The following is a 53,823-nucleotide window of genomic DNA, read 5'->3' as shown; positions in this document are numbered from 1 at the left end:
GCCGGTGACATTGGTGGCGGTGCGCATCATGTCGATGATCCGGTCGATGGCGACGATGTAGCCGATGCCTTCCAGCGGCAGGCCCGCGGTCGACAGGGTCAGGGTCAGCATGACGATGCTGGTCCCCGGCACGCCCGCCGTCCCCAGCGACCCCAGCACCGCCGTCAGCCCGATCAGCACATACTGGGTCAGGGTCAGGTCGATCTGGAAATACTGGGCGATGAAGATCGAGGCGATGGCCGGATATATGGCCCCGCAGCCGTCCATCTTCACATTGGCGCCCAGAGGCACGGCGAAGGCGGCGTAGGCCTGCGGCACGCCCAGACGCTCGACGGTCTGGCGCAGGGTGATGGGCAGGGTCCCCAGCGAGGAGGAAGTGGCGAAGGCCGTCTGTTGGGCCGCAAAGGCCCCGCGGAAAAAGCTGCGGACCTTCAGTCCGTGCAGCTTCAGCAGGCCCGAATAGACGATCAGGATGTGGAACAGGCAGGCCGCATAGATGGCGAAGATGAACTTGCCCAGCGGCAGCAACGCCTCCCAGCCATAGCCGCCGACGACCGAGCCGATCAGGCCGAACACGCCAAACGGCGTCAGCTGGATCACCCAGCGGGTGATGCGGAAGATCAGGGCCGCGCCTTCATCCACCAGTCTCCGTGCGTTCTGCGCCCGGTCGCCCAGCGCCACCAGGGCCGCGCCCAGCAGGGCCGAGAAGAAGATGATCTGCAGCACCTTGCCCTCGGCCAGAGAGGCGAAGGGATTGGTCGGAACAACGCCCAGCAGCACCTGCAACGGCGTCGGGATCACGCGTTCCTTGACCTCGCCCAGCGGCAGGTCAGCCAGTCCGACGCCCGGATTGATGATGTGCCCGAAGGCGAAGCCGACCAGGACCGCCAGCATGGAGGTGATCGCGAACCAGACAATGGTCCGCACGCCCAGCCGCACCGCGCCCACCCCTTCACCCAGCTTGGCGATCGAACTGGCGATGGTGAACAGCACCAACGGCGCCACCACCATGCGGATCAGGTTCAGATAGACGTCGCCAATCGGCTGCAGCCAGACGGTCGCCTGCTCGCGCAGGATCAGGCCGGCGAGGATGCCCAGGGCGAAACCGGCGGCGGTGCGCTGCCAGAGGGGAATGGCGAAGAAGCGACGGAACATGACGACCCTTGGGGAGGAACGGGTCGACCTATGTGTTGCGCGGGCGCGAAGACGGCAACAGCGGCGGGAGCGATTAACGCTGAGAAGTTCTGTCGTGGTGTTTAGATTTTCTGAGATCCAACCCCGCTCATCCCGGCGAAGGCCGGGATCCAGATTGTATGGCGCGGCGTCAGAACCCGCTGACGCAATCCCGTCCCTTGCCGCCACCCGTAGAGTTCGGCATCTGGATCCCGGCCTTCGCCGGGATGAGCGATGTAGGGGTGGGCGAGGGGCCTTAGCCCATCACCTCGGCCAGCGCCGCCTCGAAGTCGTCGTAGTGGTCGATCACCACGTCTCCGCCCAGTTCCTCGCGCGGCACGTCGTTGTAGCCGAAGCCGACGACGATGCAGGCCACGCCCGCGTCCTTGGCCGCCTTGGTGTCCGTCGTGCTGTCGCCGACCATGACGCAGCGCGCCGGATCGCCGCCCGCCTTCTGCACCGCTTCATGAATGTGCGCGCCGCTGGGCTTGCGAGCCGAGACCGCATCCGGCCCGGCGATGAAGGCGAAGTGTTTCGTCAGGTCCAGCGCCTCGATCAGGGCGACGGACAGGTCGGTGCGCTTGTTGGTGGCGACGCACAGGATGGCCCCGCGCGCGGCCAGCCGCTCCAGCGCCGGGACCACGCCGTCAAACACGGCGCTCTCGTCGGCGATGTGGGCCAGATAGTCCTCGATGAAGCGCTCGAACAGACCGGGCGCATGGGCCTCGTCCCAGGCGGCGCCCGCCTCCATGAAGCCGTGACGCAGCAGCGCCATGGCACCATGTCCGACCAGATGCCGGGCCGAGGACATGGGCACGGGCGGCAACTCATATTGCGCCAGCATCCGGTTCAGCGTGCCGATCAGGTCGGGCGCCGAGTCCACCAGGGTCCCGTCCAGGTCGAAGGCGATGGTCCAGCCTTCCAGATCGTGTTCAGTGCTCATGTCGTCTCCCGGCTCGCGCAGACCCCGGCAATGGGCTAGATCGCGCAGGACGACAAGCCGCCGGATCGATTCATGACCGCACCACATCCTCGCGCAGCCATCATCCTCGCCGCAGGCCAGGGCACGCGGATGAAGTCGCCGCTGCCCAAGGTGCTGCACCCGGTGGGCCGGCGCGCCATGCTGGATCACGCCATCGACGCCGCCGAGGCCCTGGGCTGCGAGCGCATCGTGGTCGTGGTCGGCGGCCATTCCCCTGAAGTCCGCGCCCATGTCGAGAAGCGCCTGGGCGAGGACTCCATCGCCGTTCAGGACCCGCCGCTGGGCACCGGCCACGCCGTGCGCGCCGCCGAGGCCGTGCTGGGCGACTTCATCGGCCATGTGGTCGTCACCTACGGCGACGTGCCTCTTCTGAAGGCCGCCGACATCGAGCCGGTCTTCGCCGACAGCCATGAAGGCGTCACCGTCATCGGCTTCGAGGCCCGCGACCCCGGCGCCTATGGTCGTCTGATCCTGCAAGGCGACGACCTTCTGGCGATCACCGAGGCCAAGGAGGCGACCGCAGACGTGCTGGACGTCACCGCCTGCAACTCCGGCGTCATGGCCGCCCCGGTCGGCCTGCTGTTCGACCTGCTGGCCGAGGTGAAGAACGACAACGCCAAGGGCGAATACTACCTGACCGACGTGGTCGAGCTGGCCCGCAAGCGCGGCGCCCCGACCCGCGCCGTCTTCGCCGCCGAGGACTCGGTCATGGGCGTCAACGCCCAAGGCGAACTGGCTCAGGCCGAGGCCCTGTTCCAGTCGACCCAGCGCGAGCATTTCCTGGCGGCAGGCGTGACCATGAGCGCCCCCGACACGGTCCACTTCGCCTGGGACACTGAAGTCGGCGCCGGCACGACCATTGAGCCCTTCGTCGTCTTCGGCCCCGGCGCGGTCGTGGCCGAGGGCGCGCGTATCCGCAGCTTCAGCCACATCGAAGGCGCCAAGGTCGCCAGAGGCGCCGAAGTCGGTCCCTACGCCCGCCTGCGCCCCGGCGCGGATCTGGGCGAGGGTGTCAAGATCGGCAACTTCGTCGAGGTCAAGAACGTCCGCATGGACGCGGGGGCCAAGGCCAACCACCTGGCCTACCTCGGCGACGGCCATGTCGGCGCGAAAGCCAACATCGGCGCCGGCACCATCTTCTGCAACTACGACGGCTTCTTCAAACACCGCACCACGGTGGGCGAGGGGGCCTTCGTCGGTTCGAACTCCTCGCTGGTCGCCCCCGTGACCATCGGCGCGGGGGCCATGATCGGCTCCGGCTCGGTGGTGACCAAGGACGTCGCGGCGGGCGATCTGGCCCTGGGCCGCGCCGAACAGACGACGAAGCCGGGCTGGGCCGCCCGCTTCATGGACACCATGCGCGCAAAGAAGGCGGCGAAATCCCAATGAGCGACCTGCAGAAGAAGAACGCCGGCGAAGCCGCCGCCGCCCATGTCGAGGCCGGCATGGTGGTTGGTCTGGGCACCGGCTCCACCGCCGCCTGGTTCGTAAAGGCCCTGGCGGCGCGCAACCTGCCGGACCTGCGCTGCGTCCCGACGTCGGAACGCACCGCCGATCTGGCGCGCGAGCTGGGCCTGACCCTGTCGACGCTGGAAGACACGCCGCGCATCGACCTGACCGTCGACGGCGCCGACGAGATCGGCCCCGGCCTCGCCCTGATCAAGGGCGGCGGCGCGGCCCTGCTGCGCGAGAAGCTGGTGTGGGAGGCGTCTGAGCGCTGCATCTGCATCGCCGACGCGGCCAAGGTGGTCCCGGTGCTGGGGACCTTCCCCCTGCCGATCGAGGTCGTCGCCTTCGGTCACAAGACGACCGCCAATCGCATCGCCGACGTCCTGGCCGACCACGACATCGCCTCGCCCGCCCGCGTGCGTCAGGCCGACCGCGGCCTGATCCGCACCGACGGCGGCAACCTGATCTACGACGCCGCCTGCAAGGTCATCGCTGACCCCGCCCGCCTCGCGGCTGACCTCAAGAGCCTGACCGGCGTGGTCGAGCACGGCCTCTTCCTCGACCTGACCGACCTGGCCATCATCGGCACGGACGCCGGGGTCGAGACGCTCAATCCGTAGAAGGGTCGGCCGCCTGGGTGTCGGCAAGGCGGTTGTGAGCGCGATGAATCGATTGCGCGATTTCGAGGTTTCCCGCCCGGGTGTTCTTGAGCGTCATCTGCGCCTTATACAGACCTTCTAGGTAGGCGTAGTCCCACTCGGTCATGCCTTCGCCCGAGGCTGCGGACTCGTCGAACGTGTTGAGAACCGAGACGTATCGGCTGGTGTCAGCCTGGGGATCGATCTGCGCCAGGGCGACGAAGGCGATGTAGTCCGCGAGTTGGCGGCTTTCGATGCCAGCCAGTTGTGATGAATCCACGACGATGATGACGCGCTGAAGATTGTCCACGATCTGGGTCGTGAGATTTGAAGCGGAGATTTTTACGGCAGGAGCGCAAGAAACGGGCGTGTCGCCGCATGGATCGCCGGGCAGGCGCACAGCTCGCAGGTTGGTGTCCCGATCGACAGGGAAGCTGACGTGCCACCACCGCACCGGGGCGGCGGAATCGCGGAACGCGCGCAGAGCGGCGGCGCCCTGATCGGTTGTACTCGACCCTGGGCGGAAGCTCAGCGGCGACCTCTCAGTGATGGCATGGGCGACATTGGTGGCGTCGGCTGATGCGACAACGACTACATTGGGGTTGCAGTTGGGGCCGCCCGAACGCACGTTGACGCGGTCGGCTACCTCCGCCACGCGGTCGATGATGTACTGGGCCCCGTCCTGTTCGATGTTGACGGTGGAAACGCATATGGGGTTGCGCCAGCGAGCAAGGCTCCGGCCCTGATTGGGTGCAGCCACCTCGGTCACAAACGACTCGATCAGGCGCTGCAGCGGGCGACCAATGACCGTCAGGTCTTCCAGGCGTGTCGGCTCCTCGGCATCATCTTGAGGCTGAGCCATCGCCCCGGAGGCGAACAGGAGGCTGCCAAGCGCCGCAGCGGCCAGGGTAAGTTTCAGCATACGTGCCTCCAAATGGAACTGGTACCGACACTGTCAGCCAAGGAAAGGCCTGTCCAGACTTCGCACAACGCCGAGATCCGGCTGGGGGCGTCGACGCCTAGCGTTTGACGGTTCCAACTCCTAGATTGCAGGTTCCAGTAGATTTTTCAGGAATTTGACGTGGCTTCTTACGACTACGACCTCTTCGTCATCGGCGCCGGTTCGGGCGGGGTGCGCGCCGCGCGCCTGACCGCTCTGGGCGGCAAGAAGGTGGCCGTGGCCGAGGAATATCGCGTCGGCGGCACGTGCGTCATTCGCGGCTGCGTGCCCAAGAAGTTCATGGTCATGGCCTCTGAAGTCAGCCACGCGCTGGAGATCGCCGAGGGCTACGGCTGGTCCTTCGACAACGCCAAGTTCGACTGGCCGACCTTCCTTCAGGCCAAGGACGTCGAGATCGCCCGCCTGTCGGGCATCTACGCCGCCAACCTGGGCAAGGCGGGCGTTGATCTGGTCCACGGCCGCGCCGTGATGAAGGACGCCCACACGGTCGAAATCGTCGGCAAGAACCAGACCTTCACCGCCGAGAAGATCCTGATCGCCACCGGCGGGCGCCCGTGGATGCCCGAGGACCTGCCGGGCGTCGAGCACGCCATCACGTCCGAAGAAGCCTTCCATCTGCCGGAACTGCCCAAGCGGATCCTGATCGCGGGCGGCGGCTATATCGCGGTCGAGTTCGCGGGCATCTTTGCGGGTCTGGGCGTCGAGACGACCCTGATCTATCGCGGCCCGAACATCCTGCGCGGCTTCGACGACGATGTGCGCGCCCATCTGGCGGGCGAGATCGAGAAGCGCGGCATCAAGGTCATCCTGGGCTGCCAGCACACCTCGATCGAGAAGACCGAAAGCGGTCTGGTCAGCCACCTCGGCAACGGCATGACGCTGGAAACCGACGTGATCATGTTCGCCACCGGCCGCGTCCCCTACGTCAAGGGATTGGGCCTCGAGAACGCGGGCGTCGAGCTGAACGACGAGGGGGCTGTCGCCGTCGATCCCTTCTCCAAGACCTCGGTCGACAACATCTGGGCCATCGGCGATGTGACCGACCGGATGAACCTGACCCCCGTCGCCATCCGCGAGGCCGTCGCCTTCCACGAGACGGTCTTCAAGAACAACCCGCAGCACTTCGACTATGAAGCCGTCGCCACCGCCGTCTTCAGCCAGCCGCCGGTCGGCGTCGTCGGTTTGACCGAGCATGAGGCGCGCCGCGCCTGCACGAAAGGCGTCGATGTCTATGTGACCCGCTTCCGCCCGATGAAGTACGCCTTCACCGGTTCGGACGAGCGGGTGCTGATGAAGCTGGTGGTCGACGCCGACAGCCAGCGCGTTGTCGGCGTCCACATCGTCGGCCCGGAAAGCCCGGAGATGATCCAGTTGGCCGCCATCGCCGTGAAGGCCGGCCTGACCAAGGCCCAGTGGGACGCCACCTGCGCCGTCCACCCGACCATGGCCGAGGAACTGGTGACTCTGAAGGAGAAACAGTCGCCCACCTCGATGGCGGGCTGATTCCTGCTGTCCGGAGCCGCTTGCCAGCGGCTCCGGACGCGCGCCTTATGCGGCCCAGCTTTCCCGGAGGTCGCCCCATGAAGTCCCGTCTGCTCGCCGCCGCACTGTCGGCCCTGCTAGTCGCCGCCGCTTCGCCGGTTCTGGCTCAGAACGCGCCGCCCGCCGCCTATCAGAGCGCCGTCGCCGACTCCCTGCGCCCCGCCGATGAGGTCGCGCGCGATCCTCTGCGTCATCCCGCCGAGATCCTGGCTTTCGCCCAGGTGCAGCCGGGTCAGAAGGTCGCCGACATCCGTCCTGGCGCCGGCTACTTCACGCGTCTGTTCGCCCGCGTCGTGGGCGAGGGCGGCCACGTCTACGCCTTCGTGCCCAACCGCACGGCCGAGCGCGAGAACCCGCGCGCCGACGCCCTGGTCGCCGCCTATCCCAACATCAGCCGCGTCAACGGCGACCTGGACGCCATGGCCTTCGATGCCCCTCTGGACGTCGTCTTCATGAGCCAGGAATACCACGATTTCCACATCCCCCGTTTCGGCGTGGACGTGGCCAAGATGAACGCCGACATCTTCAAGGCGCTGAAACCCGGCGGCCTGTTCGTGGTCATTGATCATCAGGCCGAGCCCGGCGCCGGCAATACTGTCGTCGAGACCCTGCACCGCATCGAGGGCGCGCAACTGCGCAAGGAAGTGGAAGCCGCCGGCTTCGTCTTTGACGGCGAGACCTCGGCCGTCGCCAACCCCGCCGACGACCATACCTTGAATGTCTTTGACGAGGCCATTCGCGGCAAGACCGACCAGTTCGTCTATCGCTTCAGAAAGCCGGGCTGAACCGGCTGAAATCACAGGAGGAGTAACCATGCGTCCCTTCCTCGCCTTCGTCGTCGCCGCCTCCCTGGCGGCGGCCGCGCCCCTGAGCGTCGCCTCGGCTCAGACGGCGCCCGCAGCCTATGAAGCCGCCCTGGCCAGCCCCATCCGTACGACCGAGGACCGGGCCCGCGACACGGCCCGCCACGCCGCCGACACCCTGGCTTTCGCCGAGGTGAAGCCGGGTCAGAAGATCGGCGACATGATCATCGGCGGGGGCTACTTCACCCGCCTGTTCGCGGCCGCCGTCGGTCCCGACGGCCACGTCACGGCCTGGCAACCGGCCGAGTTCATCGGCTTTCAGGCCAGCTATGGCGAGGCCCTGGCCGCCGCCGCCGCGCTCGACAACGCCGACGCCATCAGCTCGCCCATCGGCGCGCCGGAATGGCCCGAGGGTCTGGATCTGATCTTCACCGCCCAGAACTATCACGACCTGCACCTCAAGCCCTTCGCCACGGACACGGCGGCGAAGGTCAATGCGGCGGCGTATCGGGCGCTGAAGCCCGGCGGCCTCTATGTCGTCATCGACCATGACGCGGCGACGGGCGCAGGGCCGGACGCGCCGGACAGCCTGCATCGCATTGACGTGGATCAGGTCAAGCGCGAGATCGAGGCGGCGGGCTTCGTGCTGGACGGCTCCAGCGATCTTCTCGCCCGCGCCGACGACCCGCGCACGGCCAACGTCTTCGACCCGTCCATTCGCGGCAAGACCAGCCAGTTCATGCTGCGGTTCAGAAAACCGGTCTGAGCCGAAACTGTCGAACAGGTGACTGGCGAAGCGGAGCGGGGGGCGCTAACCCTGCCGCAAAATCCATAAGGGAAACGCCTCAGATGACTCGCATCGCCTTCATCGGTCTCGGCAACATGGGCGGCGGCATGGCCGCCAATCAGGCCAAGGCCGGGCATGACGTCGCCGCCTTCGACCTGTCGCCCGCCGCGCTGGAACGCGCCGCCGAGGCCGGGTGCCGCACCGTCGCCTCGGTCGCCGAGGCCGTGAAGGACGCCGAGGTGGTCATCACCATGCTGCCCGCCGGGCCGCATGTGCTGAGCGTCTATTCCGAACAGATCATCGGCGTGGCCCCGTCCAGCGCTCTGCTGCTGGACTGCTCGACCATCGACGTGGAGACGGCGCGCAAGGTCGCGGGTCTGGCCAGGGAGGCGGGTTACGCCTTCGCCGACGCCCCCGTCTCGGGCGGCACCGCCGCCGCTGACGCCGGCACCCTGGCCTTCATGGTCGGCTGCGACGAGGCCGACTTCGCCCGCGTCGAACCGGCCCTGGACCCCATGAGCCGCATTACCATCCGCGCGGGCGACCACGGCGCCGGGCAGGCGGCCAAGATCTGCAACAACATGCTGCTGGGCATCTCCATGGTCGGCACCTGCGAGGCCATCGCCCTGGCCGAGAAGCTGGGTCTGGAGCCGGAACGCTTCTTCGAGATCGCCTCCAAGTCCTCGGGGCAGTGCTGGTCGGTCAGCAACTACTACCCCTGGGCCGGCCCGGTCCCGACCGCCCCGTCGAACCGCGACTACGAAGGCGGCTTCGCCACCGCCATGATGCTGAAGGACCTGAAACTGGCCCAGGACGCCGCCGCCAAGGCCGGCGCCACCACCCCGCTGGGCGCCCAGGCCGAGGCCCTCTACGCCCTGTTCAACGGCCTCGGCTACGGCGGCAAGGACTTCTCGGCCATGGTCCAGATGCTGCGCGGACGGCTGGATACGCTGGCCCAATGAGGCTCCGGGGGGGGCTTGCTCTACTGACCGGTCTGGCGGCGCTCGGCCTGATCGCCGCCGCGCCGGCCGATCCGCCTTACAGCGCCGCACCTGGTCTGTTTCAGGCCGGGGCGCCTGATCTGGGACTGGAGCCCGCGCCGGGCACGCAGACCTTCACCGTCTTCGCGCCCGGCGAGGCCACCGATCGGTTCAGCAACGGCGTGGTGTTGATGCCCTTCAAGGGGCGTCTCTACGCCCAGTGGCAGAGCTCGGCCCGCGACGAGGACGCGCCCGACACCTGGGTCGCCTACAGCGTCAGCGACGACGGCGAGACCTGGCGCGCCCCCGTCGCCTTGGCCCATGCGGGCGAGGGCGGGCTGATGCGCTCCAGCGGCGGCTGGTGGACGGACGGTCAGACCCTGGTCGCCTACGTCAACGTCTGGCCCGACGGGTTTCAGTCCGGGGCGGGCGGCTATGCCGAGTACCGCCTCAGCCGCGACGGCGAAACCTGGAGCGAACCGCGCCGTGTCATGGGCGTCGAAGGCCGCCCGGTCGAGGGCGTGATCGAGCAGGACCCGCATCTGATTGGTGGTCGGCTGATGACGGGCTTCCACATGCGCCCCGGCATGATCGCCAAGCCCTTCTTCACCGACGATCCTCTGGGCCTGTCGGGCTGGACGGAGGGGCGGATGCAGAACCTGCCCCGCGACGCCAGCGGCGCGGCGGCCGAGCATGAAAAGCGCCTCAGTCGCGAGATCGAGCCCAGCCTGTTCCAGCGCGGCGACTGCGCCGTCATGGTCTTCCGCGACGAGGAGTTGAGCTTCCGCCAGATCGCGGCCGAAAGCTGCGACCGGGGCGTCACCTGGACCACGCCGGTCCTGACCGACATGCCCGACGCTCGCGCCAAGCAGAGCGCGGGCAACCTGCCCGACGGGACCGCCTATCTTGTCAATGCGCCCAATAGCGACCGTCCGCGCATGCCGCTGGCCGTGACACTGAGCGACGACGGACGCGTCTTCGACCGCAGCTTCCTGTTGCGCGGGACAGGGGATCTGCAGCCCCTTCGCTACGAGGGCCAGTACAAGCGCCCCGGCTATCACTATCCCAAGAGCGTCGTCTGGAATGGCGCGCTCTACGTCGGCTACGCGACCAACAAGGAAGACGTGCAGGTGACGCGGGTTCCTCTGGCGGCGCTGGCGCCGGCAGAGGACTGATCGCTCAAGGCTTGCTCGCGGGCGACCAAACAGCCCGCGTCGGGTCGGGAGGTCCCGTAGGGCCGACGACCGCGGGCGACTAAAGTGAGAACCGTTATCAATTAAGGGGTTGAGACGTTTTGTCCGGCTCTGAACATGGACAAGGCTGGTCGGCGAGCGCAATTAGGCGCACGAAGCTATATAAGCGAAAGAACTACCGTCTTGTTCGACTATAAAGCCGCCTTTCAGAACTCGGTGGAGCAGGTCCGCAGCGAAGGGCGCTATCGCGTCTTCGCCGACCTGAAGCGCGTGCGCGGCCAGTTCCCGCAGGCGGTGCGCCGCCGCGAGGACGGCTCCGAACAGGACGTCGTGGTCTGGTGCTCCAACGACTATCTGGGCATGGGCCAGCATCCGGTGGTGGTCGAGGCCATGACGGCCGAGATCGACCAGACCGGCGCCGGCGCCGGCGGCACGCGAAACATTTCCGGCACCACCCGCTCGGCGGTCGATTTGGAAGTCGAGCTGGCCAGCTGGCACCAGAAGGAAGCGGCCCTGCTGTTCACCTCGGGCTATGTGGCCAATGAGGCGACGCTGTCCACCCTGCAGAAGATCCTGCCGGGCCTGATCATCTTCTCCGACGCCCTGAACCACGCCTCGATGATCGAGGGCATCCGCCACGGCGGCGGTCCGCGCCATATCTTCCGCCACAACGACCTGGAGCACCTCGAGGAACTTCTGGCCGCTGCGCCTATCGACGCGCCCAAGCTGGTGGCTTTCGAGAGCGTCTATTCGATGGACGGCGACATCGCCGACATCGCCGGGACCATCGCCCTGGCCAGGAAGTACGGCGCCATGACCTATCTGGACGAGGTCCACGCGGTCGGCCTCTACGGCGAAACCGGCGCCGGCGTGGCCGAGCGCGACGGCGTCCTGGACGGCATCGATATCGTCGAATGCACCCTGGGCAAGGCCATCGGCGTCATGGGCGGCTATATCGCCGCCGACGCGGTGATCGTGGACGCCGTGCGCAGCTGGGCCTCGGGCTTCATCTTCACCACCAGCCTGCCCCCCGCTCTGACCGCCGGGGCCCTGGCCTCGGTGCGTCACCTGAAGGCTCATCCGGAACTGCGCGTCGCGCACCAGGAGCGCGCCGAGACCCTGAAGCGCCGCCTGCTGGAGGCCGGCATCCCGGTCCTGCCCAGCGTCAGCCACATCGTCCCGGTCCATGTCGGCAATCCGGTCCACTGCAAGCTGATCTCGGACATGCTGCTGGAAGAGCACGGCATCTACGTCCAGCCAATCAACTATCCGACCGTGCCCAAGGGGACCGAGCGCCTGCGCTTCACCCCGTCGCCGAACCATGACGACGGCATGATCGACAAGCTGGTCGATGCGATGGACAGGCTGTTCTCGCACTGCAACGTGGCGCGTCGTCCGGTCGCGGCCTGATGCAGGACGCGGAACTGGGCGAAGTCATCGTCGAGTTCGTCCGTAACGGCACCTATGTGAAGTGCTCGGCCGTCCACACGGCCACGGGCGTCGAGGTGTCCGCCATGGGCCCGGCGCTGGAGCCGCGCGCGGTCGAGCGGGTCGCCATCGCCAAGCTGAAACGCGCTTTGGCGACCCGTCGCTGACCTTTTGACGTCAGGCCGTCTGGCGACGCCGTTGCAAGTGCAGCGCCGTTCCACCCGCCAGCAGAACCCCCAGCAGGATCATCGCCCATTCCGACATGGTCGGCACCGCCGGCGGCGGGGGAGGGGTCAGCGAGATCGTCACCGCTGAGGACGCCGCCTGCGACGCGCCCTGGGGAGCGTTTGACGTCGCGTTAATGCATCCCAGCCCGAACGTGTTGCCGCCCGTATTGTCTCCGCGCGCCGTGCACAGGCTGTTGCTCTGCACGAAGGCATAGCTGCCGCTCGGCGTATTGGCGAGGTAGATGGACGTCACATAGGACTTCGGGTCGCCGGCGTTTCCGACGGCCACGGGCAGCCCGTGCATCTTGTCGAACTTGAACTCGAAGTAGGTCAGGTTGCCGCTGGCGTCGGTCGAGACCTGAGCGGTTTGTGCAACGATGCTCCAGTTCAGGAAGTCGGTCTGGAAGGTGTTCTGCCCGTCGCTGAGGTTCAGATCGCCCAGGCGAACGTCGATGACCTCATCGACCATGTTCGGCGCGAGGGCGCCGAAGATCGTGAAAGAGCCCGAGACGCGTTGCGAAGTGGTGAACGTGGCGGTGCAGCCGCCCAAAGGGCAGGCCGTGTAGTTGCTCACGCTGTCGTATGGCGCGCTCTGGACATAGTAGGTGACCGCCTGCGCGGCGACTTGAGGCGCCGACATCAGGCAGGCTGCCGCGGCCAGGCCGCCAAGCAAGGATTTCATGGGCGCTCCCTCGAAGATTTTACAAAGCTTGGCTTTGCACTAGCATTGTTACGGCAATATTCGAACCTTGTTGTGCGTGTGGGCGGATCGGTCGCGGGGCCACCAGATGTTGTGGTGTCCGGCGGCGCGGCCTAGATAGGGGCGCCGTTTCCGCCCTCAGCCCTCGGGATGCCCGCCAGTGACCGCCTTCACCCACGACTCGTACTTCTCCAAGAGCCTCGCCGACGCCGATCCGGCGATCTTCAAGGGCATCCAGGGCGAACTGGGCCGCCAGAAGGAGCAGATCGAGCTGATCGCTTCGGAAAACATCGTCTCGCAGGCGGTGCTGGATGCCCAAGGCTCGGTCCTGACCAACAAGTACGCCGAGGGCTATCCGGGCCGTCGCTACTACGGCGGCTGCGAGTTCGTGGACGTCACCGAGGACCTGGCCCGCGAGCGCGCCAAGGAACTGTTCGGCGCCGCTTTCGCCAACGTCCAGCCCCACTCGGGCGCCCAGGCCAACCAGGCCGTCTTCTTCACCCTGCTGCAGCCCGGCGACACCTTCCTGGGCATGGATCTGGCCTGCGGCGGTCACCTGACCCACGGTTCGCCCGCCAACCAGTCGGGCAAGTGGTTCCGCCCTGTGACCTACAAGGTCCGCGAAGACACCCATCTGATCGACTATGACCACGTCGCCGAAATGGCTCAGAAGGAAAAGCCCAAGCTGATCCTGGCCGGCGCCTCGGCCTATAGCCGTCACATCGACTTCAAGCGCTTCCGCGAGATCGCTGACAGCGTCGGCGCCTATCTGATGGTCGACATGGCCCACTATGCGGGCCTGATCGCCGGCGGCGTCTATCCCGACCCGATCCCGCACGCCCACGTCGTCACCACCACGACGCACAAGACCCTGCGCGGCCCGCGCGGCGGCATGATCCTGTCCAACGACGTGGACCTGGGCAAGAAGATCAACTCGGCCGTCTTCCCCGGCCTGCAGGGCGGTCCGCTGGAGCACGTCATCGCCGCCAAGGCCGTGGCCTTCGGCGAGGCGCTGAAGCCCGAGTTCAAGGGCTATGCCCAGCAGGTGGTCAAGAACGCCCAGGCCCTGGCCGGCGTCCTGGTCGAGCGCGGTCTGGCCATCGTCTCGGGCGGCACCGACAGCCACCTGATGCTGGTCGATCTGCGGCCCAAGGGCGTGACCGGCAAGGCCACCGAGCATGAGCTCGAGAAGGCCCTGATGACCTGCAACAAGAACGGCGTGCCGTTCGACACCGCGCCCTTCACCGTCACCTCGGGCGTCCGTCTGGGCACCCCGGCCGGCACCACGCGCGGCTTCAGCGAGGAAGAGTTCAAGCAGATCGGCCACTGGATCGCCGACGTCGTCTCGTCGATGAACGGCGGCGACGAAGCCGATCCGGCCGTCGTCGCGGGCGTCGCCGCCCAGGTGCGCGAACTGACCGCCCGCTTCCCGATCTATCGCTAAGAGGTCGACTGAATGAAGTGTCCCTTCTGCGGAAACGCCGACACCCAGGTCAAGGACAGCCGCCCGTCTGACGACGGCGCGGCCATCCGCCGCCGTCGGTCCTGTCCGCAGTGCAACGGGCGCTTCACCACCTTCGAGCGGGTGCAGCTGCGCGAACTGGTCATCCTGAAACGGAACGGCCGCCGCACCCCCTTCGACCGCGACAAGCTGGAACGCTCGCTGGGCATCGCCCTGCGCAAGCGCCCGGTGCAGCCCGATCAGGTCGAGCTGCTGGTCAGCCGCATCGTGCGCCAGCTGGAAAGCCTGGGCGAGACCGAGATCCCGTCCAGCATCGTCGGCGACTTCATCATGAAGGCGCTGAAGTCGGTCGATGAGGTCGCCTACGTCCGCTACGCCTCGGTCTACAAGGACTTCCGTCACACCGGCGACTTCGCCAAATTCCTCGGCGACGAGGGCTTCGACGAGACCAAGCCCGACGACCCGCGGTGATGCGCCCGCGCGTCACCCTTAAGCTGGCCACGTCGCTGGACGGCCGCATCGCCACGGCCTCCGGCGAAAGCCAATGGATCACCGGCCTTGAAGCTCGCCAGCAGGGCCACCGCCTGCGCGCGATCCATGACGCCATCCTGGTCGGTGTCGAGACGGTGCTGGCCGACGATCCCGAACTGACGGTGCGTCTTCCTGCCTACGCCGGGACGCATCCGCTGCGCGTCGTCCTCGACAGCCGCCTGCGCACCCCCGCCACAGCCAGGGTGGCCAGCGGAAACACCCTGGTCCTGACGACCGCCGCGCCTCGGGCCGTCGGCCAGGCCGAGGTCGTCGCTGTCGCCGCCGACGACGGCCGACCCGCCATCGCCGCCGTTCTGGATGCCCTGACCGCGCGCGGCGTCACGTCGCTGCTGATCGAGGGCGGAGGCCGCGTCGCCGCCTCCTTCCTGCAGGCGGGCGTGGTGGACGCCATCGAATGGTTCCGCGCCCCGATCCTGCTGGGAGGGGAGGGGCGGCCCTGCGTCGCCTCTCTGGCGCTTGCAAAGCTGGCCGACGCCCCCAAGTTCCGTCGTCTGGGCGTCGAGCCTGTCGGAGACGACCTGTGGGAACGCTACGCGCGCTTCGACGGCTGATTTCAGACGATTCAGACTATTCAGACTATGTTTTTTGGGTCCGAAGGGACCGGAGTTTCCATGTTCACCGGCATCGTCACCGAAATCGGCCGCGTCCGCAGCGTCCGCCAAACCGACCGCGACCGTCGCTATGAGATCGAAACCGTGTGGGACACGGCGAGCATCGACCTCGGCGCCTCGATCAGCCACGCGGGCTGCTGCCTGACGGTGACGGAAAAAGGCGAAGGCTGGTTCGCGGTCGAGGTCTCGGGCGAAACCCTGTCCAAGACCAAGTTGGGCGACTGGGCCGAGGGTACGCGCGTCAATCTGGAGCGCGCCGCCAGGCTGGGCGACGAACTGGGCGGCCACATCGTCTCGGGCCACGTCGACGGTCTGGGCGAGGTCGTCTCCATCACGCCCGAGGGCGGGTCGCACCGGATCGTGGTCGAGGCGCCGGCGCCTCTGCACCGATTTATCGCGCCGAAGGGCTCAATCACCGTCGATGGGGTTTCCCTGACCGTGAATGGGGTGCAAGAGCGCCGCTTCGACTTGAACATCATTCCGCATACGTGGGATGCGACCACGCTCGGCGGCCTCAAGGTCGGCGACAAGGTCAACCTGGAGATCGACATGCTGGCGCGCTACCTCGCGCGGTGGCAGGAGACCGCATGATGAAACTGGCCGTCCACAATACCGACAGCCCGATCAGCCCGATCGAGGACATTCTCGAGGATGCCCGCAATGGCCGTCCCTACATCCTGGTGGACGCCGAGGATCGCGAGAATGAGGGCGACATCGTCATTCCGGCCCAGTTCGCCACGCCGGATCAGATCAACTTCATGATCCGTTATGCGCGCGGCCTGGTCTGTCTGGCCGTGACCGGTGATCGGGCTCGGCAGTTGCGGCTGCCGCCGATGGCCGCCGACAATCGCGAAAGCATGAAGACCGCCTTCACCGTCTCGATCGAGGCCAAGGAGGGCGTGACCACGGGCATCTCCGCCGCTGACCGTTCGCACACGATCCAGGTGGCGACCGATCCCACACGCGGGGTGGACGATATCGTCTCGCCCGGCCACATCTTCCCCCTGGTCGCGCGCGACGGCGGCGTTCTGGTCCGCGCGGGCCATACGGAGGCGGCGGTCGACATCAGCCGCATGGCCGGTCTGAACCCGTCAGGCGTGATCTGCGAGATCATCAAGGACGACGGGGAAATGGCGCGGATGCCCGACCTGATCGCCTTCGCCCAACTGCACGGCCTGAAGATCGGCACCATCGCCGACCTGATCGCCTACCGCCGCCGCACCGAGCGCTTCGTCGAGCGCGTGCTGGAGACTCCGTTCGAGAGCGTCCACGGCGGGCCGTTCAAACTGATCCTGTACCGCAACACCATCGAGGGCGCGGAACACATCGCCCTGGTGCGCGGCGACATCGACCCGAGCAAGCCGACCGTGGTGCGGATGCACCAGATCGACTTCGCCGCCGACCTGCTAGGCCATGTCGAGGCGCGTCAGGACTATATTCCGAAGGCGATGCAAGCCTTGACCGTCAATGACGGTCCTGGGGTCGTCGTCTTCCTGCGCGATCCCGGCCTGCACGGCCTGGCCGAGCGCCTTGGGGGCTCGACCAAGCCCGCCGCCGTGGATCGTTCGCTGAAAGCCTATGGCGTCGGCGCCCAGATTCTGCTCGACCTCGGCGTCAAAGACATGATCGTGATGAGCTCGACGCGGCCCAATCCGACGGCGCTTGAAGGCTACGGCCTGCGCATCGTGGGCTGGCGCGATATGGACGGAGAAGACCAATCCTGAACGACCCCACCCGCGTCCTGATCGTCGAGGCGCGTTACTACGATGATCTGGCCGACGCCCTTCTTGAAGGGGCCAAGGACGCCCTGCGCGCGCAAGGCGCCCAGTTCGACGTCGTCACCGTGCCGGGCGCCCTCGAGGTCCCGACCGCCATCGCCATGGCCGAGGAGGCCGGCCGCTTTCCGACCGCGCCCCGCTATGACGGCTATGTCGCGCTTGGCTGCGTCATTCGCGGCGAGACCTATCATTTCGAGATTGTCTCGGATCAGTCGGCCGCCGGCATCATGCATCTGGGCCTCAAGGGTCTGGCCATCGGCAACGGCATCCTGACGACCGAGGACGAAGACCAGACCTGGGCGCGCGCCCGGATGAGCGAAGGCGACAAGGGCGGCGGCGCCGCTCGCGCCTGTCTGGACCTGATTGCGCTGCGCAAGCGCCTGCGCGGAGGATTGGCCTCGTGACCGAGCCGACCAACACCAACCCGGCCCCCACCCCGGCGACCGTCGCCGAAGTCATGGCTCAACTGGCCGAGGCCGATAAGGCCCGCGCCGAGCCGCAACTGACGTCGCGTCAGCGCCGCGCCCGCACGGTCGCTCGTCTGGCCGCCGTTCAGGCCCTCTATCAGATGGAGCTGGCGGGCGAGGGCGTCGAAGTCGTCGTCAAGGAATTCCGCAATCACCGCTTCGACGCCGACATCGACGGCGCCCCCTTGGCCGAGGCCGATGAGCAGTGGTTCTCCGACATCGTCCACGGCGTGGTCGAGGATCAGCGGGCCATCGACGAGGCCGTCAAGGCGCGTCTGGCCTCCAACTGGCGCATGGAACGCCTCGACGCCACCCTGCGCGCCCTGCTGCGCTGCGGCGCCTGGGAGCTGAAGTCCAAGCCCGACGTGCCGCGTGAAATCGTGATTGACGAGTATGTCGAGCTGGCCAAGGCCTTCTTCGACGACGCCGAAGCCAAGTTCGTGAACGCGGCGCTCGACGGCGTGGCGCGCGATGCCCGCGATTGATGTCGCTGGCGAATTCGAGACCATCCAGCGGTTACTGAAGCCGCTGGCGCACCCGGAATGGGCGAGGGGGCTGGCCGACGATGTCGCCGTGCTGCCCTCGCGTCCGGGGCATGATCTGATCCTGACCAAGGACGCCATTGTCGAGGGCGTCCACTTCCTTCCAGACGACCCGCTGGACACGGTGGCGCAGAAGCTGCTGCGCGTGAACCTGTCTGATCTGGCCGCCAAGGGGGCCGAGCCCTTCGGCTATTTGCTGGCCTGCCACTGGTCCGAACGCTGCGGCTGGCCCGAGCGCGAGGCCTTCGTCGCCGGGCTGCGGCGCGATCAGGCCATCTTCGACATCTCCCTGTTGGGCGGCGACACGGTCAAGACGCCGGGACCGGCCAGTTTTTCCGCCACCATGATGGGCTGGGCGCCGTCGTCCTCGACGGTCAGTCGCGGCGGCGCGCGCCCGGGCGATCTGGTCTTCGTCACCGGCACGATCGGCGACGGTTGGCTGGGGCTGCAGGCGGCGCAAGGCACCCTGTCGCTGGAGCCCGAGCGTATGGACGCGCTGGAGGCCGCCTACCGCACCCCCATGCCGCGTCTGGAGTTCGCCCCGGTCGTGCGCGGCCTGGCCACCGCCAGCGCCGACGTGTCCGACGGCCTGCTGGCTGACGCCGGCCACATCGCCGAGGTCAGCGAGGTCGGCATTGAGCTGGATCTCGAAGTCCTGCCCCTGTCGGCGGCGGCTCAGGCCTGGCTGGACAGCCGTGTCGACCCGCAGGCCGCGCTGGAACTGCTGGCCACCGGCGGCGACGACTATGAGATCATCCTGACCGTCCCCCCCGGCGCCGAGAACGCCTTGCGACGCGAGGCCGAGCGCCGCCACCTGCGCCTGACCCGCGTGGGCCGCGTGGTCGAGGGCAAAGGCGTGACCGTGCGCCATCTGGGGCAGGAGATCGTCCCGACCCGCACCGGCTGGACGCACGACTAGGGCCGCAACGGAATCCTAACCGGGGCAGGGCAAGGTGGCTTCATGCAACGTCGCGCCCTGATTCAAGCTGGAGCCCTTCTGACCGCCTCTGCGGTCGCTGGAACCGTACAGGCCAACGAGAAGGCCGAACCCGCCGCCGCTGTCCTGAATCTGCCGGGCATGGGCTTGCCGGTCATCACTGACGGGCGGGTGCGCAACTACGTCTTCATCGTGCTGAAGCTGCATCTGGGCGCGGGCCATACAGTCGAGGCGGTGCGCGCCAAGGAGGCCTATCTGCGCGACGCCCTGGTCCGCGCCGGGCACCGCACGCCCTTCGTCCTGCCCAACACCTGGGTGGCGCTGGACACGGCGGCTCTGAGCGCCAGCCTGATCCGCTCCGCCTCCACCCTGATCGGGCGCGGCGCCGTGACCCGCGTCGAGGTCGTCAGCCAGACGCCTCGCCGCCGCACGGGCATGCAGGGCGTCTGAAGCCGCCTCGGAAACCGCTGTTGCTTCACAGCGCTGCATTTGACACAGTTGAGCCGCAATTCCCGGGGGACGTGAGGTTGCGTCCGTAGGCGCACGGGGGGACCGGAAGGCGGTGAGAGGCGCAAAGCCCGCCCGCGCCAAGGATCCGTGTGCTCGTTGCACAAGGGCTTGGAAACGCCATGATGAACTATGTTTGGCTGGCCATCGCGGCCGGCGCGCTGGGGGTGCTCTACGGCGCCGTCCAGACCGCCGTCCTGATGAAGGCCGGCACTGGTAACGACAGGATGCGAGAGATCGCCGCGGCGATCCAGGAAGGGGCGTCGGCCTATCTGAAGCGTCAGTACACAACGATTGGTATGGTGGGGGTCGTGATCTTGGTCGCGGCCTTTTTGCTTATCGGGCCCTGGGCTGCGCTCGGGTTCCTGATCGGGGCGGTGCTGTCGGGCGCGGCCGGGTTCGCCGGGATGCTGATCTCGGTGCGGGCCAATGTGCGTACGGCGCAGGCGGCGTCTGAGAGCCTGTCGAAGGGACTGGACCTGGCTTTCCGCTCGGGCGCCATCACCGGCATGTTCGTGGCGGGCGGCGCCCTTCTGGGCGTGTCGGGCTACTACGCCTTCATGACCCACGGCATGGGCTTTGACAGCACTAGCCGCGCGGTCGTCGACGGCCTGGTGGCCCTGGGCTTCGGCGCCTCGCTGATCTCCATCTTCGCGCGACTGGGCGGCGGCATCTTCACCAAGGGCGCCGACGTGGGCGGCGACATGGTGGGCAAGGTCGAGGCCGGAATCCCCGAGGATGATCCCCGCAACGCCGCCACCATCGCCGACAACGTAGGCGACAACGTCGGCGACTGCGCCGGCATGGCCGCCGACCTGTTCGAGACCTATGCGGTCACGACCGTGGCGACCATGGTGCTGGCGGCCATCTTCTTCCGCAACCAGCCCTATGTCGAAGTGATGATGATGCTGCCGTTGGCGATCTGCGGCATCTGCATCGTGACCTCGATCATCGGCTCCTTCTTCGTCCGCCTGGGCAAGAGCGGCAACATCATGGGGGCCCTGTATCAGGGACTGATCGTGACCGGCATTCTATCGGTCATCGCCGTCTGGTGGGTCATCAACTCCCTGGTGCCCGGCGCGGTCGAGACGTCTGGCGGGCTGCTGATCCAGCCGATGAACCTGTTCTGGTCGGGCGTCGTCGGCTTGCTGGTCACGGCGGCTATCGTGGTCGTCACCGAATTCTACACCGGCACGGGCTTCCGTCCGGTCAAGTCGGTGGCCAACGCCTCGGTCTCGGGCCACGGCACCAATGTCATCCAGGGTCTGGCCGTCTCGCTGGAATCCACGGCCCTGCCGGCCCTGACCATCATTGTCGGCATCGTCGCGGCCTTCCAACTGGCCGGTCTGTTCGGCATCGCCATCGCCACCACGACCATGCTGGGCGTGGCGGGGATGATCGTGGCCCTGGACGCCTTTGGTCCGGTCACCGACAACGCGGGCGGCATCGCCGAGATGGCGGGCCTGCCGTCGGAGGTTCGCGTCTCGACCGACGCCCTGGACGCCGTGGGCAACACCACCAAGGCCGTGACCAAGGGTTACGCCATCGGTTCGGCGGGTCTGGGCGCTCTGGTGCTGTTCGCCGCCTATGTGGAGGACCTGAAGCACTTCTCGGCCGAAGCAGCGCCGGGCAGCTTCTTCCACGGCATGGGGGCGGTCGCTTTTGACCTGTCCAACCCCTACGTCGTCGTGGGTCTGCTGTTCGGCGGGCTGCTGCCCTTCCTGTTCGGCGGCATGTCGATGACGGCGGTGGGCCGCGCCGCTGAGGCGGTCGTGGCCGAGGTGCGTCGTCAGTTCCGGGAAAACCCGGGCATCATGACCTTCCAGACCAAGCCGGAATACGGCCGGGCGGTGGACATCCTGACCAGCGCGGCCATCCGCGAGATGATCGTGCCGAGCTTGCTGCCGGTGTTGTCGCCGATCATCCTGTTCGTCGTGGTGCTGTTCATCCAGCCAGACAAGGCCAATGCCTTCGCCGCCCTGGGGGCCATGCTGATGGGGGTGATCGTGACCGGCCTGTTCGTGGCCATCTCGATGACCTCAGGCGGCGGCGCCTGGGACAACGCCAAGAAGCTGATCGAGGAAGGCTTCACCGACAAGAACGGCGTGGTCCACGGCAAAGGCTCGGAAGCGCACAAGGCCGCCGTTACCGGCGACACCGTGGGTGACCCCTATAAGGACACCTCCGGTCCGGCCGTGAACCCGATGATCAAGATCACCAACATCGTGGCCCTGCTGCTGCTGGCGGTGCTGGCGAGCGGGAAGATCGTTTGATGAAAAAGGCCCCGGGGATCGCTCCTCGGGGCCCGATTTCTCTCGGCCGGAAAGTTTAATCCGGACGGCGCTGGCCGGGGACATTGTCCTCGGTGCGCGGCAGCTGGCCGCGGCCGACGTTACCCAGCAGCTGTTCCAGGATCGTCAGCTGACGACCGCGTGTCGGCGTCTCGCGGCGCTCCATGGCGATCTGGCGACCGTCTTCAAGGCTGAGGGTGCGGACGGAGGCGACCTTGTCGTCGGCCTTGTTGAAGGTGATCTCGGTCACCGTGCGCTGCGACACCTGCGGCTTGTTGTAGGTGTAACGCTCGGTCATCTGGGTCATGTAGTACCAGACGGTGTCGGGCTCGAAGGTCGAGGTGGTCGAGGGCGAGCCGAGGCGCGCCAGGACGGTTTCCTTGGTGTCGGTGCCGGCCACGACATCCTGGGGCTTGGCGTCGATCGCCTGGAAGCCCTGGGTGGCGACGACGGGCGCGCAGGCGCCCGCAGCTGCGGCCAGCGCGACGGCGGCGAAGATCGGAGTAATTCGGGGCATCAGCGTCCGCCTCAGCATAACAAGGTCTTTGACCTAACCGGCGCTGCGTCCTAGTGCAACGGCGCGGCGAAAAAGGGGCTGTTGCTCATGCTTAGAAATCTCTTCCGACAACGGCCCGACGAGCGTCAGGGCGACGCCCTGTACGCCTTGGCGGTCGAACAGGCGCGCCAGCCGGCTTTTTATACGTCGCTGGGCGTCGCTGATCGGATCGACGCCCGATTCGAACTCTACACCCTGCACGTGCTGATTCTGTTCCTGCGCCTCAAGCAGGACGGCGAGCGCGGCGAGGTGGCTGCCCAGAAGCTGTTCGACACCTACATCTCGTCGCTGGACCATACGCTGCGCGAACTGGGAGTAGGCGACGTCTCTGTCGGCAAGAAGATGCGCAAGCTGGGCGAGTCCCTGTACGGTCGCATGGGCGCCTACGAAGGCCCGCTGCGCGCCGAGGATGTCGACGCCCTCGCGGCGTCGCTGGCCAAGAACGTTTATGAAAGCGCCGAGGCCGGGACCGGAAACGCCTTGGCGCGTTACGCCGTGACGTCGCGTCAGAACCTTACGACCCAGTCTTTCGAAGCCGTGTCCAAGGCTCCGGCCTGGGCGGAGATCACCGCATGAACGACCTTCCCCTTCTGCCCTACAGCGAGCCGCTGAGGCTGCACCAGATCGGGGCGGGCGTGCAGCGTCGCCTGACGCCGGACGCCGAGGCCATGAAGCGCATCGCCCGCGCTCTGGATCTTCAGGCGCTGGACGCCTTCGAGGCGGACATCAACCTGGTCCCGACGGTGTCGGGCTGGCGTCTGGATGGGCGGGTGACCGCTGACGCCGTCCAGACCTGCGGCCTGACGCTGGAACCCTTGCCGGTGCACGTTGATCGCAAGTTCTCGGTGCAGATGGTCGAGGCGACCGAGCGCGATGACGCCGACGACGAGGGCGAAATCGATCTGGAACTGGACGACGATTCGCCTGATCAGATCGAAGGCGGCAGTCTGGATCTGGGGCAATATGTCGTTGAACAGTTGGCGCTGAGCCTTGATCCCTTCCCGCGCAAGCCCGGGGCCGTGTTCGAACAGCCCAGGGAACCCGGTGAAATCTCGCCCTTCGCAGTGCTGAAATCCCTGCAATCCAAGGACGATTCCGGCGAAGGTTGACCTTACGTCGGGCTGGTAGCATCCCAAGGGTGCGACATTTGCGTCCTGCATCCCTATATGAAGCGCCGCGACAAGACGGCGACGGAGTCCATTTCCACTTGGCATCCCCAACACTGATCTCGCTTGACGCCATGGGGGGAGACCACGGTCCCTCGGTCGTGGTCGGCGGCGTGAAGGACTATCTCTCGCGGCATAATGGCGAGGGCGTGCGTTTCCTGCTGCATGGCGACGAGGCGTCGATTCGCGCCGAGATGGCGCGGTACGGCCTGACCGAGTCTGTCTGCGACGTGCGCCATACCGACAAGGTCGTCGCCATGGACGAGAAGCCGGCCCAGGCCATGCGCCGCGGCAAGGGCTCCAGCCTGTGGAACGCCATCGAGGCGGTGAAGACGGGCGAGGCTGGCGCTGCCGTCTCCGCCGGCAACACCGGCGCCCTGATGGCCATCTCCAAACTGATTCTCCGCATGGCGGCGCCGGGGCTGGAACGTCCCGCCATCGTCGCCAGCTGGCCGACGACGCGCGGCTATACCGCCGTGCTGGACGTCGGCGCCAATATCGGCAGCGACGCCAAGCAACTGATCGAGTTCGCCATCATGGGCGAAGCCTTCCAGTCGGCGGTGCACGGCGTGGCCAAGCCGACCGTCGGTCTGCTGAACGTCGGCTCCGAGGACATGAAGGGCCACGACGAGGTGCGCGAGGCCCACGCCATCCTGCGCGAGGGCGGCATTCCGCTGAACTATCACGGCTTCGTCGAGGGCGACGACATCGCCAAGGGCACGGTGGACGTGATCGTCACCGACGGCTTCACCGGCAACATCGCGCTCAAGACCGCCGAAGGCACTGCGCGCTTCATCTCGGGCCTGCTCAAAGAGGCGCTGACCTCGGGTCCGATCGCCAAGCTGGGCGCTCTGATCGCGATGCCGGCCTTGAAGCGCATGGCGGCCAAGATCGACCCCAACGCCATCAACGGCGGGCCTCTTCTGGGGCTGAATGGAATCGTCGTGAAAAGCCACGGCGGCGCCACGCCGCAGGGCTATGGCAACGCCATCCGCATCGCCGTCGATCTGGCGCGCAGCGACTATATGACCAAGGTCGGGGCCAACCTGGGACGGCTCGCCGCCCTGGGACAAGCCGCGTCGACCTCCGAAACCCTCGGGGAGACCCAACAGTGAGCGTCATCCGCAGCGCCGTGACCGGCGTCGGCTCCTTCCTGCCGGAGAAGGTCGTCACCAACGCCGACCTGGCCAAGTTCGTCGACACCTCCGATGATTGGATCGTCGAGCGCACCGGCATCCACCAGCGTCATCAGGCCCGCGACGACGAGCCGACCAGCGATCTGGCGGTCGAGGCCGCGCGCCGCGCCCTGGCCGACGCGGGCAAGACGGCGGCTGACGTCGATCTGATCATCGTCGCCACCACGACGCCGGATCAAACCTTCCCCGCCACGGCCGCCATCGTGCAGGCCAAGCTGGGCGCGCCGGTCGGCATCGCCTTCGACGTTCAGGCCGTCTGCTCGGGCTTTGTCTACGCCATGAGCGTCGCTGACGGCTTCGTCGCGCGCGGTATGGCCAAGTGCGCCCTGGTCATCGGCGCCGAGGAAATGACCAAGCTGATGGACTGGTCCGATCGGACCACCTGCGTCCTGTTCGGCGACGGCGCCGGCGCCTTCGTGCTAGAACCGCGCGAAGGGCAGGGAACCAAGGCGGATCAGGGCGTGCTGGGTTTCGCCCTGCGCTGCGACGGCTCCAAGTCGGACATGCTCTACGTCGATGGCGGTCCGGCCACGACCGGCACGGTCGGCCACCTGAAGATGCTCGGCAATCAGGTCTTCCGCCACGCCGTGGTGAACATCGCCGAAGCCATCGTCGGCGCGACCGAGGCTGCGGGCGTCGAGATCCCCGAAATCGACTGGTTCGTGCCGCACCAGGCCAACCAACGCATCATCCGCGGCGTCGGCGAGCGCCTGGGTCTGGATGAGAACAAGGTCGTCTCCACCGTGGCCCTGCATGCCAACACCTCGGCGGCCTCCATCCCGCTGGCCATGGATGCGGCCATCAAGGACGGGCGCATCAAGCGTGGCGATCTGGTGGTGATCGAGGCCATGGGCGGCGGCCTGACCTGGGGGGCCTGCGCCTTCCGTCTCTAGAATTGCATTCAGGGCTTTGATTCGGGGCGACTTTGCCCTTCTATGCGTGCGGATTGGCAGCGGAGAGACGCAGTGACGGGACAAGACACCCTGACCCGGGCGGATTTGTGCGAGGCGGTGCATGACGAGGTGGGGCTTTCCCGCCAGGAATGCTCCGGTCTGGTCGAGCGCACGCTCGAACTGGTGGTCGAATCGCTGGAACGCGGCGAGACGGTGAAGCTGTCAGGATTCGGCGTCTTTCAGGTGCGCGAGAAGCGCGCCCGCATGGGCCGCAACCCCAAGACCGGCGAACCGGCTGCGATCAACCCCCGTCGGGTCATCAGCTTCCGCGCCTCTCAGATCATGAAGAGCCGGGTCCACGACGCGGTCGTCGAGGACTAAGCGACTGTGGCCAAAAGCCCGAACGCCTTTCGCACCATTTCCGAGGCCGCTGACGAAGTCGGCGCGCCCCAGCACGTCCTGCGTTTCTGGGAGACGAAGTTCGACTTCATCGCCCCGGTCAAACGCGCGGGCGGACGGCGCTTCTATCGCCCCGAGGACGTCACGGTCCTGAAGGGCGTGCGTCGGCTGCTGCATGACGAGGGGCTGACCATTCGCGGCGTCCAGCGTCTGCACAAGGAGCAGGGCCTGGCGCGCCTGTCGGCCTACGGCGATCCGGCGACGGTGCTGGAGATCGACGCCGACGTGGAGCGTGAACCCGTCGCTTCCGCCGCAGCCGCGCCGTTCGAGGCCGCTCGCCTGGGTGCGGTTCTGGCAGACCTGGAGTCGGCGAAGGCACGTCTGGAGGCGGTTCTGCGCCGCTGAGGCGAACTTGTTGTTCAAAGAGCGTTTTAGCGTTTGCGGACTGCGGAATCGCCGTCTATACGGAGCGCCTTCGGAGCGTGGCGCAGCCTGGTAGCGCACTTGACTGGGGGTCAAGGGGTCGCAGGTTCGAATCCTGTCGCTCCGACCATTTCCTTAGGGAAATCGGTTGGTTAAAGGGGTCGCTCTCGAGCGGCCCCTTTTGCAATTCCGAGCCTATTTTGCGCCCGGTTCACGCTCGGCCCAGCGCAGCATCGGGATCAGGGGCACGCCCCAGCCGATGCCAGCGACCGTGAAGAAGATCAGGTCCAGCCACCAGATGTCGGGCAGCAGGTCGTTGATCGTCACCGCACCCCAGACCCAGAAGGCCAAGAACAGGACGACGCCGATCGTGGCCACGAATCGACGGGCGCGCGGCGGCATCAACGCTTGCTCCGGAACAGGAAGAAGGCGACCAGGCAGATCACGGCGGCGACCATCGACCAGACGACCCAGATCCAGTCGCCCAGCGTCGCCAAGGCAAAGACGCGCATGGCCAGGAAGGCGCCGCTGCCCGCGCCGACGGCGGCGACCAGAATGGTCCCGCCCAGGCCGCGACGACCAGTCAGCAGGTCGGCGATCCAGGCCAGAACCAAAGCGCCGACGACGGCGATGGCGATATCCGCATATGGCGCCACGGGCGCTCCTTCAGGTTGGTGCGACGCCTTGGCGTCGAAAGCGACTCGATCTTGCCGCGCTTGAGGGGCATACCGCCCCGGTCGCCCGGTGGGTTTGGCGACAGTGTATCGGGGCGAACGGCAGGCGTCGAATGAACCGTTTTGTAAATCAGGATCGCAGCCGCGCGGTGGCGCTGTGGCTGTTCTTCAGCGCGGCCATGGTTTTCGCCATGGTGGTTATCGGGGGCGTCACGCGCCTGACGGGCTCGGGCCTGTCGATCACCGAGTGGAAGCCCATCATGGGCGCCATACCGCCGCTGAACGACGCCCAATGGGCCGAGGCCTTCGACAAGTACAAGGCGATCCCGCAGTACGCCCAGGTCAACGCCGGGATGAGCCTAGGCGAGTTCCAGGGCATCTTCTGGTGGGAATGGCTGCACCGTCTGGTCGGCCGTCTGATCGGCGTGGTCTTCGCGGTTCCCTTCCTGATCTTCCTGTTGCTGCGGCGGATGCCGAAGCGGCTGATCGGGCGCTGCCTGGTCCTGCTGGGCCTGGGCGGACTGCAGGGCCTGATCGGCTGGTGGATGGTGTCCAGCGGCCTGTCGGAACGGGTCGACGTGGCCCCTGAACGGCTGGCGACCCACCTGGGTCTGGCCTTCCTGATCTTCGCGGGCCTGATCTGGACGGGACTGGAAGCCTGGAGCGGATCCGACCATTCGCGTTCGCCGCGCGGCTGGACCTGGGGCGCGGGACTGCTGCTGGCCGCCGTCTTCGTTCAGTGCCTGCTCGGCGGTCTGGTGGCCGGGGCCAAGGCCGGTTTCGTCTTCACCGACTGGCCGATGATGAACGGCGCGGTCTTCCCGCCGGTGGAGTGGGGCATGGGCGGTTTCGCCTTCCTGCATGACCACGGCCTGGTGCAGTTCAATCACCGTCTCGGGGCCTATATCCTGCTGGCTGCAGGCACGGCCTATGCGATCCACGCCTGGCGCTGGCGCCTTGCCGAAGGCCTGGGACTGTCGGCCTTTGTTCTGGCGGGCTTGCTGTGGCTTCAGGCGGCGCTGGGCGTCGTCACCCTGATGCACGCCGTGCCGATCACGCTGGGCGCGCTGCACCAGGCGGTGGCGGCCCTGGTGCTGGGCGCGGCGACGGTCAACCTGTGGCTGGTCCGCCGCTCGCGCCCGCGTCTGTTCATGAGCGGACCGCGTTCCACGGGCCTCTGATCGCGAAGGTCAGGCCGGGGTACATGATGTTCACGAACAGGACGCTGCCGTCCGGCGAGAACACGGCCCCGGCGAACTCGGAGTTCCCGGTGAAGACGTTGCGGGCGATGGTGTAGAGGCGGCCGTCGGGGGTCACGCCCTTGATGTGGTTGCGCACCTCGTCGGAATAGTTGTCCTCGCAGACGATCAGGTGGCCCCACGGGGCGATGCACAGGTTGTCGCCCATGTTCATGGTGCGCAGGTCCGTGCTTTCCACGAACAGCTGGATGCGCCCGGGGGTGCGGGCTTCGTCAGCGCCGCCTTCATCGGGCGAGGGAATGTAGCGCATGATCTGGCCGCGGCGCAGCGGACCGCCGGAGGTGGCGGTCAGATAGAGCTCGTTCTCGCCCCAGAAGATCCCTTCGCCACGCGCCACCTTTGCGGCGCCCGCCGCATGGCCGCGCTTGCGCAGGTCGCCGGCGGGGTCCTCGACGTCGTCCATGTCGATCCACTCGACCTCGCGCCAGTCGTTGACGGACCAGACGCGGGCGTCGTGGTTGGAGCTGTCGGCGCTTGCCTGCCCCTTGAAGGCCATGGCCTGCAGTCGCCCGCCGCGCGCCAGCTGGCCGGGAACGGTCGGGATGAAACGGTAGAAGAGGCCGTCCCCCTGATCCTCGGTCAGGTAGGCGATGCCGGTGCGGGGGTCGATGCAGACGGCCTCGTGATCGAAGCGACCCATGGCCTTCAGCGGCACGGGATCGACCAGACCGGTCGCATCAGCGGGAACCTCGAAGACCCAGCCGTGGGTCTTGGCCACGTCGGCGTCGGCGGGGGTCTCGACCGTCTCCTCGCAGGTCAGCCAGCTGCCCCATGGCGTATGGCCGCCGCAGCAGTTGGTCGAGGTGCCGGCCAGCGACAGGTGCTGACGCACCGTGCGACGGGTTTCGAGATCGTAGATCAGGGTCGTGGTGCCGCCGGGCAGGGGGCGACCGTCCTTATAGGTGTCGTAGGCCCTGGAGGCGTCCAGCAGGCCGAGGCGCTCGTGGTGGAAGCCGCCCGGCCCCATGTTGCGGTGAAGCGCCTTGGAGCCCTTCAGTTCATGGTTGCGCACAAGGGCCACCGTGGTCGGCGTCAGGGCGAAACAGCCCATGCCGTCGGGCTGACCGGGCACCAGCAGGCCGTCGTCCATCGTCTCGCCGCTCTGCGAGATGACCTGATAGGAAAAGCCCTCGGGCAGGTCGAGCAGGCCGTTGGGATCAGCCTTCAACGGGCCATAGCCCTCGACCTGATTGAGGTAGGTCTCTTCGCCCGCTGATTGGGCGTGGACGTTGCGCGCGAAGCCGGCGAAGGCGAAGGCCGCAGCCCCGGTCGAGATCAGTTGACGGCGCTGCAGGCGCATAAGACGACTCCGATAGGTTCGAAGCCGCTTAGAGCGGTCGCAGACGACAGCGCCGTCAAGCTAATGTGACGGTTACGCGGCTGCGTCCTTCCGTCGCCGGACGGCGCAGCCCGCGGTCAGCCAATCTTCACCCGCGTGGCGGCTTCCGGCAGGTCCTCGCCGAAGGCGCGCTGGTAGAACTCGGCGATGGTGGGGCGTTCCAGCTCGTCGCACTTGTTCAGGAAGGTCAGGCGGAAGGACAGGGCCAGGTCGCCGCCAAAGATGATGGCGTTCTGGGCCCAGGTGATCACCGTGCGGGGCGACATGACGGTCGAGATGTCGCCGTTCATGAAGGCGTTGCGGGTCATGTCGGCGACGCGGACCATGGCGGCGATGCGGCGCTTGCCCTCGGTGTCATTCCAGTCCGGGATCTTGGCGGCGACGATCTCGGCTTCGACGTCGTGGTCGAGGTAGTTCAGCGTGGTGACGATGTTCCAGCGGTCCATCTGACCCTGGTTGATCTGCTGGGTGCCGTGATAGAGGCCCGAGGTGTCGCCCAGACCGATGGTGTTGGTGGTCGAGAACAGGCGGAACCAGCGGTTCGGACGAATGACGCGGTTCTGGTCCAGCAGGGTCAGGCGGCCCTGGGCCTCCAGCACGCGCTGGATCACGAACATGACATCGGGACGGCCCGCGTCGTATTCGTCGAAGACCAGGGCGACCGGGCGTTGCAGCGACCAGGGCAGGATGCCCTCGCGGAACTCGGTGATCTGCTTGCCGTCCTTCAGGACGATGGCGTCCTTGCCGACCAGATCGATACGGCTGATGTGGCTGTCCAGGTTCACGCGGACCAGCGGCCAGTTCAGGCGAGCGGCGACCTGCTCGATGTGGGTCGACTTGCCGGTGCCGTGATAGCCCTGAACCATGACGCGGCGGTCGAAGGCGAAGCCGGCGCAGATGGCCAGGGTCGTCTGCGGATCGAAGCGGTAGCTCTCGTCGATCTCGGGCACGTGGCTGTCGCGCGTGTCGAAGGCGGGGACGACCATGTCGGAATCGACGCCGAACGCCTCCCTGACCGTCACCTTGCGGTGCGGCTCCAGCGTGACCAGGGGATCGGGCGAGGCGTCGAGGGGGGAGGTCATGACAGGTCGATTAGCGCAGCACGACCGGGTGGTCGAGACCCAGACCGATGCGCGCGACGCGTTCGATCAGGAAGGGCAGGCGGGTGACGACGGGAATGGCCGCGCGACGGGCCAGATCGGCCCCGGCGCCGGTGTTGCGCACGAAGCTGGTCAGGGCGCGGACGCGGCGCACGACGGCCTTGTCCACCGGGCGGCGCAGGCGATCATAGTCCTCGATTCGCTCCGGATCGCCGCTGAGGAAGTCGGCGGCGCAATCGGCGAAGACGAAGGCGTCCTCGATCCCCAGGTTCATGCCGCGCGCCCCGATGGGGGAGTGGATGTGACCGGCGTCTCCGCCCAGGGCGACGCGACCGACGCTCATGGCCGAGGCCATGCGGTGCGAGATGTGGAAGTCCGAGCGCCACAGCACGGCGCCCGCGCGCCAGCCCTCCGGCAGGTTGTCCAACAGCGGCTGGCCGAAACCGATCAGGCGGAATCGCGTGCCCGAATAGGGCAGGCAGACGAAGACGGCGTCGTCGCGAAAGTCGATCCAGGCCTCGTCCGGCGGCGGCCCCACCAGATCGGCGTCGATCAACTGCCAGGGCTCGGCCCAGGCGTCGCCAGGGAAGCCGAGACCGAGTGCCTTGCGCACGGTGGAATGGGCGCCGTCGGCGGCGAACAGCAGGGGCGCGCGCACAGTCTCGCCCGACGACAGGACAGCGGTGACGGCCTCGACGTCTTGCGACAGACCGGTCAGGGCCAAGCTGCGTTCGACCGTGACGCCGCGCGCCGTCAGGACTTCGGTCAGCAGGGCTTCGGTGCGGGCCTGGGGCAGGATGGCGAGGGGGAAGCGTGCGCCGACGTCGAGTTCGTCCAAATGAACGACGGCTAGGGTCTTCCCATGCCGATGGATGTGTAGCCGCGCGGCGGTCCCGGCTTCGGCCAGGATGCGGGCGGTGACGCCGGTCGGTTCCAGCAGGTCGAGGGTGCGCGGATTGACGCCGAGCGCCTTGGAGGTGGCGGTCGGCGTCTCGGCCGCGTCGATGATCCGAACCGGCACGCCGCGCCGCGACAGGAAGAGGGCCGCCGCCAATCCTGCGGGACCGGCGCCGACGATCAGGACCTGGGGCGCGGCGCTCATGGCCGCTGGCTCAGCCGGCGCTCAGGGCCACGTCGACGTTGCCGCGCGTGGCGTTGGAATAGGGGCAGACCTGATGCGCCTTGTGGATAAGGTCGTCGATCACCGCCTGATCCAGGCCGTGGTCGGTGACATGCAGGGTCACGTCCAGATTGAAGCCTTCGCCGCGGGTGTTCTTGCCGAAGCCGACGCCGGCGGCGACCTTCGTGTCCGGGCCGACCGGCGTTCCGGCCTTGCCCGCGACCAGACGCAGGGCGCCGAGATAGCAGGCGGAGTAGCCGGTGGCGAAAAGCTGCTCGGGGTTAGTGCCGTCGCCGCCCTTGCCGCCCATCTCGGTGGGGACGGACAGGCGCACGTCGATCTTGCCGTCGTCGGTGGCGGAGCGGCCCTCGTCGCGGCCGCCTCCCGATGCAGTGGCGTGAGCGCGATACAAGACTTCCATGAGGCGACTCCTTTGGCGTTCCAAGGACTCGCATATGGGCGTCAGTCGTTCAGAAACAACGGTTCTGTGATTCGTGTAATCCACAAGGGGGTGTTAACAATTTGTCCATCACTTCCGTCGGGGAAGGGGCAAGGCAGATGCACGCGCAGTTCTTTTGCTACGTCTATGACGCGCCTGAAGGCACGCCACATATGTTCGCGCTGGATGCAGACAGTTGGCCAGAGGCGGTCAGCGAAACCCGGCGCATGATGCTGGACGAGGCCGACGGCGCTTTCGCGGAAATCTGGGACGGGGCCGGGGAGAAGGTCACGCGGATCGACGGGCCGGCCCGGTCGGGCGGGCTGCTGAGAAGCCTCAGGCGTGACCGGCCTTCTTCAAGGTTTTCCAGGCCTTGATGACGTTCTGAAGCTTGGCCTCGGCCCCGCGATCGCCGCCGTTGGTGTCCGGGTGGAAGCGTTTCAGCAGTTCATGATAGCGAGCCTTGATGGCCGCCTTGTCCGCGCCGGGCTTCAGGTCGAGAGCGGTCAGGGCCGCGAGCTCGATCTTGCCGATGCGATGGACCTCGGCCGCCGCCGGACCGGCCTGTTCATGGGTGCGGCGCCCGAAGAGGCCGAAGCTGTCGCGCCATGACCCGGCGCCTTCAGTATTGGCGGTGCCCATCTTGGCGGCGAAGGCGGCGGCTTCGCGCGTGTTCTTGCCGGCCTTCATCTCCCAGGTCGGGCGGCCGCCGGTCATGGCCTCGTTTTCCTGGGCGGCGCGAATCTCGCCCTCGCTCATGCCCGCGTAGAAGTTCCAGCCCTTGTTGTACTGGCCCGCATGGGCCTGACAGAAGTCATAGAAGTCGGCCAGCTGGTCGCGCGACTTCGGCGCCTTGGCCGTCGCGGGGCGGCTGCAGTCCGGCCACTGGCACGCCTTTTCGCCCGGCTTCAGGTGCAGGACGTCGGCTTCGGCCTGCTCTTCCTCAGGCTTGGGCGGCTTCACGCGGATATCGGTGAAGCGAGGCTTGTATTCAAATGACGCGGACATCGACCCAAGTGTAAGCTGGAATTGGACAGCTTCAAGGAACGACCGATGTCAGACGGCCCCGTGGCGGCACTTATCCGCGAAAAACTGACAGCGGCCTTCGCTCCGCACAGGATCGAGCTGGAGGACGACAGCTGGAAGCACGCCGGCCATCATCATGAAGGCGGCATAGACGCCAGGGACGGCGGCGAGAGCCATTTTCAGCTGACCATTGTGTCTGACGTCTTTGAAGGACAGGGGCGCGTAGCGCGCCAACGTGCGATCAACGCCGTGCTGAAGGAGGAATTGGCGGGGCCGGTTCATGCCCTGGCTGTGCGCGCCCTTACGTTGAGCGAGGCGGGCTGACGGCGCGCCGTACCATTTGGTACGTAAGAAAACGTATTCACCTCGTCTTAGAACCTTCACCCTAGCGTCCGCTCCGTACTGATTTGCAAAGGCGGGGGCTAGCGAATGGTAGGTTCTGACGGGATCAAGGGGTTGGACGGGCAGGCGCCCGGCGAAGCTGCACAAGCGCTGACCGCGATCCTGCAGACCCATTATCTGCGCTATCTGATCATCGTAAGCTGGGCGGTCGGCGTCATCGCCACCGTCGGCCTGGCCCCCGGACTGACCTGGTTCGCCGCGACGCTGGCCGCCGGCGCCTTGCGCGGCGAAGTGGAGAAGCGCGTCAGCCAAAGGGTCGGCGCGGGCTGGGGCATGGTCTTCCCCGCCGTGGCCACGGCGACGACGGCGGTGTGGGCCGTCGCTCCGCTGATGGCCTGGTTCTCCCAGTCGCCGTTCGGGCGTGAACTGGCGATCGCCCTGCTGGTGTCGGGCTATGTTCTGGTTTTCGCGCAGCTTCGGAGCTCGCCGCGACAGGCCATCATGATTTCCTCGCCTTATGGCGGGGCGGCGGCGATCATCGCCGTGAGCCTGTTTGGCGGGCCGCTGTTCTGGCCGTTCCTGGCCTTGATCCCGTTCACGGCGGCCAGCCTGTTTGTTCTGGTCACCATGACCATGCTGCGTGAAGACCGTATTCGCGCCTTCCAGGAGCATCAGGCCCATCTGATCGAGGAACTGGAAGCGGCGAGAGACAAGGCGGACGCCGCGAACGAAGCCAAGTCCAGCTTCCTCGGCGTCATTTCGCACGAACTGCGCACCCCGATGAACGGGGTGCTCGGCGCCGCGCAGTTGCTGAGCGCGACCCGGCTGGAAGGCACGCAGCGCGAGTATCTGTCGATCATCCGCAACTCGGGCGACAATCTGCTGAGCCTGCTGAACGACATCCTGGACATGACCAAGATCGAGGCCGGCAAGATGAGCTTCGACGTGGTCGATGTTCAGATGGACGATCTGCATCGTCGCGTCATCGGGCCGTTCGAGGCCCAGGCCGAAGCCAAGGGGCTGGCGCTGGTCTCGGTCTTCGAGGGCGAGATTCCGTCGGTGGTTCGGGGGGACCCTCTGCGGGTCTGTCAGGTCGTGCAGAACCTGTTGTCGAACGCCGTCAAGTTCACAGACCAGGGCGAAATCCGTTACACGATCCGGGGCCGCCGCATCTCGGATCGCCGCGTCGGCTTTGAGTTCTCGGTCACCGACAGCGGATCGGGCATTTCACGCGAGGACCTGGAGCGGCTGTTCCAGCCCTTCACCCAGGTCGACAACTCCTCCACCCGCAAATTTGGCGGCACCGGTCTGGGCCTGACCATCGCCCGGCGGATGGCTCAGATCATGGGCGGCGACATCACGGTGTCGTCTCGCCTTGGCGAGGGCTCGACCTTCACCCTGTCCATCGAGGGCGAGGTGGTCGAATGGAGCCGCGCCGAAGCGGTCGAGGTCATCGACGCCGACATCGACGGCGGTGATCATCTGGACGTGCTGGTGGTCGAGGATCACCCGGTCAACCGCATGATTCTGGAGGCCTGGATGGGCTCCGCCGGACACCGGACCAGCACCGCCGAGAACGGCCAACTGGCGGTGGATCTGGCCAAGAGCCAGCGCTTCGACCTGATCATCATGGACGTGAACATGCCGGTCATGGACGGGTTGAGCGCGACGCGGCTTATTCGCGAAGGGCGAGGCGTCAATGGCGATACGCCCATTGTCGTCCTGTCGGCTTCCGCTCGGATCGAGGATCACGAGGCGGGTCTGGCCGCGGGCGCGGACGCCTATCTGAACAAGCCGATTGATTTCCGCAGCCTGGCCGGGTTGATGGCCCAGGTGCCGGGCGGGCGGGCGGCGCTGCGTCAGGCCGGCGATGCGGCTGAGGGAACAGCGGTCGCCGCCTGAACCGTCGTCTCACGGGCCGCCATGGATGCGCCTGAGTTTTTTGCATCGCAATCTTTCGCGCAAAGCCTGACGTGCAGGGCTTCCATTCGCCGGGGCAGGCGCTAGACCCAAGGTCATGTCTTTCCTGCACGAAACCCTGACGCAGACGGTAGCCGCCGGCGAAAAGCGGCTGACGGTCGACGCCGCCATCGTGGCCAAGCTGGCCGACATGGCCGGCGATCTGGCGATCAACCTGACGATCGCCGCGCTGATCTTCGCCGTGACCCTGTTCGTCGCCCGTTGGGCGTCCGGGGTGACGCGGAGGGTGCTGGGGCGGATGCGGGCGTTCCGGCACGACCAGACGGTGCTGAGCTTTGCGGCCCAGGTCGTGCGTGTGGTGGTCATCATCATCGGTTTGATCGCCGTGCTGCAGCGTCTGGGCGTGCAGACGACCTCCATCATCGCGGTTCTGGGCGCGGCCTCTCTGGCGGTGGGTCTGGCCCTTCAGGGCACGCTGTCGAACGTCGCGGCGGGGGTCATGCTGCTGGTGCTGCGCCCCTATCGCGTCGGCGAGGTGATCGACGTGGGCGGCGCCTCGGGCACGGTGCAGAAGCTGGACCTGTTCACCACCCAGTTGTCGAACGCCAACAACCACAAGATCGTCATTCCCAACTCCAAGGTGCTGAGCGACGTCATCATCAATCTGACGGGTCAGCGCACGCGCCGGATCGAGATCAAGTTCACGGTCGGCTATGGCGAGAACCTGAAGGACGCCTGCGACGTGATCGCCGGCGTGGCCACTGCGCACGACAAGGTGTTGAAGGATCCGACGCCCTGGACGGGCGTGACGGCCCTGCTGGACAGCTCGGTCGAGGTCACCCTGCACGCCTGGGTCAATGTCGCCGACTGGTGGCAGAGCCAGGCCGACCTGATGCAGGGCGGCAAGGAGGCGCTCGACGCCGCCGGAATCGAGATACCCTTCCCGCATCAGGTGGAAGTGCCGGCCAAGGACGCCCAATTCGCCCGCATCGTCATGGCGCCGGCAGAACAACAGGAAGACTGACGCGTGCGTTACGACTTCGGATCGGACAACACGGCCGGGATGGCGCCCGCCGCTCTGGAAGCCCTGGCGGCGGCCAACGGCGGCTTCGCGCGGGCCTATGGCGCCGACGAGATCTCGGCGCGGGCGGCGGATCAGATCCGCCAGCGGCTGGACGCCGACGCCGAGGTGCGCTTCGTCTTCAGCGGCACGGCGGCCAACGCCATCGCCGTCTCCATGCTGGCCCAGCCCTATGAGGCGGTGCTAACGCATCATGCGGCCCATATCTGCACAGACGAGACCGGGGCGCCCGGCTTCTTCGGGCATGGCGTCGGCCTGATCGGATTGCCAGGCTACTCGGGCAAGATCGACGGGCTGGCCCTGCGCGCGGCGCTGGAGGAGCCGGTGGTCGGCTATCGCCAGCCGGCGGCGGCGCTCAGCGTCACCCAGGCGACCGAATACGGCGCGGTCTATTCCGAAGAAGAACTGCGCCACCTGATCGAACCCGCCAAGCTGGCGGGACTGGGCGTCCATATGGACGGAGCGCGGCTGGCCAACGCCGTCGCGGCGGGCTTCGACCTGAAGGACATTCCGCGTCTGGGCGTCGATGTTCTGGTGTTCGGCGGGGCCAAGGCGGGCGCCAACTGCGCCGAGGCCCTGGTCATCTTCAACAAGAGCCTGACACGACGGATCGACAATCGGCTGAAGCAGGCCGGGCAGACGGCCTCCAAGGGGCGGTTCCTGGCGGCGCCGATCCTGGGCCTGCTGGAATCGGGCGCCTGGGAGACCGGGGCGGCCCACGCCAATCTGATGGCCCAGCGTCTGGCCGAGGGGATCGAGGAGCGCTCGCCCTTCGTCCTGGCCCATCCGGTCGAATCCAACGCCGTCTTCGTGCGGATGCCCGAGGAGGCGCATCAGAGACTGAACGCCTTAGGTTGGGCCTGCTATCAGTTCGACGACGGGTCGGTGCGGTTCGTCTGTTCCTGGGCGACGCCCGAAGGCGCGGTTGATGAACTTCTTGAAGCCATAGTGAGCCTGAACTGAATGTCGCTTTCGCTCCGGCCAGGCGCGGCCCATATGCTGGAGCATGGCAATGCGCGGTGAACGATCCGGCCGACGGGGCGACTCCACGGTTAAGGCGATGGCCGCCGGACAGGCCGAGGTGAAGCAGGAGGCGCCGCCGACCCTGCAGGCCCTCGGCGATCTGCTGCGCGTGGTTGGTCGTTCCGGCGCGCCGCAACTGCATCTGCGGATCGCCGGCGCCATTGGCCTGACACTGGCGGGCAAGGCGCTGGGCGTGGCGGCCCCTCTGATTCTGGGCGCGGCGGTCAATCATCTGGCGGCGGGGCAGGGCGCGGCGGCGGCCGTGGGCTGGGGTTTCGCCGCCTTCGCCGTGGGCTGGGCTCTGGTGCGCTTCCTGTCGGCCGCGACGCCGCAGCTGTCGGACGTGGTGTTCGCTCCAGTTCGAGCGGCGGCCCAGCGCAAGACGGCGGCCGAAACCTTTGCCCACGCTCTCAGCTTGTCGCTGGACTTCCACCAGACCAAGCGCTCGGGCGCCCTGTCGCGGACCATGGATCGCGGCTCGCGAGCCGTGGACTTCCTGCTGCGGATCCTGGTGTTCAATCTGGGACCGACCGTGGTCGAGCTGGTGCTGGCGGCGGCGGTGCTGAGCGGCAAGTATGACTGGCGTTTCGGCGCGGTGGCGATCGGGGTGGTGGCCGTCTATGCGACCGCCACCTTCGCCATGGCCAACTGGCGGCTGGAGCATCGCCGCGCCATGAACGCGGCCGACAGCGAGGCGGCGGGCCTGTCGGTCGACGCCCTGCTGAACTATGAGACGGTCAAGTCGTTCGGGGCCGAAGGCCGCGCGGCCGAGGCTTATGACCGGTCGCTGTCGACCTATGTGGATGCGGCGCTGAAGGCCAACACCTCGCTGGCGACGCTGAATCTGGTCCAAGGCCTGATCATGAACGTCGGCCTGGGCATCATGGCCGTGATGGCCGGGTTCGAGGCGGCGGCGGGTCGCATGGGGCCGGGCGACGTGACGGCGGCGGTGCTGATCATGATCTCGCTGTATGCGCCGCTGAACATCCTGGGCTTCGCCTATCGGGAAATCCGTCAGTCCTTCATCGACATGGAGGAGATGCTGAAGGTGACGCGTCAGGCGCCGCAGGTGGCCGATGCGCCCGAGGCGGTCGCTTTGCCGCGTCCCGCCAGCGGCTGCGGGGCTGAGGTCGTGTTCGACCATGTCGGCTTCCGTCACGATGCACGGGCGGCGGGACTGGACGATGTCAGCTTTGTCGTTCCGGCAGGGACGACCACGGCCCTGGTCGGGCCGTCGGGGGCGGGCAAGTCGACGATCGTCAAACTGGCTCTGCGTCTGCTGGATCCGCAGGAGGGCCGCGTGCTGATCGACGGCCATGATGCACGATCGGTGACGCAGGCCTCGCTGCGCGCGGCGGTGGCCCTGGTGCCGCAGGACGTGGCCCTGTTCAACGACAGCATCCGCGCCAACATCGCCTTCGCCCGGCCGGACGCCGACGAGGCGGCCATCTGGGCGGCGGCCGAGGCGGCGGAACTGGCCGACTTCATCCGCGACCTGCCCGAAGGCATGGAGACGCGCGTGGGAGAGCGGGGTCTGAAGCTGTCAGGCGGCGAACGTCAGCGCGTGGGCATCGCCCGCGCCCTGCTGGCCAATCCCTGCATTCTCATTCTGGACGAGGCGACCAGCGCCCTGGACAGCCGCACCGAGGCCGCCATCCAGAAGACGCTGCGAAAGGCGCGGGCGGGTCGGACGACCCTGGTGGTGGCGCACCGCCTGTCGACCGTAGCCGACGCCGAGCAGATTCTGGTGCTCAAGGCCGGGCGGATCGTCGAGCGCGGGGCCCATCACGAGCTGGTGGCGCGTCAGGGCGGGGAATACGCCAGCCTGTGGCGCAAGCAGACGCGCGGCGCGAAGAGCCAGATTCAGTCGGCGGACTGACCGCCCGGGACCTTGGCCTTCAGCACGTCCTTGAGGCTGGCCAGCACCTGGGTGCGGGCCTCTGCGGCCTCGGCCGGCAGGGTCAGCAGCAGGCGCAGGGCCTGGGCGTGGACGGTGACGATGCGCCAGTCGAAGGGCTTGTCCTCGGGCGCGGCGTCGATCAGGTCGCACAGGTTGGCGGCGGCGGCGCACAGGTCCTTGAGCTCGAAAGGACCGGCGGCGTCAATCACGGCGCTGGAATGGTCGTAGGCCTTATCAAGAAGGCGGTTGGACTCCTCGAGCGTGGCGGCGGGCTGAAGCGCGGCCAGCGCCGAGACCTGTTCTTCGATCACCGCGCGGCTGCGGTCCGCCATCTCGGCCAGGTTGGCCTTGGCCTGGGCCAAGGCGACGCCGGCGCTGACTCCGCCCGGCTGGTCGATCAGGGTTGAGAGGCGCGAACGACGGCGATTGTGCGTGATGACGGTCATAGTTCGATCGACGCTCTGCGTTGGGCTTCGAATTCGGCCTTGCGGATTTCCTCGGAACGGCGCTCGGGCCCCTCCCAAGGTACGGAGTGGAAGCGACGATCAGGCCCGAAATAGTCGCCGACTTCAAGGAAGGGGCGGGCGTCGCGGGCGACCCAGACGATGCGCTCCAACAGCACCCCGGCGCTGAACGGCTTGGTGATCAGGAAGTTGGCGCCGCAGTCGCGGGCCTCGCTGACCTTGGAGCGGCGCACGTGGGCGGCGGTCATGATGACCGGGGCGAAGGCGTTGGGCTCCAACCCCGAACGGCGCAGCCAGCGCACGAACTCATAGCCGCTCATGCCCGGCATCTCGCAGTCGACCAGGATCAGATCGACCGGGCGATCGCGCAGGACGGCGATGGCCTGGGCGGCGCTGCTGCAGGCGTGACGCACCTTGATGCCGAAGCCGAGCAGGGCCTGGGCCGTCAGTTCCAGGGCGAAGGGCGAATCGTCGATGACCATGGTCACCGCGCCCGCGAAGTTGAACACCGCGCTTTCGCGCAGGGATTCGCCGACCCCGTTCATGCCGCGCATGACAAGGCCCCGAGGTTCAGGAGGGGCGAGAAACCGATTCGCATGGCGTCAGCTTCGGCGGCGCGAAGCCGCCGTGCAATGAGCGATCAGCCCAGACGGCCGATGGCGTAGAAGCGGTCGGCGCGGGCCTTGCGGATTTGCTCCGCCGACAGCGACGACAGCGACTTCAGCTCGTCTTCCAGCACGTCGCCGACGGACTTGATGGCCTGGTCGCGAGCGGTGTGGGCGCCGCCCATGGGCTCGGGGATCACGCGGTCGACGATCTTCATCGCCATCAGGTCGGGGGCGGTGATCTTCATGGCCATGGCGGCGTCCTTGGCGCGCGAGCCGTCGCGCCACAGGATGCCGGCCGCGCCTTCCGGCGAGATGACCGAATAGATCGAATGCTCCAGCATCAGCACGCGGCTGGCGGCGGCGATGGCGATGGCGCCGCCCGAACCGCCCTCGCCCGTCACCGTGGCGATGGAGGGCACGCCCAGGGTCAGCCCGCGCTCGGTCGAGCGGGCGATGGCCTCGGCCTGACCGCGCTCTTCGGCGCCCAGACCCGGATAGGCGCCGGCGGTGTCGACGAAGGTCAGGACCGGCAGGCCGAACTGCTCGGCCATGTCCATCAGGCGGACGGCCTTGCGATAGCCCTCGGGGCGGGCCATGCCGAAGTTGTGGGTGATGCGCGTCTGGGTGTCGTGACCCTTTTCGTGGCCCATGACCACGACCGGCTGGCCGCGGAAGCGGGCCAGACCGCCGAGGATGGCCTGGTCGTCGCCGAATTGACGGTCGCCGTGCAACTCCACGAAATCGGTGAAGAGGCCGTCGATGTAGTCGATGAAGTGCGGGCGCTGCGGGTGGCGCGCGACCTGGGTGCGCATCCACGGGTCGAGGTTGGCGTAGGTCTTCACCCGCAGGGCGTCGGCCTTCTTGCGAAGAGCTGTGATCTCGGTCTCGAACGAGCCGCTGGTCGGGGCCAGATGCGACAGCTCCGCGATCTTGGCTTCCAGCTCGGCGATGGGCTTTTCGAATTCGAGATAGTGCGTGGCCATAAGGCGTCCGTGAGGAGAAGCGCGGTTGGCGCTACGGAAAGCGGCGGAAACTAGTGCGGGGAACGCCGTGGGGCAAGCCGGGTTCAGTCGTCCTTCGCCAAGGGGTGCCTGGAATGGACGACCTGGGCCAGTCGGTCGGTGGCGACGTGGGTGTAGATCTGGGTGGTCGAGATGTCGGCGTGACCCAGCAGGGTCTGGACCACGCGCAGGTCGGCGCCGCCTTCCAGCAGGTGGGTGGCGAAGGCGTGGCGCAGGACGTGGGGGCTGACGCGGGCAGGGTCGATATTGGCCGCCAGCGCCGCCTGATCCAGCAACTGGGCGAAGCGGCGGGGCGTCAGGTGGCCGGTCTTGCCGTGAGAGGGAAAGAGCCAGGCGCTGCCGGGCGTGTTCGGCTTGCGCGCGGCGTCGCGGGCGTCGAGCCAGGCCTTGATCGCCTCGCGCGCGGCGGCGTTGAGGGGAGCCAGCCGTTCCTTGCCGCCCTTGCCGCGGACGATCAGATAGGCGGGGTCGCGACGCACGGCCTCGACCTTTAGCGCCAGCAGTTCGGACACGCGCAGCCCTGAGGCATAGGCCATCTCGACGAGGGCCACGAGGCGCAGCCCCGCCGCGCTGTCGGCGGCGCCGGCGGCGGCGAGAAGCGCTTCTATCTCGTCGCGGCTGAGGGTCTTGGGCAGGCTGCGGCCCTGTTTGGGGGCGTCGATGCGACGGGACGGGTCGTCGCTTCGCCAGCCCTCGCCGAGAGCGAAGCGGTAGAACTGACGCACGGAGGAGCGTCTGCGCGCCGCCGTGGCCGCCGACAGGCCGCGCCGGGACAGGTCGGTGAACCAGGCTTCGACCGCTTCCTGAGACGCGCCCATTAATCCGCCGGCGTCGCCCAGCCAGGTTTCGGCGTCGGCCAGGTCACGGCCATAGGCGGACAGGGTGTGGGGCGACGCGTCGCGCTCGACCGCCATCATTTCCAGAAAGGCCTCGACCTGGGGCGTCATGCGGCGTGCTCAACACAGGTGTGGAGCGAACGGCCGGGTCGTGTAGAGAATAGCAGAACCATGCCTGCCGACGCCTCGCCCGATTCCTCGCCTCTGTCGCCGTCCTTGACGCCCGACCGCACCATAACCCTGGTGGGGCTGATGGGCGTGGGCAAATCGACGGTGGGTCGCCGACTGGCGCAGCGGCTGGGCCTGCCCTTCCACGACGGCGATCATGAGATCGAGACCGCCGCCGGCATGAGCGTCAGCGAAATCTTCGCCAGCCGGGGCGAGGCCGAGTTCCGGTCTGGAGAGGCGCGAATCATGCGCCGTCTGCTGGAAGGCCCGCCGATCGTCCTGGCGACCGGCGGCGGGGCCATGATGAACCCCGAGACGCGGGCCCTGATGAAGAAGCACTCGGTCAGCGTCTGGATGCGCGCCGACCTGAAGGTGATCGCCGAACGGGTGCAGCGCCGCGACACTCGGCCCCTGCTGCGTGGACGCGATCCGCTGGAGGCCCTGAGCCAGTTGGCCGAGGCCCGCTATCCCATCTATGCGGAGGCCGATCTGACGGTGGACGTCGGCGGCGGCTCGCACGGCCAGGCGGTCGAGGCGATCATTCGAGAACTGCGGCGCCACGCCCGCGAGGAGAGGCAGAAATGACGACGACGATCCCGGTCGGGGGCGAGGGCTTCGCCGCCTATGAGGTCGTGGTCGGGCGGGGGCTGCTGAAAGAGGCGGGCGCGCGGGTTGGAGCCCTGAAGCCCACGCGGGCCTTCATCGTCAGCGACGAGACCGTCGCGGCCATTCACGGCGAGACGGTGCGCGCCTCGCTGGAGGCTGCGGGGCTGGCGACAGGCGTTGTGACGGTTCCGGCGGGCGAGGCGTCCAAGTCGTTCGAACAGCTTCAGGCGGTGCTGGACCGGCTGCTGGCCGAGGGGCTGGATCGCAAGAGTCTGGTCGTGGCTTTGGGCGGCGGCGTCGTGGGCGATCTGGCCGGGCTGACGGCGGCCCTGTTCATGCGCGGCATCGACTTCGTGCAGGTTCCGACGACCTTGCTGGCCCAGGTGGATTCCTCGGTCGGGGGCAAGACGGCCATCGACACGCCGCGCGGCAAGAACCTGATCGGCGCCTTCCATCAGCCGCGACTGGTGCTGGCCGACATCGAGGCCCTGGCCACCCTGCCGGTGAGACAGGTGCGTTCGGGCTGGGCCGAGGTGTTGAAGCACGGGCTGATCTGCGACGCCGCCTTCTTTGACTGGCTGGGCGGAGAAGGGAAGGCGGGCGCCGAGGGCGATCCCGACGCCTTGGAGCGAGCAGTCATCCGATCGGTCGAGATCAAGGCCCAGATCGTCGGCGAGGACGAGAAGGAGACGGGGAGGCGCGCCCTGCTGAATCTGGGTCACACCTTCGGACACGCGCTGGAGGCCGAACTGGGCTTTGGCGACGCCCTGACCCATGGCGAGGCGGTGGCCCTGGGCTGTGCCATGGCCTTCCGGTTCTCGGCCCGTCAGGGGCTATGTTCAGTCGCGGACGCCGACAAGGCCGAGGCGGGGATCAGGGCGGCGGGTCTGCCGACGCGGCTGGCCGACGTCGAACAGGTCTTCAACGCCGACGCCCTGATCGGGCGGATGGCGGGGGACAAGAAGGCCGAGGGCGGGCGGCTGACCCTGATCCTGGCGCGAGCCATCGGCGACGCCTTCACCGACAAGGGCGTGGACGCCAAGGCGGTGCGGGCCTTCCTGATCGAGGAAGGCGCGGCCGCGTGAAGCTGAGCCCCGTCGTTCTGGAGGACCGTTTCGTCCGGCTGGAGCCGTTCACGGCGGCGCTGGAGGGCGAGGTGAGGGCGGCCCTGGATTGCGATCCCGAGGCTTGGAGCGGCATGGTCGGCGCGGCTTACGGCGAGCATTTCGACGGCTGGTGGGCGGCGGCGCTGAAGGCCGTGGCCATCGGCTCGCGCATCGCCTTCGCCGTGCGGCGGATCAGCGACGGGGCGGTGGTCGGCACGACCAGCCTCTATGAGATCAAGCCCGAGCATCGGCGCTGCGAGGTCGGCTCCACCTTCTATCGGCCTGAGGCGCGGGGCGGGCCGGTCAATCCGGCGTGCAAGCGGCTGTTGCTGTGCCATGCCTTCGACGCGGGGGCGGTGCGGGTCGAGATCATCACAGACGCCCTGAACACGGCCAGCGCGGCCGCCATCCGCAAGCTGGGCGCGCGCGAGGAGGGCGTGCTGAAGAAGCATAAGATCACCTGGACCGGACGCGTGCGCGACACGGCGCAGTTCGCGGTGCTGGACGAAGACTGGCCCGAGGTGCGGCGTCGGCTGGACGAGCGGCTGGCGACCTTCGCCTAGTCCACGGCCCGACATTCGGTCGGTTCGCGCCCATCGGCGGTCCAGGTCGCCTGAACGCCTTTGCCGCGCAGCTCGTAACCGCTGGCGCGATACCAGATGCCGTCGGCGGCGCGTTCCTGGAACAGGTCGACGGCCTCGCCGGACGAGTTGCGCACCGTCGCCATCCGGCGCGGGTTGTCGAAATCCACCGACAGGCGCTCGCTGTTGTTGCACAGATAGACGGTGCGGATGACGCGGTTCAGGGCGCGGTCCTGAAGCTCAGCCCCGGTGCGTTTGCGGGCGGTCTGGGCTTCGACTGCGCGTTCGCGCACGGCGTCGCCGTCGGTGGGGGCTTCGCGAGGCTCGGGCCCGCAGGCGGCGACCAGGGCGGTCAGGATGAAGGCCGGAGCGGCGCGAAGGAGCAGGTGCGACAAGCGGGGGCCTCCAAGGTCAAGCTTATCGCGTCAACGCCCCGCTGCGGCGCGTGTTCCGCGTCGCGCCCGGAAGAAGGAGCGCAGGGCGTTCGCAGCGGGCTCGGCCAGAACCCCGCCCTCGGTCGTCGGTCGCCAGTGACAGGTCGGCTGGTCGAAGAAGCGCCCGCCGTGGATCACCGCGCCGCCCTTGGGATCGTCCGCCCCCCAGACCACGCGACCGATGCGGGCGTGGCTGATCGCGCCCGCGCACATGGCGCAGGGTTCCAGGGTGACATAGAGGGTGAGGTCCGTAAGGCGATAATTCTGCAACTTCGCCGCCGCATCTCGCAGGGCGACGATTTCGGCATGAGCTGTCGGATCATGGGCGGTTATGGGGCCGTTTTGCCCACGGCCAAGCACTTCGCCGGTGATTTCGTCGACAATTATCGCGCCCACGGGCACTTCGCCCGCTTGCGCCGCCGCTTGCGCCAAGTCGAGCGCCATGCTCATGAACCGCTCATCATGGATCGCCATCCCAAAGACAACGACAAGAAGCCCCGCTCCCGTCAAGATGACGGCCCGCGCGGCCCCCGTAAATTCGCCGACGCGCGCCCGGACAAGGGCGGCTTCGGAGACCGCAAAGGCCCGCCGCGCGGCGACCGCAAGGACGATCGCGGCGACAAGCCCTTCGCCAAGGGCGCCGGCAAGGGCGGCCCGAAAACCGCGAAAGAACCGGCTGCTCCGCTGCGCAGCGAGCGAATCGCCAAGGCCATGGCCCGCGCCGGCATCGCCTCGCGCCGGGAGGTCGAGCGCCTGATCGGCCTGGGCAAGGTCGCGGTCAACGGCCGTATTCTGGACACGCCGGCGACCCTGGTGACACGCGACGACGTGATCACCGTCAACGGCAAGCCGATGGGCTCGGCCCAGGCGACGCGCGTCTGGCGCTATCACAAGCCGGCCGGCCTGATCACCAGCCACAACGACCCGGCGGGCCGCCCGACCGTGTTCGACGCCCTGCCCAGCGGCCTGCCGCGCGTGATCTCGGTCGGACGTCTCGACCTGAACACCGAGGGCCTGCTGCTTCTGACCAACGACGGCGAGCTTAGCCGGGCGCTGGAAATGCCGGATACGGCCCTGGTGCGTCATTATCGGGCGCGCGCCCGTGGCCGCATCACCCAGGAGCAATTGGACAAGCTGAAGACTGGCTGCACCATAGACGGCGTCCACTACGGCCCGATGGAAGCGACCATCGACAAGGCCAAGGAGAAGGGCGAGGGCGAGAAGTCGTCGGCCAACCTGTGGATCAGCGTCTCGATCACCGAAGGCAAGAACCGCGAGGTCCGCAAGGTTCTGGAGTCGGTTGGCCTGACCGTGAACCGTCTGATCCGTCTGGCCTATGGCCCGTTCCAGCTCGGCACCCTGCCGGTGGGCGCGGTCGAGGAAGTCGGTCCGCGCGTGATCCGCGAGATGCTGGCCGACCACATCCGACCCGAGAACCTGCCGACGGGCAACACGGTCTCGACCCCCGCGCCGATCCCCGGTCGCCGCACCTCGTCGCCGATCGTGACGGGCAAGTCGGGGTCGGCCATGTCGGATCCTTCGCGCAAGCCCAGCCGCGTCCGCGCCGCCACGGAGGCGCAGGCCAACGCGGTCGACCGCCGCGAACGGCCCGCCAAGAAGGAGGGCTGGGCCAAGGCGACGCCGAAGTTCGAGCACACCAAGACCTTCAAGCCGCGCGCCCGGCCTGAAGCCGCCCAGGGCGGCGAGTGGTCGGATCGTCCGCGCCGGCCGTTCAGCCGCGAGCCTCGCAGCGACCAGTTCATCGACGACCGCCGCGCGCCGCGCGACGGCGCCAAGGGCGGGTTCAAGCCGCGTGAAGGTGGCTTTGGCGACCGTCCCAAGCGTGATTTCAAGCCTCGCGACGGCGCCACGCGTGCAGACGGCGACCGCCCGCAGCGTGACTTCAAGTCGCGTGAAGGCGGCTTCGGCGATCGTCCGAAGCGGGACTTCCAGCCCCGCGACGGTGCGCCGCGCTCGGGCGGCGACCGTCCGCAGCGCGACTTCAAGCCGCGCGAAGGCGGCTTCAGCGATCGGCCCCAGCGGGACTTCAAACCGCGTTCGGGCGGCAAGCCCGGCGGCTTCGGCGGCAAGCCGGGTGGCGGCTCGCGCCCCGGCGGCGGCAAACCCTTCGGCGGCAAGCCTTCGGGCGGTCGCGGCGGTCCGCGCGACCGCGGCTAAGGGGTGGACGGAGGGCAGACCATGGTCGAGGCCAAGGGGGGCGCGCGTCTGGCGGGCCGTTGCCTGTGCGGGGCGGTGACCTTCACCGCCGCGCCGCAGGGCGGCATGCACGCCTGCCATTGCGAGAACTGTCGCCGGATTTCGGGCGGGGTGTCGCTAAGCGTCAACTGCGGCGACAGCGTCGAGGTCGCCGGTCCCGTCGCCACCTATGACTCGTCGGAATGGGCGGAGCGTCAGTTCTGCCCGGCCTGCGGCTCGGGCCTGTTCTGGCGCCTGAAGGCGGGCGGCATGACCATGGTCTCTGTCCAGGCCTTCGACGATCCCTCGGTCTTCCCCTTCGAGGACGAGATCTATATCGACTCCAAGCCCGCCAACTACGACTTCGCCGGCGACCGCCCGCGTCTGACCGGCGCGGAGGTCGAGGCCATGTACGCGCCGGGAGAAGGCTGAATATGCGGATCGTCGCCGGCAGCCTGAAGGGGCGCGCCATCATCGCGCCCGAGGGCCAGAATACGCGCCCGACATCGGATCGGGCGCGTCAGGCCATCTTCAATGTGCTGGAACACGCTTCCTGGGGCGAGAATCTGCACGACCTGCGGGTGATGGACATCTACGCCGGGTCGGGGGCTCTGGGTTTTGAGGCCCTGTCGCGCGGCGCGGCCTTCGCCCTGTTCGTCGAGATCGACGACGGCGCGCGTGGCGTGATCCGCGAGAACATGGACGCCTATGGCCTGTTCGGCCGGGCCCGCGTGCATCGGCGCAGCGCCATCGACCTGGGCGAACGTCCCGGCTCGGTGGGCGAGGCCTTCGATCTGGCCTTCCTCGATCCGCCCTACGCCAAAGGCCTGGGCGAACAAACCTTGCAGCGGCTGCGCGAGGGCCAGTGGCTCAAGCCCGGCGCCATCGTGGTGTTCGAGCGCGGCTCCGACGAGCCCGACATCGACACGCCGGGCTATGAGCGTCTGGACGCGCGCGACTATGGCGCCGCACGCGTCCTCTTCCTCAGGGTTCTAGAAACCGCGCCCTGAGACGCGGTTGTCCAACTGGCTGCGCAGGCGGCTCAGCCCGTCGCGATTGACGACATAGGGGCCGCCGTTGCGCGACTTGATGACGCCCTTGCGTTTCAGGCTGCGCCATTGCTCGAGATCGCAGCCGTCCAGCACCCAGCCTTCGCGGGTGAAGCAGCGGGCGGCGATGATGCGGCCCTGATCGTCGCGTTCCAGCAGGATGCGACCGCCCTGAGCCAGGGCGTGGAGCGTGCGTTGTTCCGCACGGGAGATGTTCATTTCAGATTGTCCGGGACAGGCGTCAGCGTGCGCCCGGCGTCGATCATTCAGACGCGGGGCGGTACGGACGGCCTCGGACGGGTTTTCAGCGTCCGGGCCTCAGGCCGTGAACACATTCTCAGACATAAACAGTCCCAACGGATGAGGGGCAAGAGATAGCGAGGCCTTGGCCCGGTTTCAATCGCCCCGGCGCAGCTTCTGGGCCAGACCACGCGCGCCAGCGGTCACGTCGGCCCAAGTGAGGTCGAAGCCGTCGTCGTCGCCGAAGTAGGGATCGGCGACGGGTTGGCCTTCACGGCCTTGGACGTGGTCCAGCAGCAGGCTGAGGTTCGCCGTGGCGTCGGGCGGGGCGAGGCGGCGCAGGTTGGCGAGGTTGTCCTCGTCCAGGGCGACAATGTGGGTGAAGCGGCGGAAGTCGGCGGGTTTCACCTGACGCCCGCGCAGGGCGGCGATGTCGGCGCCGTTCTTGCGAGCCACGGCCTGGGCGCGCGGATCGGGCGGTTCGCCGACGTGCCAGCCGCCGGTGCCGGCGGAATCGATAATGACGTCCAGCTTCAGGCGGCGGGCCTCTTCGCGGAAGGCGGCCTCGGCCAGCGGCGAGCGACAAATGTTGCCGAGGCAGACGAAGAGGACGGAGGGGGACATGGAACCTCTTTTCGCTCATCCCGGCGAAGGCCGAGATCCAGATGCAAACGTCGCGGTTGGTTGAAAGGCCTGCTGCGGCAAGATCTATCAGACCTGAGTCTTACAATCTGGGTCCCGGCCTTCGCCGGGATGAGCGGGTTTGTGTGGGCCGGATCACCGCCGCCCGAACAGCTTCTCGAGGTCGTTGAGCTTCAGCTCGACGTAGGTCGGGCGGCCGTGGTTGCACTGGCCGGAGTGGGGCGTGGCCTCCATCTGGCGCAGCAGGGCGTTCATTTCGGGGGCGGAAAGGACGCGGCCGGCGCGGACGCTGCCGTGGCAGGCCATGGTGCCGCAGACCTCGGCCATACGCTCCTTCAGCGACAGGGCGGCGCCGTGTTCGCTCAGGTCGTCGGCGATGTCGCGGATCAGGCCCTGAACATCGGTGTCGCCGAGCAGGGCGGGGGTTTCGCGCACCAGTACCGCGCCGACGCCGAAGGCTTCGACGATCAGACCCATCTCGGCCAGTTCCTCGGCCTTGGCGGCGACGCGCTCGGCCTCGGCGGGGTCCAGTTCGACCACCTCGGGCGTCAGCAGGGCCTGACGGGTGACGGCGCCGGTCGCCATCTGGCTCTTCATCCGCTCATAGACGAGGCGTTCGTGGGCGGCGTGCTGATCGACCACGACCAGGCCGTCGCGGGTCTGGGCGACAATATAGGTGCCGTGCAGTTGAGCGCGCGCGGCGCCGAGGGGATAGTCGATCAGGTCGGCGGGGGCCTGGGCGCCGGGTGCGATCTGGCCCGCGTGCTCGGCCTGGATCTGGCCCAGGGTGCGGAAGCTGGGGTCGGCGGCTTCGCCGCTCCAGGTGTGCTCGACGCGGGCGGAACGTTCGTTCAGGCCCGGCAGGTTCTGGGCGGCGGCGGCCGGTTGCGACCAGCCCTGCCAGCCGCTCCAGCCCGGCGCAGCCTGACCGAACGACTGGGCCGAGGGCGAAGAGGGGCTGTAAAGCGCCTCGCCCGTGTGCGGTCTGAACCCGGACAGGGCGTCGGCGGCGACCGTGGTCGAGGCGCGGTGGCCCGCCGCGTGCAGAGCGTGACGCAGGGCGCCGACGATCAGGCCGCGCACCAGGGCCGGATCGCGGAAGCGGACTTCTGCTTTCGCGGGGTGGACGTTCACGTCGACGTAGAGCGGATCGATGTCGAGGAAGAGCGCCGCCGCCGGGTGCCGGTCGCGGGCCAGGAAGTCGGCGTAGGCGCCGCGCAGGGCGCCCTGCAGCAGGCGGTCGCGCACCGGGCGGCCGTTGACGAACAGGAACTGGTGCGCCGCATTGCCGCGCGAATAGGTGGGCAGGCCCGCATAGCCGGACAGGCGCACGCCGTCGCGCTCCTGGTCGATCAGCAGGGCGTTGGCTTCGAAGTCGCGGCCCAAGAGGGCGCCTAGGCGTTTCAGGCGGCCTTCGAAGCCCGGATGCTCGGCGGGCAGGCGCAGCGTCACCTTGCCGTCCAGCGACAGGGTGAAGGCGACGGCTTCGTGGGCCATGGCCTGACGCTTGATCTCTTCCGAGATGGCCATGGCCTCGGACCGCTCGGACTTCATGAACTTCAGCCGGGCAGGGGTAGCGTAGAAGAGGTCGCGGACCTCGACCCGGGCGCCGTGCGGGCCAGGGAAGCCGGCGGGGGCCACCGGGCGCTGATCGCCGCCATCGACGGTGACGGCCCAGGCGTCGGCCTCGTCGCGGGCGCGGGTGGTGATGGTCAGGCGGGCGACCGAGCCGATGGAGGGCAGGGCCTCGCCGCGAAAGCCGAGGGTGTGGATGCGCAGCAGGTCCACGTCGCCCGCGTCGTCAGGCTCCAGCTTGGAGGTGGCGTGACGTTCGACCGCCAGAGGCAGCTCGTCTTTTGGAATGCCCTTGCCGTCGTCGGCGATCAGGATGCGGGTCAGGCCGCCGCCGTCCGCCTGGATTTCGACGCGCGAGGCCCCCGCATCCAGCGCGTTCTCGACCAGTTCCTTGATGGCGCTGGCGGGGCGTTCCACCACCTCGCCGGCGGCGATGCGGTTGACGGTTTCGGGGGGGAGACGACGAATGGGCATGTGAGTCGCAAGATAGGCGGGCGGCGCGCAGGGCGCACCTCAATCCGCATTTTTGCACGAACGGGGCTTGAAGCGCTGTAATCGCAACTTATACTGTTGCAGTCCGAGCGGCGCGCCGACGGACAGAGCAACCGTTTCTGGGCCTCGTGTCCAGTCCTGAACAATCAACGAGGTCCTCCCCATGAAGATCAAAGCCGCCATCCTGGCCGTTTCGGCCGCCGCCCTGCTGGCCGCCTGCAGCCCCGCCGCCGACAAGTCGGGTGCGCCCGCCGCTGACGCCGCCTCGACCGCCCCGGTCGAGCTGAAGGCCCCGGCCGGCGTCTATGTCATGGACCCGACCCACGCCTCGCTGCAGTGGTCGATCGGTCACAACACGATTTCCAACTACACGGCCCGCTTCAACAAGTTCGACGCCAGGATCACCCTGGACCCGGCCAACCTGGCCAACAGCTCGGTCGAGGTCAGCATCGACCCGGCCTCGGTCGACGCCAACTACCCGGGCGACTACACCGGCACCCACGCGGGTTCGGGCTTCAAGACCTGGAGCGAGGACATTGCAAAGAACAAGAACTTCCTGAACGCCGGCGCCTTCCCGCAGATCACCTTCAAGTCGACCAAGGTCGAGCTGACCGGTCCGCGCACGGCCAAGGTGACGGGCGACCTGACCTTCCTGGGCGTGACCAAGCCGGTGACGCTGGACGCCACCTTCAACGGCGAGATCGAGAAGCACCCCTTCATGCAGGTGCCGACCCTCGGCTTCGCGGCTGAAGGCAAGTTCAAGCGCACCGACTTCGGCATGGCGCTGGGCCCGGTGGGCGACGAGGTCACCATTCGCTTTGACGCCGAGTTCCTGCAGCAGGTGGCTCCGGCCGCACCGGCCGCCTGATTTCTGACCCCTCTGCCGTCATCCCGGACAGCCGACAGGCTGATCCGGGACCCAGGCGTCGGATAGGAGCTCAGGGCTACGGCGTTTGAGCTCTGCCGTCTGGGTCCCGGATCGCTCTTGCAGAGCGTCCGGGATGACGGATGTATTTTGTGAGTTTGTGATGCCCGCCAACCGCTACACGCCCGTCGCCATCGCCCTGCACTGGGCCATCGCGGTCGCCATCATCGCCATGATCCCGATGGGCTGGTGGATGAGCGAGGCGATCAACGAACCGGGGCAGCAGGCGCTGGCCTATCGGGTGTTCCAGATCCACAAGTCGGTGGGCTTTCTGATCCTGGCGCTGACGGCCCTGCGTCTGGTCTGGCGACTGACGCACCGGACGCCGGGGATGCCGGCGGAGATGAAGACCTGGGAGACGTTCGCGGCGCGGGCGACCCATGCGGCCTTCTATGGCCTGATGTTGGCCCTGCCTTTGACCGGATGGGTGTATGTCTCGGCGGGCTGGGCCGTGGCGACGGATACGCCGCTGGCGGTTGCGACCAGCTGGTTCGGCCTGTTCACCGTGCCGCACCTGCCCTTTATCGGCGAGGCGGCGGCGGGGCTGCGCCGGGCTGTGGCCTACCAAGCTATGGGGGCGCACAGCCTGATGGCCTGGGGCGCGGTCGTGCTGATCGCCCTGCACGTCGGGGCGGCGCTGAAGCACCAGTTCATCAATCGCGACGGGGTTCTGGCCCACATGATCCCGGTGCTGAAGCATGGTGAGGGGCGGATTGCGCCGGAGCCCAAGCCCCTGCTGCGCCGGACCGAGCGTCTGGCCGGTCTGGGTTTCATCGCCGCCCTGGCGGTCGCGGGCGGCATCGCGGCCAAGCCCGCGCCGCTGGCCGACGGGGCAGGGGGCAAGGCGCACGTTGCGGCGGCGCCTGCTCAGGCCGAGGCGGCGATCACGCCGGGGACGGCGACGGCCTGGACCATCGACCCGGCGGCCTCGAGCATCGAATTCACCGGAACCCACGCGGGCAAGGCCTTCAAGGGGCGGTTCGAGCAGTGGGAGGGTCAGGTCTGGTTTGATC

Annotated in this window: 61 protein-coding genes and 1 tRNA gene (2 of these 62 running past the window's edge); 41 read left to right on the top strand and 21 right to left on the bottom strand. The window is 67.7% G+C overall.

The genetic code is table 11. The annotated features are described in order from the left end of the window. Together ACFYLW_RS07115 and ACFYLW_RS07110 are read right to left on the bottom strand one after the other, a co-directional pair. On the bottom strand, positions 1–1,155 hold the 5' portion of the coding sequence (locus tag ACFYLW_RS07115; RefSeq protein ID WP_312062653.1) for a dicarboxylate/amino acid:cation symporter. It extends 135 nt beyond the left edge of the window; 1,155 of the gene's 1,290 nt are visible here — the first part of the coding sequence; its start codon is at positions 1,153–1,155; its stop codon lies off the left edge, out of view. A 274-nt stretch (positions 1,156–1,429) separates the two neighbouring features. Continuing rightward, a complete protein-coding gene (locus ACFYLW_RS07110) occupies positions 1,430–2,116 on the bottom strand; it encodes an HAD-IA family hydrolase (protein WP_312062651.1) in 687 nt (228 codons plus the stop codon). A 72-nt stretch (positions 2,117–2,188) separates the two neighbouring features. Here ACFYLW_RS07110 and glmU point away from each other — a divergent pair, with 72 nt between their 5' ends. Continuing rightward, positions 2,189–3,544, top strand: coding sequence for a bifunctional UDP-N-acetylglucosamine diphosphorylase/glucosamine-1-phosphate N-acetyltransferase GlmU (gene glmU / locus ACFYLW_RS07105; RefSeq protein WP_312062648.1), 1,356 nt, complete (start codon positions 2,189–2,191; stop codon positions 3,542–3,544). After that, on the top strand, positions 3,541–4,224 hold the full coding sequence (gene rpiA / locus ACFYLW_RS07100; protein WP_313471992.1) for a ribose-5-phosphate isomerase RpiA: 684 nt from the start codon (positions 3,541–3,543) through the stop codon (positions 4,222–4,224). Before glmU ends, rpiA begins: the two co-directional genes overlap by 4 nt. On the opposite strand, the gene ACFYLW_RS07095 is transcribed toward rpiA, so the two are convergent. After that, positions 4,214–5,164: a hypothetical protein gene (locus ACFYLW_RS07095; protein WP_312062643.1), complete on the bottom strand. Its 951-nt coding sequence runs from the start codon at positions 5,162–5,164 to the stop codon at positions 4,214–4,216. The two genes, rpiA and ACFYLW_RS07095, sit on opposite strands and share 11 nt — an antisense overlap. Positions 5,165–5,323: 159 nt before the next feature. Here ACFYLW_RS07095 and gor point away from each other — a divergent pair, with 159 nt between their 5' ends. From gor to ACFYLW_RS07060, 7 genes are all read left to right on the top strand, one after another. Next, complete coding sequence (gene gor / locus ACFYLW_RS07090; protein WP_312062641.1) at positions 5,324–6,706, top strand: glutathione-disulfide reductase; 1,383 nt, start codon at positions 5,324–5,326, stop codon at positions 6,704–6,706. 77 nt (positions 6,707–6,783) lie between these two features. Beyond that, the gene (locus ACFYLW_RS07085) at positions 6,784–7,530 is read left to right on the top strand and encodes a methyltransferase domain-containing protein (RefSeq protein WP_312062639.1); all 747 of its coding nucleotides are present in this window, start codon (positions 6,784–6,786) and stop codon (positions 7,528–7,530) included. 28 nt (positions 7,531–7,558) lie between these two features. Beyond that, positions 7,559–8,314, top strand: a complete 756-nt coding sequence (locus ACFYLW_RS07080; protein ID WP_312062637.1) for a methyltransferase — start codon at positions 7,559–7,561, stop codon at positions 8,312–8,314. After that, positions 8,311–9,297 (top strand): 3-hydroxyisobutyrate dehydrogenase, encoded by a 987-nt coding sequence (gene mmsB / locus ACFYLW_RS07075; protein ID WP_312062666.1) that lies wholly within the window; start codon positions 8,311–8,313, stop codon positions 9,295–9,297. Before ACFYLW_RS07080 ends, mmsB begins: the two co-directional genes overlap by 4 nt. Next, positions 9,294–10,490, top strand: a complete 1,197-nt coding sequence (locus ACFYLW_RS07070; RefSeq protein WP_312062636.1) for a sialidase family protein — start codon at positions 9,294–9,296, stop codon at positions 10,488–10,490. Before mmsB ends, ACFYLW_RS07070 begins: the two co-directional genes overlap by 4 nt. Before the next feature lie 201 nt (positions 10,491–10,691). After that, complete coding sequence (hemA, locus tag ACFYLW_RS07065) at positions 10,692–11,918, top strand: 5-aminolevulinate synthase (protein WP_312062634.1); 1,227 nt, start codon at positions 10,692–10,694, stop codon at positions 11,916–11,918. Continuing rightward, positions 11,918–12,103, top strand: coding sequence for a DUF6898 family protein (locus ACFYLW_RS07060; RefSeq protein WP_312062632.1), 186 nt, complete (start codon positions 11,918–11,920; stop codon positions 12,101–12,103). Before hemA ends, ACFYLW_RS07060 begins: the two co-directional genes overlap by 1 nt. 10 nt (positions 12,104–12,113) lie before the next feature. Here ACFYLW_RS07060 and ACFYLW_RS07055 read toward each other — a convergent pair whose 3' ends face one another. Next, positions 12,114–12,845, bottom strand: coding sequence for an IPTL-CTERM sorting domain-containing protein (locus tag ACFYLW_RS07055; RefSeq protein ID WP_312062631.1), 732 nt, complete (start codon positions 12,843–12,845; stop codon positions 12,114–12,116). A 178-nt stretch (positions 12,846–13,023) separates the two neighbouring features. Between ACFYLW_RS07055 and glyA the strand changes: the two genes are divergently transcribed. The 10 genes from glyA to ACFYLW_RS07005 all read left to right on the top strand — a co-directional run bounded on the left by glyA (position 13,024) and on the right by ACFYLW_RS07005 (position 21,992). Then, positions 13,024–14,307, top strand: a complete 1,284-nt coding sequence (gene glyA / locus ACFYLW_RS07050; RefSeq protein ID WP_312062630.1) for a serine hydroxymethyltransferase — start codon at positions 13,024–13,026, stop codon at positions 14,305–14,307. Positions 14,308–14,319: 12 nt separating this feature from the next. Further along, a complete protein-coding gene (gene nrdR, locus ACFYLW_RS07045; RefSeq protein WP_105562110.1) occupies positions 14,320–14,796 on the top strand; it encodes a transcriptional regulator NrdR in 477 nt (158 codons plus the stop codon). Next, entirely contained in the window at positions 14,796–15,428 is a 633-nt protein-coding gene (locus ACFYLW_RS07040) for a RibD family protein (protein WP_312062627.1), read from the top strand. Before nrdR ends, ACFYLW_RS07040 begins: the two co-directional genes overlap by 1 nt. 60 nt (positions 15,429–15,488) lie before the next feature. Next, positions 15,489–16,079: a riboflavin synthase gene (locus tag ACFYLW_RS07035; RefSeq protein WP_312062625.1), complete on the top strand. Its 591-nt coding sequence runs from the start codon at positions 15,489–15,491 to the stop codon at positions 16,077–16,079. Then, complete coding sequence (ribB, locus tag ACFYLW_RS07030) at positions 16,076–17,212, top strand: 3,4-dihydroxy-2-butanone-4-phosphate synthase (protein WP_312062624.1); 1,137 nt, start codon at positions 16,076–16,078, stop codon at positions 17,210–17,212. The genes ACFYLW_RS07035 and ribB overlap by 4 nt, the downstream gene beginning before the upstream one ends. Beyond that, positions 17,206–17,670, top strand: coding sequence for a 6,7-dimethyl-8-ribityllumazine synthase (gene ribH, locus ACFYLW_RS07025; protein WP_390182980.1), 465 nt, complete (start codon positions 17,206–17,208; stop codon positions 17,668–17,670). The genes ribB and ribH overlap by 7 nt, the downstream gene beginning before the upstream one ends. Positions 17,671–17,723: 53 nt before the next feature. Continuing rightward, complete coding sequence (gene nusB / locus ACFYLW_RS07020) at positions 17,724–18,218, top strand: transcription antitermination factor NusB (protein WP_312062663.1); 495 nt, start codon at positions 17,724–17,726, stop codon at positions 18,216–18,218. Then, positions 18,205–19,194 (top strand): thiamine-phosphate kinase, encoded by a 990-nt coding sequence (gene thiL, locus ACFYLW_RS07015; RefSeq protein ID WP_312062622.1) that lies wholly within the window; start codon positions 18,205–18,207, stop codon positions 19,192–19,194. Before nusB ends, thiL begins: the two co-directional genes overlap by 14 nt. A gap of 42 nt (positions 19,195–19,236) precedes the next feature. After that, positions 19,237–19,662, top strand: coding sequence for a hypothetical protein (locus ACFYLW_RS07010; RefSeq protein WP_312062621.1), 426 nt, complete (start codon positions 19,237–19,239; stop codon positions 19,660–19,662). 179 nt (positions 19,663–19,841) lie between these two features. Further along, entirely contained in the window at positions 19,842–21,992 is a 2,151-nt protein-coding gene (locus tag ACFYLW_RS07005) for a sodium-translocating pyrophosphatase (RefSeq protein WP_312062620.1), read from the top strand. A gap of 55 nt (positions 21,993–22,047) precedes the next feature. Here the strand turns inward: ACFYLW_RS07005 and bamE are convergent, their stop codons facing one another. Continuing rightward, complete coding sequence (gene bamE / locus ACFYLW_RS07000) at positions 22,048–22,527, bottom strand: outer membrane protein assembly factor BamE (protein ID WP_292083027.1); 480 nt, start codon at positions 22,525–22,527, stop codon at positions 22,048–22,050. Between the two features lie 87 nt (positions 22,528–22,614). Here bamE and ACFYLW_RS06995 point away from each other — a divergent pair, with 87 nt between their 5' ends. The 7 genes from ACFYLW_RS06995 to ACFYLW_RS06965 all read left to right on the top strand — a co-directional run bounded on the left by ACFYLW_RS06995 (position 22,615) and on the right by ACFYLW_RS06965 (position 26,773). Further along, positions 22,615–23,142 carry a ubiquinol-cytochrome C chaperone family protein gene (locus ACFYLW_RS06995; protein ID WP_312062617.1) on the top strand — a complete coding sequence of 176 codons (528 nt, stop codon included), beginning with the start codon at positions 22,615–22,617 and terminating at the stop codon, positions 23,140–23,142. After that, a complete protein-coding gene (locus ACFYLW_RS06990; protein WP_312062615.1) occupies positions 23,139–23,675 on the top strand; it encodes a DUF177 domain-containing protein in 537 nt (178 codons plus the stop codon). The genes ACFYLW_RS06995 and ACFYLW_RS06990 overlap by 4 nt, the downstream gene beginning before the upstream one ends. A gap of 98 nt (positions 23,676–23,773) precedes the next feature. After that, positions 23,774–24,847 carry a phosphate acyltransferase PlsX gene (gene plsX / locus ACFYLW_RS06985; protein ID WP_313471993.1) on the top strand — a complete coding sequence of 358 codons (1,074 nt, stop codon included), beginning with the start codon at positions 23,774–23,776 and terminating at the stop codon, positions 24,845–24,847. Beyond that, on the top strand, positions 24,844–25,821 hold the full coding sequence (locus ACFYLW_RS06980) for a beta-ketoacyl-ACP synthase III (protein ID WP_312062611.1): 978 nt from the start codon (positions 24,844–24,846) through the stop codon (positions 25,819–25,821). Before plsX ends, ACFYLW_RS06980 begins: the two co-directional genes overlap by 4 nt. A gap of 72 nt (positions 25,822–25,893) precedes the next feature. After that, entirely contained in the window at positions 25,894–26,202 is a 309-nt protein-coding gene (locus tag ACFYLW_RS06975; RefSeq protein WP_207821967.1) for an integration host factor subunit alpha, read from the top strand. 6 nt (positions 26,203–26,208) lie between these two features. Further along, complete coding sequence (locus ACFYLW_RS06970; protein ID WP_312062608.1) at positions 26,209–26,625, top strand: MerR family transcriptional regulator; 417 nt, start codon at positions 26,209–26,211, stop codon at positions 26,623–26,625. Positions 26,626–26,696: 71 nt separating this feature from the next. Next, positions 26,697–26,773 (top strand) — tRNA-Pro (locus ACFYLW_RS06965). A 65-nt stretch (positions 26,774–26,838) separates the two neighbouring features. Here the strand turns inward: ACFYLW_RS06965 and ACFYLW_RS06960 are convergent. Both ACFYLW_RS06960 and ACFYLW_RS06955 read right to left on the bottom strand, forming a co-directional pair. Then, positions 26,839–27,045, bottom strand: a complete 207-nt coding sequence (locus tag ACFYLW_RS06960; RefSeq protein ID WP_292083021.1) for a DUF2842 domain-containing protein — start codon at positions 27,043–27,045, stop codon at positions 26,839–26,841. Then, positions 27,045–27,299: a transglycosylase gene (locus ACFYLW_RS06955; protein ID WP_292083020.1), complete on the bottom strand. Its 255-nt coding sequence runs from the start codon at positions 27,297–27,299 to the stop codon at positions 27,045–27,047. Before ACFYLW_RS06955 ends, ACFYLW_RS06960 begins: the two co-directional genes overlap by 1 nt. A 131-nt stretch (positions 27,300–27,430) precedes the next feature. On the opposite strand from ACFYLW_RS06955, the gene ACFYLW_RS06950 reads away from it, so the two are divergent. Further along, positions 27,431–28,498, top strand: a complete 1,068-nt coding sequence (locus ACFYLW_RS06950) for a COX15/CtaA family protein (RefSeq protein WP_312062605.1) — start codon at positions 27,431–27,433, stop codon at positions 28,496–28,498. Here ACFYLW_RS06950 and ACFYLW_RS06945 read toward each other — a convergent pair. From ACFYLW_RS06945 to ACFYLW_RS06930, 4 genes are all read right to left on the bottom strand, one after another. After that, on the bottom strand, positions 28,467–29,876 hold the full coding sequence (locus ACFYLW_RS06945) for an alkaline phosphatase PhoX (RefSeq protein ID WP_312062603.1): 1,410 nt from the start codon (positions 29,874–29,876) through the stop codon (positions 28,467–28,469). The genes ACFYLW_RS06950 and ACFYLW_RS06945 overlap by 32 nt on opposite strands. Before the next feature lie 116 nt (positions 29,877–29,992). Next, positions 29,993–30,997 (bottom strand): cobaltochelatase subunit CobS, encoded by a 1,005-nt coding sequence (cobS, locus tag ACFYLW_RS06940; RefSeq protein ID WP_312062601.1) that lies wholly within the window; start codon positions 30,995–30,997, stop codon positions 29,993–29,995. Between the two features lie 10 nt (positions 30,998–31,007). Then, positions 31,008–32,117, bottom strand: a complete 1,110-nt coding sequence (locus ACFYLW_RS06935) for an FAD-dependent monooxygenase (RefSeq protein ID WP_312062599.1) — start codon at positions 32,115–32,117, stop codon at positions 31,008–31,010. Between the two features lie 10 nt (positions 32,118–32,127). Next, on the bottom strand, positions 32,128–32,556 hold the full coding sequence (locus tag ACFYLW_RS06930) for an organic hydroperoxide resistance protein (RefSeq protein ID WP_312062597.1): 429 nt from the start codon (positions 32,554–32,556) through the stop codon (positions 32,128–32,130). Positions 32,557–32,693: 137 nt separating this feature from the next. Between ACFYLW_RS06930 and ACFYLW_RS06925 the strand changes: the two genes are divergently transcribed. After that, entirely contained in the window at positions 32,694–32,951 is a 258-nt protein-coding gene (locus ACFYLW_RS06925) for a hypothetical protein (protein WP_313471994.1), read from the top strand. Here the strand turns inward: ACFYLW_RS06925 and ACFYLW_RS06920 are convergent. Then, entirely contained in the window at positions 32,911–33,582 is a 672-nt protein-coding gene (locus ACFYLW_RS06920; RefSeq protein WP_292083013.1) for a J domain-containing protein, read from the bottom strand. The genes ACFYLW_RS06925 and ACFYLW_RS06920 overlap by 41 nt on opposite strands. 45 nt (positions 33,583–33,627) lie before the next feature. Here ACFYLW_RS06920 and ACFYLW_RS06915 point away from each other — a divergent pair, with 45 nt between their 5' ends. The 5 genes from ACFYLW_RS06915 to ACFYLW_RS06895 all read left to right on the top strand — a co-directional run bounded on the left by ACFYLW_RS06915 (position 33,628) and on the right by ACFYLW_RS06895 (position 39,845). Further along, positions 33,628–33,924 (top strand): BolA family protein, encoded by a 297-nt coding sequence (locus tag ACFYLW_RS06915; protein ID WP_312062594.1) that lies wholly within the window; start codon positions 33,628–33,630, stop codon positions 33,922–33,924. A gap of 105 nt (positions 33,925–34,029) precedes the next feature. After that, positions 34,030–35,844 (top strand): ATP-binding protein, encoded by a 1,815-nt coding sequence (locus ACFYLW_RS06910; RefSeq protein ID WP_312062592.1) that lies wholly within the window; start codon positions 34,030–34,032, stop codon positions 35,842–35,844. Positions 35,845–35,959: 115 nt separating this feature from the next. Further along, positions 35,960–36,886, top strand: a complete 927-nt coding sequence (locus tag ACFYLW_RS06905) for a mechanosensitive ion channel family protein (RefSeq protein WP_312062590.1) — start codon at positions 35,960–35,962, stop codon at positions 36,884–36,886. Positions 36,887–36,889: 3 nt separating this feature from the next. After that, positions 36,890–37,906, top strand: a complete 1,017-nt coding sequence (locus ACFYLW_RS06900) for a beta-eliminating lyase-related protein (protein ID WP_312062589.1) — start codon at positions 36,890–36,892, stop codon at positions 37,904–37,906. 49 nt (positions 37,907–37,955) lie between these two features. Continuing rightward, a complete protein-coding gene (locus ACFYLW_RS06895) occupies positions 37,956–39,845 on the top strand; it encodes an ABCB family ABC transporter ATP-binding protein/permease (RefSeq protein ID WP_390182937.1) in 1,890 nt (629 codons plus the stop codon). Here ACFYLW_RS06895 and ACFYLW_RS06890 read toward each other — a convergent pair. The 4 genes from ACFYLW_RS06890 to ACFYLW_RS06875 form a co-directional block, all read right to left on the bottom strand. Continuing rightward, entirely contained in the window at positions 39,830–40,312 is a 483-nt protein-coding gene (locus ACFYLW_RS06890; RefSeq protein ID WP_312062586.1) for a chemotaxis protein CheE, read from the bottom strand. The genes ACFYLW_RS06895 and ACFYLW_RS06890 overlap by 16 nt on opposite strands. After that, positions 40,309–40,884 carry a response regulator gene (locus tag ACFYLW_RS06885; RefSeq protein ID WP_312062583.1) on the bottom strand — a complete coding sequence of 192 codons (576 nt, stop codon included), beginning with the start codon at positions 40,882–40,884 and terminating at the stop codon, positions 40,309–40,311. Before ACFYLW_RS06885 ends, ACFYLW_RS06890 begins: the two co-directional genes overlap by 4 nt. Positions 40,885–40,970: 86 nt before the next feature. Next, positions 40,971–41,921 carry an acetyl-CoA carboxylase carboxyltransferase subunit alpha gene (locus ACFYLW_RS06880; protein ID WP_312062581.1) on the bottom strand — a complete coding sequence of 317 codons (951 nt, stop codon included), beginning with the start codon at positions 41,919–41,921 and terminating at the stop codon, positions 40,971–40,973. A gap of 83 nt (positions 41,922–42,004) precedes the next feature. Continuing rightward, positions 42,005–42,907 carry a tyrosine recombinase gene (locus ACFYLW_RS06875; protein WP_312062580.1) on the bottom strand — a complete coding sequence of 301 codons (903 nt, stop codon included), beginning with the start codon at positions 42,905–42,907 and terminating at the stop codon, positions 42,005–42,007. Positions 42,908–42,967: 60 nt separating this feature from the next. Between ACFYLW_RS06875 and ACFYLW_RS06870 the strand changes: the two genes are divergently transcribed. The 3 genes from ACFYLW_RS06870 to ACFYLW_RS06860 are packed head-to-tail and all read left to right on the top strand — an operon-like array spanning position 42,968 to position 45,239. Then, complete coding sequence (locus tag ACFYLW_RS06870; RefSeq protein WP_312062578.1) at positions 42,968–43,549, top strand: shikimate kinase; 582 nt, start codon at positions 42,968–42,970, stop codon at positions 43,547–43,549. Then, a complete protein-coding gene (gene aroB, locus ACFYLW_RS06865; RefSeq protein ID WP_312062576.1) occupies positions 43,546–44,655 on the top strand; it encodes a 3-dehydroquinate synthase in 1,110 nt (369 codons plus the stop codon). The genes ACFYLW_RS06870 and aroB overlap by 4 nt, the downstream gene beginning before the upstream one ends. Further along, on the top strand, positions 44,652–45,239 hold the full coding sequence (locus tag ACFYLW_RS06860; RefSeq protein WP_312062574.1) for a GNAT family protein: 588 nt from the start codon (positions 44,652–44,654) through the stop codon (positions 45,237–45,239). The genes aroB and ACFYLW_RS06860 overlap by 4 nt, the downstream gene beginning before the upstream one ends. Here the strand turns inward: ACFYLW_RS06860 and ACFYLW_RS06855 are convergent. Beyond that, positions 45,236–45,652 (bottom strand): MliC family protein, encoded by a 417-nt coding sequence (locus tag ACFYLW_RS06855; protein WP_312062572.1) that lies wholly within the window; start codon positions 45,650–45,652, stop codon positions 45,236–45,238. The genes ACFYLW_RS06860 and ACFYLW_RS06855 overlap by 4 nt on opposite strands. A gap of 30 nt (positions 45,653–45,682) precedes the next feature. Next, entirely contained in the window at positions 45,683–46,165 is a 483-nt protein-coding gene (gene tadA / locus ACFYLW_RS06850) for a tRNA adenosine(34) deaminase TadA (protein ID WP_312062570.1), read from the bottom strand. Between tadA and ACFYLW_RS06845 the strand changes: the two genes are divergently transcribed. Genes ACFYLW_RS06845 through rsmD form a run of 3 tightly spaced genes read left to right on the top strand, consistent with a single transcriptional unit; the run spans position 46,154 to position 48,897 of the window. Continuing rightward, positions 46,154–47,869: a pseudouridine synthase gene (locus ACFYLW_RS06845; protein ID WP_312062568.1), complete on the top strand. Its 1,716-nt coding sequence runs from the start codon at positions 46,154–46,156 to the stop codon at positions 47,867–47,869. The genes tadA and ACFYLW_RS06845 overlap by 12 nt on opposite strands. Before the next feature lie 21 nt (positions 47,870–47,890). Continuing rightward, positions 47,891–48,319 carry a GFA family protein gene (locus ACFYLW_RS06840; RefSeq protein WP_312062566.1) on the top strand — a complete coding sequence of 143 codons (429 nt, stop codon included), beginning with the start codon at positions 47,891–47,893 and terminating at the stop codon, positions 48,317–48,319. 2 nt (positions 48,320–48,321) lie between these two features. Next, positions 48,322–48,897, top strand: a complete 576-nt coding sequence (gene rsmD, locus ACFYLW_RS06835; protein WP_312062565.1) for a 16S rRNA (guanine(966)-N(2))-methyltransferase RsmD — start codon at positions 48,322–48,324, stop codon at positions 48,895–48,897. Here rsmD and ACFYLW_RS06830 read toward each other — a convergent pair. The 3 genes from ACFYLW_RS06830 to mutL all read right to left on the bottom strand — a co-directional run bounded on the left by ACFYLW_RS06830 (position 48,880) and on the right by mutL (position 51,867). Next, positions 48,880–49,155, bottom strand: coding sequence for a YjhX family toxin (locus tag ACFYLW_RS06830; protein WP_312062563.1), 276 nt, complete (start codon positions 49,153–49,155; stop codon positions 48,880–48,882). The genes rsmD and ACFYLW_RS06830 overlap by 18 nt on opposite strands. Before the next feature lie 177 nt (positions 49,156–49,332). Beyond that, positions 49,333–49,800, bottom strand: coding sequence for a low molecular weight protein-tyrosine-phosphatase (locus tag ACFYLW_RS06825; RefSeq protein ID WP_312062561.1), 468 nt, complete (start codon positions 49,798–49,800; stop codon positions 49,333–49,335). Between the two features lie 153 nt (positions 49,801–49,953). Continuing rightward, a complete protein-coding gene (mutL, locus tag ACFYLW_RS06820) occupies positions 49,954–51,867 on the bottom strand; it encodes a DNA mismatch repair endonuclease MutL (protein WP_312062560.1) in 1,914 nt (637 codons plus the stop codon). A gap of 181 nt (positions 51,868–52,048) precedes the next feature. Between mutL and ACFYLW_RS06815 the strand changes: the two genes are divergently transcribed. After that, positions 52,049–52,753: a YceI family protein gene (locus ACFYLW_RS06815; RefSeq protein ID WP_313471997.1), complete on the top strand. Its 705-nt coding sequence runs from the start codon at positions 52,049–52,051 to the stop codon at positions 52,751–52,753. A gap of 160 nt (positions 52,754–52,913) precedes the next feature. After that, a protein-coding gene (locus tag ACFYLW_RS06810) for a YceI family protein (RefSeq protein ID WP_312062556.1) crosses the window boundary here: on the top strand, positions 52,914–53,823 show its 5' portion. It continues 380 nt past the right edge of the window; the window shows 910 of its 1,290 coding nt (coding positions 1–910); it begins with the start codon at positions 52,914–52,916; the stop codon falls past the right edge of the window.

Origin of the sequence: Brevundimonas sp. NPDC007368, from assembly GCF_042869015.1 — a bacterium.
GTDB lineage: Bacteria > Pseudomonadota > Alphaproteobacteria > Caulobacterales > Caulobacteraceae > Brevundimonas.
This window is presented reverse-complemented; position numbering and strand designations above follow the sequence as displayed.

Excerpts from the sequence above, each read along its gene's own strand:
- ACFYLW_RS07110 (WP_312062651.1), bottom strand. The coding sequence starts at position 2,116 with ATGAGCACTGAACACGATCTGGAAGGCTGGACCATCGCCTTCGACCTG.
- glmU (WP_312062648.1), top strand. The coding sequence starts at position 2,189 with ATGACCGCACCACATCCTCGCGCAGCCATCATCCTCGCCGCAGGCCAG.
- rpiA (WP_313471992.1), top strand. The coding sequence starts at position 3,541 with ATGAGCGACCTGCAGAAGAAGAACGCCGGCGAAGCCGCCGCCGCCCAT.
- ACFYLW_RS07095 (WP_312062643.1), bottom strand. The coding sequence starts at position 5,164 with ATGCTGAAACTTACCCTGGCCGCTGCGGCGCTTGGCAGCCTCCTGTTC.
- ACFYLW_RS07085 (WP_312062639.1), top strand. The coding sequence starts at position 6,784 with ATGAAGTCCCGTCTGCTCGCCGCCGCACTGTCGGCCCTGCTAGTCGCC.
- ACFYLW_RS07080 (WP_312062637.1), top strand. The coding sequence starts at position 7,559 with ATGCGTCCCTTCCTCGCCTTCGTCGTCGCCGCCTCCCTGGCGGCGGCC.
- ACFYLW_RS07070 (WP_312062636.1), top strand. The coding sequence starts at position 9,294 with ATGAGGCTCCGGGGGGGGCTTGCTCTACTGACCGGTCTGGCGGCGCTC.
- ACFYLW_RS07060 (WP_312062632.1), top strand. The coding sequence starts at position 11,918 with ATGCAGGACGCGGAACTGGGCGAAGTCATCGTCGAGTTCGTCCGTAAC.
- ACFYLW_RS07055 (WP_312062631.1), bottom strand. The coding sequence starts at position 12,845 with ATGAAATCCTTGCTTGGCGGCCTGGCCGCGGCAGCCTGCCTGATGTCG.
- nrdR (WP_105562110.1), top strand. The coding sequence starts at position 14,320 with ATGAAGTGTCCCTTCTGCGGAAACGCCGACACCCAGGTCAAGGACAGC.
- ACFYLW_RS07040 (WP_312062627.1), top strand. The coding sequence starts at position 14,796 with ATGCGCCCGCGCGTCACCCTTAAGCTGGCCACGTCGCTGGACGGCCGC.
- ACFYLW_RS07035 (WP_312062625.1), top strand. The coding sequence starts at position 15,489 with ATGTTCACCGGCATCGTCACCGAAATCGGCCGCGTCCGCAGCGTCCGC.
- ribB (WP_312062624.1), top strand. The coding sequence starts at position 16,076 with ATGATGAAACTGGCCGTCCACAATACCGACAGCCCGATCAGCCCGATC.
- nusB (WP_312062663.1), top strand. The coding sequence starts at position 17,724 with ATGGCTCAACTGGCCGAGGCCGATAAGGCCCGCGCCGAGCCGCAACTG.
- thiL (WP_312062622.1), top strand. The coding sequence starts at position 18,205 with ATGCCCGCGATTGATGTCGCTGGCGAATTCGAGACCATCCAGCGGTTA.
- ACFYLW_RS07010 (WP_312062621.1), top strand. The coding sequence starts at position 19,237 with ATGCAACGTCGCGCCCTGATTCAAGCTGGAGCCCTTCTGACCGCCTCT.
- ACFYLW_RS07005 (WP_312062620.1), top strand. The coding sequence starts at position 19,842 with ATGATGAACTATGTTTGGCTGGCCATCGCGGCCGGCGCGCTGGGGGTG.
- bamE (WP_292083027.1), bottom strand. The coding sequence starts at position 22,527 with ATGCCCCGAATTACTCCGATCTTCGCCGCCGTCGCGCTGGCCGCAGCT.
- ACFYLW_RS06995 (WP_312062617.1), top strand. The coding sequence starts at position 22,615 with ATGCTTAGAAATCTCTTCCGACAACGGCCCGACGAGCGTCAGGGCGAC.
- ACFYLW_RS06990 (WP_312062615.1), top strand. The coding sequence starts at position 23,139 with ATGAACGACCTTCCCCTTCTGCCCTACAGCGAGCCGCTGAGGCTGCAC.
- ACFYLW_RS06960 (WP_292083021.1), bottom strand. The coding sequence starts at position 27,045 with ATGCCGCCGCGCGCCCGTCGATTCGTGGCCACGATCGGCGTCGTCCTG.
- ACFYLW_RS06950 (WP_312062605.1), top strand. The coding sequence starts at position 27,431 with ATGAACCGTTTTGTAAATCAGGATCGCAGCCGCGCGGTGGCGCTGTGG.
- ACFYLW_RS06945 (WP_312062603.1), bottom strand. The coding sequence starts at position 29,876 with ATGCGCCTGCAGCGCCGTCAACTGATCTCGACCGGGGCTGCGGCCTTC.
- cobS (WP_312062601.1), bottom strand. The coding sequence starts at position 30,997 with ATGACCTCCCCCCTCGACGCCTCGCCCGATCCCCTGGTCACGCTGGAG.
- ACFYLW_RS06935 (WP_312062599.1), bottom strand. The coding sequence starts at position 32,117 with ATGAGCGCCGCGCCCCAGGTCCTGATCGTCGGCGCCGGTCCCGCAGGA.
- ACFYLW_RS06930 (WP_312062597.1), bottom strand. The coding sequence starts at position 32,556 with ATGGAAGTCTTGTATCGCGCTCACGCCACTGCATCGGGAGGCGGCCGC.
- ACFYLW_RS06925 (WP_313471994.1), top strand. The coding sequence starts at position 32,694 with ATGCACGCGCAGTTCTTTTGCTACGTCTATGACGCGCCTGAAGGCACG.
- ACFYLW_RS06920 (WP_292083013.1), bottom strand. The coding sequence starts at position 33,582 with ATGTCCGCGTCATTTGAATACAAGCCTCGCTTCACCGATATCCGCGTG.
- ACFYLW_RS06915 (WP_312062594.1), top strand. The coding sequence starts at position 33,628 with ATGTCAGACGGCCCCGTGGCGGCACTTATCCGCGAAAAACTGACAGCG.
- ACFYLW_RS06910 (WP_312062592.1), top strand. The coding sequence starts at position 34,030 with ATGGTAGGTTCTGACGGGATCAAGGGGTTGGACGGGCAGGCGCCCGGC.
- ACFYLW_RS06905 (WP_312062590.1), top strand. The coding sequence starts at position 35,960 with ATGTCTTTCCTGCACGAAACCCTGACGCAGACGGTAGCCGCCGGCGAA.
- ACFYLW_RS06895 (WP_390182937.1), top strand. The coding sequence starts at position 37,956 with ATGCGCGGTGAACGATCCGGCCGACGGGGCGACTCCACGGTTAAGGCG.
- ACFYLW_RS06890 (WP_312062586.1), bottom strand. The coding sequence starts at position 40,312 with ATGACCGTCATCACGCACAATCGCCGTCGTTCGCGCCTCTCAACCCTG.
- ACFYLW_RS06885 (WP_312062583.1), bottom strand. The coding sequence starts at position 40,884 with ATGCGCGGCATGAACGGGGTCGGCGAATCCCTGCGCGAAAGCGCGGTG.
- ACFYLW_RS06880 (WP_312062581.1), bottom strand. The coding sequence starts at position 41,921 with ATGGCCACGCACTATCTCGAATTCGAAAAGCCCATCGCCGAGCTGGAA.
- ACFYLW_RS06875 (WP_312062580.1), bottom strand. The coding sequence starts at position 42,907 with ATGACGCCCCAGGTCGAGGCCTTTCTGGAAATGATGGCGGTCGAGCGC.
- ACFYLW_RS06870 (WP_312062578.1), top strand. The coding sequence starts at position 42,968 with ATGCCTGCCGACGCCTCGCCCGATTCCTCGCCTCTGTCGCCGTCCTTG.
- aroB (WP_312062576.1), top strand. The coding sequence starts at position 43,546 with ATGACGACGACGATCCCGGTCGGGGGCGAGGGCTTCGCCGCCTATGAG.
- ACFYLW_RS06845 (WP_312062568.1), top strand. The coding sequence starts at position 46,154 with ATGGATCGCCATCCCAAAGACAACGACAAGAAGCCCCGCTCCCGTCAA.
- tadA (WP_312062570.1), bottom strand. The coding sequence starts at position 46,165 with ATGGCGATCCATGATGAGCGGTTCATGAGCATGGCGCTCGACTTGGCG.
- ACFYLW_RS06840 (WP_312062566.1), top strand. The coding sequence starts at position 47,891 with ATGGTCGAGGCCAAGGGGGGCGCGCGTCTGGCGGGCCGTTGCCTGTGC.
- rsmD (WP_312062565.1), top strand. The coding sequence starts at position 48,322 with ATGCGGATCGTCGCCGGCAGCCTGAAGGGGCGCGCCATCATCGCGCCC.
- ACFYLW_RS06830 (WP_312062563.1), bottom strand. The coding sequence starts at position 49,155 with ATGAACATCTCCCGTGCGGAACAACGCACGCTCCACGCCCTGGCTCAG.
- ACFYLW_RS06825 (WP_312062561.1), bottom strand. The coding sequence starts at position 49,800 with ATGTCCCCCTCCGTCCTCTTCGTCTGCCTCGGCAACATTTGTCGCTCG.
- mutL (WP_312062560.1), bottom strand. The coding sequence starts at position 51,867 with ATGCCCATTCGTCGTCTCCCCCCCGAAACCGTCAACCGCATCGCCGCC.
- ACFYLW_RS06815 (WP_313471997.1), top strand. The coding sequence starts at position 52,049 with ATGAAGATCAAAGCCGCCATCCTGGCCGTTTCGGCCGCCGCCCTGCTG.